Source organism: Ruminococcus sp. FC2018, assembly GCF_000621805.1.
Taxonomy (GTDB): Bacteria; Bacillota; Clostridia; order Oscillospirales; family Ruminococcaceae; genus Hominimerdicola.
On record NZ_JHXH01000008.1, the window covers coordinates 57,672 to 115,342 of the forward strand.

A 57,671-nucleotide genomic window follows, 5' to 3' on the forward strand; every position below is an offset into this window, starting at 1 on the left:
ACACATATATATCCCCATATTCAAGTGTCATCGTGTCACAGGTGTCATTTCAAAAAACAAAAAGAGCCGGGATCATACGCACAGAGCAATGCTCTGATATTGTAATGATCCCGACCCATTGTTCCCGAATTCACCGCCGGGTGGATGGTTAGACTACAACTGTTTTGTTGTGGTGTATTTGAGCATGTGCAAAAATTGCACAAGTTGAACTATACTACAATCCGAATTCTTTTCGTAAATCTGCAAACACTTCTTCGGCAGGTCTTCCACCTTTGTCAAAGTTTCCGTCCTTATAGCTTTCTTCCAACTCAGCGTTGATCTCATCGAAACTGTGTATGATCAGATCAGAAGGAGCAGTTGGCAGACCTTTTATTGAATCTGATTCTGATGATTTCATTAATAATATGTTCGGTATCCTTGCCCTCAATCATTGTCATAACAGTTCTCCTATTGTTCAAAATCACGCACTGTGCAGCAGCTTGATGTACAGCCCGAACAACTTGTGGCATCTCGGACACTCTATCATAAAGTCCGCAGGTTCACTTTCTGTCTTTGTCAGCACGCTTTGGTTTTTCAGTTTTGCATCTGCCACGTCTGCACACCGTCCGCCGCAATGGGGGCACTTCAGCTTGGGCATCTTTCGTCTGTTGTCACTGGTCTGCAATTTCTTCTCCTGTTCTTACAGCAGATCCTTGATAACTTTCACCGCCACTCCCTGTATCACTATCTGCTGTGGGCATATATCTTTGTACCGCTTGTTCTCGGCGTGGAGAACAGGTCTTTCCTTTTTCGCATCGAACACAAGTCTTTTGAGTGTGCTCTGATTGTTCTCGTCAAGGGCAGCGACTATCTGACCGAGCTCTGCTTTCTTTGTCATCTTGACAAGCACAAGGTCACCGTCGTCAATACCTGCATCTATCATAGAATCACCGCTGGCTTTGAGGATATAGTGCTTGCCCGAGCGCACCCACGACTTTGGTATCGACAGATACTTTCCTCTCGTCTGCTCCTCGCTTGTCGGCACTCCACACGGGATAGAACCGACCACCGGAACACGGACTGTATCGTCTGTGGTGAGCTGCGCTATCCTCTGTGTGATGATAGTTTTGCCGTCATATTTCAGAACACCCTGGTCGTCAAGCTCCTGCAGATACCGAAGTGCAGTCTGTCTTGAAAAGCCGAGCTCTGCCTCGATATCACGCAAAGACGGCGTGTACTTATGTTTCATATAGTGCTTGTCGATGTACTCGATCATATCCTTTATTGCCTGCTGCTTATTCATATCAATTCCTCCGTGTCAAACATATATGACCACTGTCACAAGTATAATATATCACAGTCAAGTCAATGTGTCAATAGTCACAATGACCTTTGTCACAAATTTCAGCACTTTAACAACAAAACCGAACATTGAAAAGTGACACCGTGTTCATTATCTGTCACATTATCGGATTCTAAACGCTGTGAGACATTCGTCATTTTGACGGGAACTTGTTTGATTTATGACAGAAAGAAATAGCACCTGCTCGGATGGGCAAGTGCGTAGTGAGTATTATGTTTCAGTGTTCATACAGACCAATGCCTTTGCATCACTGCATTACGTATCATTTCAACCTCTGCCTGAGCATTCAGCATATGCACCCTGCAAAGCGGAAATGACATCTTGCCGTTCTCATCGTTAACAGCAGCGCTCAAACCAACATATGTGGGAACCGCACGGTAATGACCTACTATCGTTACTATATCTACAATGCTGTCGATCCTGAGAATGGCTCCGTTTTTGATAAACAGATAATATCTGCCAAGCCTGAACTGATCATTCGCAAATGGCTGTGCATAGGCAAAGTCGATGTACATGCTGCGCCCGCCGTCTGCGGCAAGGTAGGAGTTGAACCTTTTTGATGCTCCTTTTCGATATCTGATAACGAGCCAGCAAAGAAAAGCAAACACAGCACTTACTGAGGCGCCTATTATCACACCAGTCAAGAGACTCTCCCCTAGGGCTGTAATGACAAGAGTTAGTACCAAACCCTCAAGTACAGTCACCACAACGGGGGCTGCTCCCAGCTTGGGCACACGCATTACTTTGCAGTAGCTATATAAAGCGTTACTTAACTGATTAAGCTGTTGCTCGTTCATCATCCCAGCAAAATTGGGATCTTGGTTAAATTGTGACATTGGCGTTTAAACCTCCTGTAGTAGCGAATTGGGCTTGGTGCGCGTGGAGAATTTGAATTTTCCTTTTCAGAAAATCGGTTACGTCTTTGTTATGCCAGTTTCTCGTCTGTTTCCAACAGTTCATCCATATTATATCACACTTTTTCAATTCTGCCTCGGATTTTTGCTCATTTTCTTTATTTTTTCATTAAATGCTTGAGTAGCCAAACGCAACCTCTTCTACTGACATGCGAAATCTTTCGCAACTGCCACCTAATATAACAGGTGGATAATTTTGTCTGGTGGATTCGCTGCAAACTTATTGACATTCATCATCATATCTAAGTGTTTGTTCAATTTGATATCAGAAAGAAAAAGCACCTGCTCGGGTGAACAGGTGCGAGGTTTCACATTGAAATATACTCTGGCGGAATATAGTCGGCAAGCACAACTTTGTCGTTGCCTTTATAAAACTTAACCCCGTCGCTGTGTGCTTTGGCTGCGTCTATCTTCAGAATGACAGGATCGCTGTCCCTGCGCTTGCCGACCTGCACAGCCGTATCGGTATCGACAGAAAGATGAACATACTGCCGCTTCATCGGTTTCAAACCATCTTTCAGAATGATCTGCGCCGCCTTGTGCGTAGTGCCGTGATAAAGTATCGCAGGCGGAACGATCGGCTCTTTCGAGATGTGCATTGGTATCGTGTGCCCGTACAGTGCACGCACCTTATCACCCTTTATCTCGAATCGAGTCTTGTCCGAATTTGCGATTATGTATTCGATGTCACTCACGGTTATCACTCTGCCGTGCTTGCCATTTTCATTTATTGCCTCAAGCAGCTGCGATGTGGGAACAAAGCCCTCGCTGTCAAGCTCCAGCTCATACTCCCACGGAGCGTGACGGAGAGCGTATGATATTTCTTTGCTTAGTCTGACGTAATTCATAGGGACTCCTAATTGTTTTTTCATTCAATAGTGTTGTCAATCAAGATACTCTTCTCAATTAGCAAATCTATTATTACCTTCTCCAGCTAGTTCTGTTTGTGCTATTCAAGCAAAGCACGAATCTTCTTTGCAAGCAATTCTTTTCTCTTTTCATAAAAATCTCCAAATGAGCAAAACTCCATAGATATTCCTTCCGGAATAATAGCTTGTTTTATGAAGTCTTCTTTCTGGCTTTCGTTTTTATCATTATAGTAATCAATAAGTGGCATATCATTCTTACTTCCATTACTACTACCTTCAAGCAGCTGAAGATTTGGCAGACGATTTCTATTGCCTCTCCATTTTCTCCAATCCTCCATAGAAATAGAAATTGGTTTGTTTCCATCAAATCTATCATATGGATGAAGGTGATCTTGCTCGTACTTATAATTCCTATTAACCCAATCAAGGCTCAAATAATACAAAGCCTCCCCTGCAACTCTGCTTCCTTTTTCAGAGTTCAGAATATCTTCAATCTTTCCATCAGTAACTTTGAGTTCAGAAATTTGATCCAGCATATCTATTGTGATTTCATAGTCGTAGCTATTAATATTGCTTTTCATCTGCTGAAGCTTACTTGTCGTACCTGAACGGAAATAAGCAAATAGAATAGCCCTCATCAAATATGCTCTAATATCATCCAAGTTCTTTTCATAATCCTGATTATAGTATATCGAGTACAGAATTGGCAAAAGAACATTCCAACTACTTGAAAATCTACTTACCTCTATTTTAAGATGCTTTAATACTGTTTCCAAACATTTCATTGCTTTTTTAAAACAATTCCAATTGTTCTTAAGCTCTTCTGCAATTTGTTTATTAATATTTGATTTTACAACATCGCCATAAAGCATAAGTGCTGAACGAATTATAAAATCCGAACCAAATCCATTATATGAATCCACAAGCAGTTTACCAAATTCGGTCTTAGCGCTTGGCCAGTATACTTCAAGTACAGACATAGTTATCTCTGATTTTCTCAATGCCTTTCCACCGCTGTTGAATCTAACAAACATTTCGAGTGCATCATCCTGGTTCATATTACGAATCTCAGTATATCTAATTAGTTTTTCCTTGTAAATCTTATTATATAATTTCAGCAGAATATTCCGAGCATATTCCTTGCTGTCAGCTGGAACATTGATGATGGCAGTCTCTATTGCTTTCTCACGGGTTTCTTCGGACTGGTACTTTTCATCCAGTATATTTCTTATCTCAAATTGCGTCGGACTCAGTTTTCCTATCTTTTCACTAAATCTGATGTCATATTTTTTACTATTATATTCTTCTTCATCGACATCTATCTTATTCTTATTCAATTCAATCAATAGTTTCGAGACAAGACCGCCAACAGTCTTTTTCCTCGCGTATTTTTGCCTGATATATGTATCTCCATATAACGAAAGATATAGTGATGTCAGCCTTTGCTGACCGTCAAGTATAGCTGTGTCAGTATATTTAGTATCTATACTGGAAAGCTCATAATTAACGCTATCAGCCTGCTTTCTATTATCAAAAGTAACACTAGAAAGGAAATTACAGAAATAAGTATCCCATGTTACATTATTATCGTCGATATGCCAAAAAAGAAATGTAGATATTGGATAATCTAAAAGAATGGAATCCCAGAGTTTTTCAATCTGTTCCATGCTCCAAACATATTGTCTTTGAAAAGCCGGCATAACATATTTCCCACACTTTACATTTTGTAACGCTTCAAATATAGTTATGTTTTCATCGTTCAAATTACTCATAGAATCCCCTCATTTCTTTAACATCTTTTTAGAGAATAGAATCAGTTCGTTTTATTAGTTCAGCGTCAATATTAATGATTATTTCAAGCAGTTACTTCATTATCTGCCCACAGTTCGCACTGCAGCATAACTGTTGTTACAGCATCGTCCATGCCCTCCGGCGGGTAGCGGTGATCCTTCAGTAACTTGCGTATCATCATACGCATTTTTGCTCTTGCACTGTCTCGCTTCTGCCAGTCGATAGTACGGTTTTTACGCAGCTTGTCAGCAAGTTCTTTGGTTATAGCTATAAGTTCTTCATTCTCATAAAAGTCCTTGATAGCCTGCGGTTTTGTCAGAGCATCGTAGAATGCAAGCTCATCTGCGGACAGACCGAGTTCTTCGCCTGCTTCTTTAGCTTCTCTGATCTGCTTTGCAAGATTAAGCATCTCCTGAATAACTTCTTCATTGGTCAGCATGCCATTGAGATAGCGATTCATGGCGTTCTGCATTATCTCGCTGAACTTCTCGGACTTAACAAGATTTGTGCGTTTATATATATGCACCTGTTCTGCAATCAACCGTTTCAACAGTTCCACAGCGAGGTTCTTTTCCTTCATTTTGGAGATCTCCTCCAGAAATTTAGGATCAAACAATGAAAAATCGTGTGCTTTATCAGAAAACAAATTGATAACACCATCGCTCTTTATGCTCTGCTTCAAAAGCTCATTGATCTTTGCATTAATTTCAGGCAGCGACAGCTTCTTACCGTTGCCTTGGTTAAGAATACGCATAAGCAAAACACGGACTGCTTCAAAGAAAGCGGCTTCTTCACGCTCATCTTCCTCAGTGATAGAGGAACAAAGTGAAAGTGCCTGTTTCAGTAGCAGTGCTTCTTTGGTGTAGCTTTCTCTGTCATCTGTTCTTTGCCTGTCCATAAGGAAGTTGACTGCACCGGTAATTATTCTTCCTGCTGTTAATTCATTACCGCCAAAGAATTTTGAATAATCATATCCGTGCAAAAGATCACGGCATACTGTCAGTTTCTCCTGGAATTTTGGATAAGCGACTTTTGCGATATCTGTGTTGCCGTAATTCTTCTTATCACGGACAGTATAATCATTCATTGCCTGCTTCAATGCACCTGCTATACCGACATAATCAACGACCAGTCCGCCCTCTTTGTCACGGAACACTCTGTTTACACGGGCGATAGCCTGCATCAGATTATATCCCATCATGGGCTTGTACACATACATTGTTGCAAGGGACGGCACATCAAATCCCGTAAGCCACATATCGACCACGATTGCAATTTTCAGCGGACTGTCATTGTCCTTGAATTTCTTTGCGAGTTTCTCCTTGTGGCGTTTGTTGCCTATGATTCCATGCCATTCTTCTGGATCTTTATTTGAAGCCGTCATTACCACAGCTACCTTTTCAGTCCATCCAGGACGCACTTCAAGAATACGCTTGTAAATTTTCATAGCAATGGCTCTTGAATACGCAACTATCATCGCTTTACCTGTAAGGAGATTCTCACGGTAATTCTCATAATGGTCAAGAATATCATCTACGAGAGATTTGATAGTATCTTCGTGACCGAGGATAGCTTCCATTTGTCCAAGCTCACGCTTGCTTTTCTCTATTACATCAGCATCGGCATTTTGCGCCATAATATCATATTCAGTATCAATAAGTCTGAGTGTTGTATCATCTAGTTTCAGCTTCATGACACGGCTTTCATAATAAACAGGACGAGTAGCACCGTCCTCTACAGCCTGTGTCATATCATAGATATCAATATAGTCACCGAACACCTCACGGGTATTTCTATCTTCCATAGCGATAGGCGTTCCCGTAAATCCGATATATGTAGCATTCGGCAGAGTGTCACGGATAACACGAGCCGTGCCGATGACCTTACGGGCAACAAGTTCGCCGTCCTCATTCTTAGTCATCTTGATCTTTTCGGTAAGACCATACTGACCTCTATGAGCTTCATCTGCCATAACAACAATGTTTCGCCGCTCCGAAAGAGCCTCGCCCGACTCTTCAAACTTCTGCATCGTTGTGAAGATGATACCATTTGCTTTTCTTCCGTCGAGAAGCGTTTTCAGATGTTCACGACTCTCTGCATGGACAGGCTCTTGCCTAAGGAAATCCTTACACTTTGCGAATTGCGAATACAACTGATCATCAAGATCATTTCTATCAGTTATAACAACGATAGTTGGGCTTTCAAGTTCAAACTGCAGCAAGTGGGCATAGAACACCATTGACAGCGACTTACCACTGCCCTGGGTGTGCCAGAACACACCGCCCTTACCATCGGTTACAGTTGCTTTCTTGGTTGACTCTATAGCCTTGCGGACAGCAAAATACTGATGATAGCCTGCAAGTATCTTATAGCTTGTCAAGCCTTCATTTGAAAACAGAATAAAGTTTTTCAGTATGTCAAGCAGACGGTCTTTCGTAAAGATACCCTCAAAGAAAGTATCAAACTGCGCATACTGCGTGTTCTCATAACTGCCGTCCTTGGTTTTCCATTCCATATAGCGATCTTCGCCTGAAGTTATCGTGCCAGCACGGCTTTCAGACAAATCGCTCATAACACATATAGCATTGTAAATAAACATGGACGGAATAGCGTGCATATAGTTTCTGATCTGAGTATATGCTTCCGAAGCGTCAGTCTCCTCACGGGACGGAGATTTCAGCTCCATAAGTACTACAGGCAGACCATTGATGAACAGCAAAACATCAGGGCGCTTCTCGTCGTTCTCAACGAAAGTCCACTGATTCGCCACAATAAAAGAATTGTTGTCCGTGTTTGCATAGTCCACAAGATAGCAAAGCGCAGAACGCTCCTCGCCTTTCTCGGTATATCTAACCTCAATGCCATTCTGGAGATAATCCATGAATACAGCGTTCTTCTGCACAAGCTCGCCGTTTTCAAAGCTCTGGAGCTTAAATAGTGCATCGCTAATCGCATCATCGGGGAGCGCGGGATTTAGCCGATAAAGTGCCGCCGTAAGCTCGTCCATATACAGCGGTGTCTTATAGTCACGGTCAATCGCCGGACCGTAGGCGTGGGTGTAGCCCATTTCCTCGAATAGCTGTATGATTGCGTTTTCATAACTCGCTTCGGTATATGACATATTATCAGCTCCTTATTGTAGAAAGTAATTATCTATATCAGAAACAGAAGTAAGAATACTGTCCTCCTGTACCCCTACTATTCGTGCAAGCTCTATTGAACCAGAAAAAGCTTCTTTATAATCTATTGCAAATGCGTTCTCCATAACAGAGAAGAACTCTTTGTAAAGTTTCATCAATTCGCTAATATGATTAGAAAACTCCTGATTCAGATTATACTCCAATTTGCTTATTTCACTTAGGTATTGCAGAATCAAGGTGCTTTGCTCTATATGTATATCCTTGACCGCATTATAAACCATCAAACCGACGGTGTTCCCTATTACTGCGCCAATTACAGGGATAGGGATAACAGCCTGTCCTATAGTAGAGGAAATAGTGCACACTGATGCTTCAACACAAAGCAATTCTGCATTTCTGACAAACTCCTGCTTGGATACTCTTCCAGAGTGCAACATGTAAATCTGTTGAGCTATGCCAAACGAAACAGTAACTAAAGAATTTGCAACTATAGCTGATGACGGCGTATAATTTGTCAATTCATAAATGCTTATACCACGAACTGCTCCTAATACCGTTCCTTTGGTGGTTGATTTTACGATATCCGCCCAATCATCGCCAGTGAAGTCTCTTATGGATTTACCCGATTTTATCCTTTTTGCAATTTCTGAAACAAGCGATGTTCCACCTTCAATTGCTGCTGAAACTGCTCCGACCTTTAGTCCTTCTTTTAATTTTGGTTTGCTTTTATTGTATTCTTTTTCTCTGATAGTTCTATCAGTTTCTTTTATGGCATTTTTCTCTTTTTCAATGGTCTTATTGATTTGATTGGCTTGCACCTCATCATACGATAAAACCGATGGTTCTATATCAGACAGCTTGATTTTTCCGCTGTCAAAGAAATCATGGACTTCTTTCCACTGTCTCAAAGAAAAATCTCCTGTAGATGTAGATAGTTTATTCGCCTGTTCTTTGGGGACAGATAAGAGGTACTTGATCTTTTCGTAATGATCTTTAGGGATCTGATACTTACCGCCTTCATTCAGGAAGAACGGATATGTATCATAGTGCTTTTTTATTGCTTGAAGAGATAAATGGTTTCCCGAGTTTACGAATTTTTGTTGGATCGGTATCCCATCGCGCAAAATATCAGCCGGGCCATTATCATTTATCCATTTACATGACGGATTATTGCCCACAATTTCGTTTCGTGCATTTTCAACACCACATTCGGCAACCTCAGCAATAAAACCATGTTGTCCTTTAATGCCGCCACGATTAGTTATTATTATTTTCTTATTAATAGTTGAAATAGTATCTTCTAATGATTTTATGGCATTCTCCAGATTAGTATCCTGCATAGCAACACTGCAAAGATATCCGTTGATTCTTTGTTGGTTCAAATAGTTTATCCATGAAGCCTCTGCTACCGCTTGGCTACTGCCAATAAATCTGTGGTTTTCGTTTCCTTTTTTCATAACAGAACACCTTATTCTGAGAGAATCCTGCAAAGCAAAGCTGACAACGACTTTGTATCATTTACTAATGTACCTAATGATATCTTTTGTTCCTCACTCAGCGCGTTGTAATCACATGCAAACAAATTACTATTGTCCGATAGTTTTTCATTCACAAGCGCATTGAGAGCCTCTGTTTGAGAGTGTAATAACTCCACATCAGATTGCAGCTCTTTCAACGAATGCGTGATGTTAATTATTCTTTCTATCTCTTGCTTTTTACTCTCTTGAATCTTTTTCTTTTTTCTCCAAAAATGCAGAAGTGCAGATAAACCTGAAATGCCTGCTATTCCAAGTCCGATTGGACCTGCCAAAGCCAGCAATGCGTGTCCAGCAGCAACGCCTCCGCCGCCGGCAGCAACAGCTCCACCACCGAGCCAAGCTAGCGCCGCATTAGTTGCCGCAGCACCACTTAATGTTGATATGGCTGTTCCTGTAGATGCAGTTCCAAAAGTAGTAGCAACCCACATTGCGACAGATGGTGCGGCACCAGCAAATACTGCTCCAGCTGCAACTCCGGCACCTGCTCCTATAGCAGTGTTCCTCAACTTTTTGTGTTCTTCTGTGGCAAAATCAATTGCGTTTTTAAATAATTCTTTATTCGTAGATATTTCTATAAAATCAGTATCAAAGTCTTTGGGATGCTCGGCAATGCTATTGATTAATTCCGTCACTTTGTTTATAGTTTCAACTGATGTCTGCCTTATTGATAATAACTTTTCACCTGACTGATTAAACGAACTATAAAGCTCATCATATTCATCACTTACTCTTTGGAGCCTCTTATCCAATGCTTTTTCAGGATACACCAAATCTTCTACACAATCCAAGTAATTGAGTATTCTTTTTTCTTCTTTTGTTAATTTCAATTGCTTACTATTACAAAAGTCTATATAGCTTTCAATTTTATATTTGTCTTTTTCAAAATTTCGTTTAATACTCCTCGAATTATAAATCTTAGAAGCCCTTGCTTTAATCTTATCAACTCTTTTCCCGACTCTCTTAAAGAAAGTATCCTCTTTTTTATGATCATTAAGAATATCTTGCTGTTGCTTAAGGTAATGACCTATTTCATTCAAAGAATCAATCTGCGGCTGGAGCATCTTTCGTTTAAAGAATCGTATAATGCCCCAAAGCAAGTACATTCTGTTAGTGAGTTTCCAATACAGAATAATCAATAAAGCTATTCCAACTATCACTGATAGTATTATAATTGCAATATTCATATTATCTCCTAACAAAAATGAAAATTTACGCTTGCAGGCAGCTTAAATCCTGACCGCCGACACGTCAATCTCGCCGTTCATCAGTTTCGGCAGGAGTGTGTCACGAAGGGCGGCAAGGCGTTGGTTTTCAGCGTTATTTAATCTATACTGAATTTTTATTGGTGTTATTATACTTGAATAAAGCATAGCATCTTCCCTTGACGGAATTTCAATTTCAAATTTTTGTAGTGAGTCTACAGTTATCTGTGGCTGAGCAGACCCTGTGTTTAGAATTTTCATATCAGTATTTTTTAGAAGCCTATATAAATAATCTTCAAATGCTGAATCGTTTGGTGTTATCGCAATTGACAAGTTAGTCAAATAGCAATTTGATGGTGTATATTTAATATCACCACACCCTCCAACGCCTCTTGCGACAACTATGATTTGTGGTTCATCAAACATCTTTTCAGGATAATAGCCTACAATCTGATAGCCACTAAATAATGGGTATCCTTCTACTGATATTTTATCCTTTTTAGGCATCTTACCATATTTAAAAGTAGCTATATCACCAAACCTTACAGTTTGAAGGTTGTTATTCCCGAAATGAGCCTTGAAAAGAGCCTGCGCCTGCTGCTCTAAATTTTCATTTATCGCAGTATTTTGAGCGATTTTTAGCTCAATAGCATCGAGTAACGAAGCAATCTTATTCTGCACTTCAATGGGTGGAACGGGAACAAGCATATCTTTAAAATTAGTTTTATTGAATTTCGGCTGGGCACTTCCGGTTACAATAGATTTAAGCATTTTCTGTCCATAATGCCCTTTAAACCAATGATAATAAAAGCTATCGTTACCATTAAACTGTACCATAATTGCGTTTGGTGCTAAGCTCATCTTATATTTTAACACGGGGCAACGAAATACAGTACCAACATTTGCTCCAACATTAGAAATAATTATTTCACCGCCAAACAGCTTGCTTTTTGAAAGGAACTCATATGCGTGTTCGTCTATGAAAACAAAATCTCCTTTGAAATCATTATTATAATCGACCAATCTTATTAACACTGCAATATCTTCTTCCGAACGATATGTAACATTCTCTGCCAGTGAAGCGAAACTTCCATTAGCAACATAGTCTGTCACAACTTTTGCTATATCCTTAATTTTGGCAATTCCCCATGTATCAGGCATCTTTCCAAGTGGTGTATCTTTATATGTCATACCCAATTGCCCCCAGCTTCTCCCTGATCTCGTTTTCAAGCTCATGGGACTTCTTGAACATATCCGACAGCTCCGAAGTCAGGCGCTTCATCTTCTCCTCGAACGGCTCGCCGTCATCTTCCTGTTCCTCAATGCCGACATAGCGGCCTGGCGTGAGAATATAGTCCTGTGCAGCGATAGCCTGAATGTCAGCCACCGCACAGAAGCCCTTGACTTCCTCTAATGTGCCGTCCTGGAATGCCTTGAATGTATCAGCGAGCTTCTGAATGTCCTCGTCCGTGAAGTCACGGTGCTTGCGGTCAACCATATATCCCATTTTTCGGGCATCAATGAACAGCGTTTTGCCTTTCTGCTTCTTGCCCTTTGTGATGAACCACAGCGTTACGGGAATCGTAACAGAGTAGAAAAGCTGTGTCGGCATTGCCACAATACCCTCAACAAGGTCGTCTTCAATAATACGCTTTCTTATCTCTCCCTCACCGCTGGACTGCGTAGACAGCGCACCGTTCGCAAGCACCAGACCGATCTTGCCATTCGGTGCAAGGTGGTGTATCATGTGCTGAATCCACGCATAGTTAGCATTTCCGGCAGGCGGTACACCATATTTCCAACGAATATCGTCTTTGAGCTTGTCCTGTCCCCAGTTGGAGAGGTTGAACGGCGGATTTGCCATGATAAAGTCGGCTTTCAGCGTCTTGTGCAGATCGTTGAAGAACGTATCAGCGTGATACTGTCCGAAGTCCGCATCAATGCCACGAATAGCCATATTCATCTTAGCCATTTTCCAAGTATCGGCATTGGACTCCTGTCCGTAAACAGAGATATTGCCCCTGTTTCCGCTGTGAGCCTGTATAAATTTTGCACTCTGTACGAACATACCGCCCGAACCGCAACATGGATCGTATACACGGCAGTTCTCAAACGGACGAAGTATCTCAACAAGGGTACGCACCACGCTTGACGGAGTATAGAACTCACCGCCCTTTACACCCTCATAGGCGGCGAACTGAGCGATACAGTATTCATAGGTGCGACCGAGCAGATCCTTGCTGTCCTCAGTATCGGTCATATCCATGTTAGTAAACAGATCGACCACATCACCGAGAACACGCTTGTCCAAGTCGGGGCTTGCATAGTTTTTCGGCAGGACATTCTTCAAGGTCTTGTTCTCGTCCTCGATAGCCCTCATTGCATCATCAATGACCGAGCCGATCTCAGGAGTGTGAGCCGCAGCGGACACCACAGACCAACGAGCCTTTTCAGGCACGAAGAAGATATTATCCATGAGATATGCGTCAGGCTCGTCCTCAAAGCCGTCACCCTCAGCCACAAGCTCGTTATAGCGCTTCTCAAAAGCACTCGATATGTAACGCAGGAAGATTAGTCCTACGATAACTTTTCTGTATTCGGCAGCCGGAATATGCCCCCACAACACGCACGCAGCGTCCCAGATCTGCTTTTCAAAACCAATATTGGCGGTATTCTTTTCAGCCATGTTTTTACCTCTTTTCAAAAGATATAATAACCCGTTCAATTATACCACATATTTACTTAAAAATCAACACAATTTGTTCAAATTGCCCATTGTATGCTTACCCATAATGCATTATATCACACCGTTTTTCTTTTGTGGTAACTTTAATTGGACAGAAAATCGAACGTGAGTTCCGTTAAATGTAAAAGTAACCGCAAAGCTACACCTGATCCTGTGCCACATTAACTACCTTTTTGCCAAGTTTTATTGCGTACTTCACGGCTGTGTATGCACCGCCGAAGTTATGCTCGATGCAGCAGATGACCATATCAGAACGCTCGACCATTGCTTTATTCCTTGTTTGTATTGCTGCTTTGAAATGTGAATTTGCCGCCTCGCTGCACACCTCTACCCTATCGTAGTATTGTTCAAGCTCTGCGATATTTCTCACGTGTCTTTCCGCAACATACACAATCTCGCTGTTGCCGTAGTCAAGCTCCCGCTTTGCACTGCGAACAGCTGACGCAGCCATCCGGTCAAAATCTCCGTTGCGCCCAACGAGAAATTCCACATATTCTTTCGTCTTTATCAGGTCCGAAATCTGCCTTAAAAGGCAGGTTTCCGCTGTTTGCCAATCAGCTATCCTTCTGTGTCCGAAAAAGCTCACGGTATAGATCTACACAATCTCACCTTTAAAATATTACTATGTACATAGTAACCTTGAATATGAGAATTGTCAAGATGTAACACTGAATATAGAATATCTATAAGGGGTGATACTATGGCAGCAAAGTCTGTTGTGACCGTCAACGAGTACGGCAAGATCGAGCTTCGGCTCAAGGAGATAATGGACAAAAAGAAGATGACTCGCAACTATCTTGCCAGGGCAACGAACACTCGCTTTGAGGTCATCAACAAGTGGTACAACAACGAGGTCGAGAAGATGGACCTTGACATTCTTGCGAGGATATGCTATGTGCTTGACTGCAAACCGAGCAGCCTGATAAAATACGAGGATAACAAATAAGGAGTTGCTGCTGCGTGCAACAACTCCGTTTATTTTGCCCTCACGCGCGCAAGGATGCTCTGTATGGCATTTTATCAGCAGAAAAGAGAAATTACCCGTCGCAGATACAAAGTCCCGCACAGGCGATTTATCGGCGCACAGCGAGGCACTCTCTTTTCCTGACTGAACACCTGCTCTCTTTAGTAAGAGTTTAGTAAGTATATAGTTAGATATTAAGTAAGATATATTACTCTTTATTCTGTTATATATATTATATATTCTATTGGGTACTTCTATGGTATGCCACAGTGACACAGGGGGTATGACACTATTGGTAATTTAAAGCAAAATGTCCCCGTACACTCCACGGGTGGTCATTAACAACAGGGACAGCAAAAAACTCCGCAGATGTCGTATCTACGGAGTTTTCTTATTAAGCTGGTAGTCGGACTCGAACCGACGGCCTGCTCATTACGAATGAGCTGCTCTACCAACTGAGCCATACCAGCACTATAGCATATTTGATTTTTTCTGACGCTATGTAATTGTCGCTTTAAATACAACCCACGACCTGCGCATTACGAATGCGCTGCTCTACCAACTGAGCTATTCCAGCATCGTGCGTTTACGGCACCGTGTATCATTATAACCTATCAGTCCCGTTTTGTCAAGCTTTTAACATCAAAAAGAGGTGCGCCCGGCACCTCTTTCAAGTCTATTTTTACTCTACGCAATGACCTTTGCTCTTTATAACTTCAACCACGCTGTCCACATATTTTCTGCAAAGCTTCTCGCTCTCCGCTTCAACCATAACTCTTACCAGAGGCTCGGTACCTGACTCTCTCACAAGTATTCGTCCCGAATTACCAAGCTCATCGGCAACAGCCTCAACTGCCTTTTTTACATCCGGGTCGTTCTGGGCTTCGGTCTTATCCTTTACCCTTACATTTTCAAGTACCTGTGGATAGATGTGCAGCGGTGCTGCCAGCTCGCTCATCGGCTTTTCCTTAGCCATCATTACTTCCATCATTTTAAGGCTGGTCAGTATTCCGTCGCCTGTGGAAGCATACTTTGAAAAGATAATATGTCCCGACTGCTCGCCGCCGATACGGCAGCCGTTTTGCAGCATATATTCGTAAACATATTTATCTCCCACTGCTGTTTTTGCATAGTCTATACCACGCTCGTCAAAGGCTTTATAAAGCCCGAAATTGGACATGACCGTAGTCACAACAGTATTAGTGAGCAGCTTTCCACGTTCCTTCATGTAGCAACCGTAGATATACAGAATATGGTCGCCGGTGATGACATTTCCCTTTTCGTCAACACAAAGGCATCTGTCTGCGTCACCGTCGTAAGCAAAACCAATATCCAGCTTATTCTCAACAACGAATTTCTGCAAGCCCTCAATATGTGTAGAGCCTGCATTGTTATTTATATTTGTGCCCGTAGGCTCGGCATTGATAACATATGTCTTTGCACCCAGTGCGTCGAACACGCTCTTTGCGATATTCCATGCGCTTCCGTTGGCGCAGTCAAGTCCCACCTTAACGTCCTTGAAGGAATAAAGACCCATTGAGATAAGGTATCCGATGTATCTGTTTCTGCCCGAAACGTAATCCACTGTCCTGCCTATTTCGTCCTTCTTTGCAAAGGGCACCTCAGGATAGCTTACGCCCTCGTAAACCAGCTTGCCGTCGATATAGTCTTCAATAAGGGAGATAAGTCCCTCGTCCATTTTCTCGCCGCTGCCGTTTATAAGCTTAATACCGTTGTCGTAGTATGGGTTGTGGCTTGCGGAGATCATAACGCCGCAGTTGAACTTATCGGTCTTTGCGATATACGCCACCGACGGAGTAGTTGTAACGTGCATTATGTAAGCGTCGCTGCCCGATGCCACGATACCGCTAACGATGGAATACTCAAACATATAGCTTGAACGTCTGGTGTCCTTGCCGATAACTATTCTTGACTTTTCCTTTGAGCCGTTTTTCTCGCTTTCGTTCTTATAATACCAGCCCAGAAATCTGCCTATCTTGTAAGCGTGGTCAGCAGTAAGGTTCTCGTTTGCCTCGCCTCTGAAACCATCTGTTCCAAAATATCTTCCCATAAAAAACATCTCCTGTTTTATCTTTTTGAAATTATGCTTGCGCCGTCAAGGCAGCCTGTCTTGTAGATGCTGTTCGGAGGAACAACGCCTCTAACGCATGACAGCGGATAAACGTTCGTGTGCGAACCGATGACAGTACCCGGGTTGAGCACGCTGTTGCAGCCGACCTCAACGTAGTCTCCCAGCATTGCGCCAAACTTTTTTAGCCCTGTTTCTATATTCTCGTCACCGTTGTGTACGACCACAGGTGTCTTGTCGCTTTTTACATTGGATGTGATAGAGCCTGCGCCCATATGTGATCTGTAGCCAAGAATGCTGTCTCCCACATAGTTATAATGGGGTGTCTGTACGTTATCAAATAAAATAACGTTTTTAAGCTCCACGGAATTTCCCACAACGCAGCCTGCTCCCACCAGAGCCGAACCTCTTACAAACGCACAGTGTCTCACTTCCGTGCCCGGACCGATAATACACGGTGCACCCAGAAAAGCGGTAGGTGCAACATTTGCGGTCTTTGCCACCCAGACATTCTCGCTCACCTCCGTGTACTCCTCCTTATCAAGGCTTTTCCCCAGCCCGATAATAAAGCTTTTCAGCCCGCCGAGAGCCTCCCACGGATAGGTAAACTGAGACAGATACTCCTTTGCAAGAGTATGCTCAAGGTCATACATTTCCTTAATAGTGACCATACTTTCCCTCTTTTCAGATATTATGATTTATAAGCTATAATATTTTACCACAATATTGTGTTATTGTCAACCGCAGACACAACAAATACTGGCAGCCCCGAAGGACTGCCCTGTCTTTTAATTGCTCAGCATATTCTCGGCAGAAGTTCGCCGCTTGGCTGGGCAAGCATTGTCTGTGCGCCTATCTCGGTTTCCAGCACGACCTTGCCCGGGTTGTCCTCAGTAACCTCACCGATGACCGCTGCATTCTTTGAATAGGGGCACTGATGCAAAGTGTCCAGCAGTGCCTGTGCCTTGTCCTTTGGCGCAACAACAACAAGCGTACCCTCACAGGCAAGATACAACGGCTCAAGCCCAAGCATTCCGCAAACGCCTTTTACCTCGTCCGCAACGGGGATATCAGGAGCGTTAAGCTTTATCCCCACATTGCTCTGCCCGCTTATTTCGTAAAGGACCGTGCCTACGCCGCCTCGTGTAGCGTCACGGATAACGTGTATATCATCTGTGGTCTCAAACATCTTCTCGACCGTTCCCCACAGCGGTGCACAGTCGCTTTTCACATCTGCCTCAATGCCGAAATCGTTTCTTTCAAGCAATATTGTACAGCCATGTCTGCCTATGTCACCTGTGACGATTATCACGTCTCCCGGCTTTGCAAGCGTTCCCGAGGTGTGGGCATTGTCCATAACTCTGCCAATACCTGTGGTAGTGATGAACACCTTATCTACCTGCCCCTTGCCCGCAACCTTTGTGTCGCCGGCAACTATCTTTACACCCGCCTCTTTAGCCGTCTTCTCCATTGCAGCTGCTATCTTTTCAAGCTTGTCCAGCTCAAAGCCCTCTTCTATAACAAACGCACAGGTCATGTACAGCGGCTTTGCACCCATGCAGGACAGGTCGTTGACCGTTCCGCAGATAGATAGCTTGCCAATGTTTCCGCCGTTGAATTCATACGGCGAAACGATGAATCCGTCCGTCGTAAAAGCAAGCTTTCCACTCTGCATCTCAAGTACTGCCGCATCGTCAGCAGTAAACTCAGGGTTTGAGAAATGTGCCTTGAATACCTTGTCTATAAGCTCCGCCGTCTGCTTTCCTCCAGCTCCATGCGCAAGCGTTACTACTTTATCACTCATTGTTTTTACTTCCTTTCATCTTATAATATGCTAAATCAGAATTTGCCGCCGCGGCGGCACGCTTGTCCGTCGCATATCGGTTTGAGCAGGCAGCGGCTTTCGTGCCGCTCCGGGCTTTCACTTTGTGATAACTGTACAAGAGTAGAGCTGTGTTGTGCAAACCTCGGTAAATCCGCATTTGTTGAGGTATACCTGTCAAGCAACTGTGGGTATTCTCTTGGGAGCGTTTTTTCTCAAACTCTTTTTCTGAACTCTCTAACACTTTTCAGTGACGGGAGCTTTGCCTCCCGTTGCTGAAAAGTCATTAAAAGGTTTAGGCAGGGGGTCTGGGGGATAACCCTTCTCCAAAAGGGTTTCCCCCAGCTGACACGCAGGGATGATGCGGTAAATTCTGATTTATCTTACATACCGTACTGATAATATGCCGAGCAAGCGCCCTCGCCGGAGACCATACAAGCACCGACGGGGTGCTGTGGAGTGCAGACCTTACCGAAGACCTTACAGTCGCAGGGTTTACACTTACCCTGGAGAACGTCGCCGCATCGGCAGGCAGGATTTGGTTTACCTTTTATTTCGGGCAGGCTGTACTTTTTGCGTGCGTCAAAATCTGCATATTCCTCACGGAGCTTCATGCCAGACATTTTTATAACACCAAGTCCTCTCCACTCGCTGTCGCATGGCTCCATGACCTTTGCCATAAGCTTCTGCGCCGCAGGGCTTCCCTCGTCCTTTACAACTCTGGGGTAGCAGTTCACAAAGAATGGCTCACCCTTTTGCAAAAGTGTTACCGTAACAGCGAGCGCCGTGAGCAGTTCCTTGGCAGTAAATCCCGCAACAACACCGCTCACGCCCTGCTCGCTAAGAGCCTTGCAGGTGGCATTGCCGGTTATGGCGTTGACGTGACCCGGAAAAAGGAACGCATCTGCGCTGCCCTTGAGAGCCTGATATGCGTTGGGCATTGTCTTGTTTGCGCAGAGAATAGAGAAATTGTCAAGTCCGTCTTTTCTTGCCTTTTCCACGGCGATGCAAGCCGATGGTGTGGTAGTCTCAAAACCTACCGCAAGAAATACTACCTGCTTGTGGGGATTTTCTTTGGCAAAGTCCACAGCGTCCAGGGGAGAATACACCGTCTTGATCTGCGCACCCTTGCCCCTTGCATCTGCAAGGCTCATTTCCGTTCCCGGAACTCTGATAAGATCGCCGAATGTGCAGATCACACAATTCTTTTCCAGCGCAAGAATGCACGCCTCGTCGATATAACCCACAGGAGTTACGCACACAGGACACCCCGGACCGGAAATAAGCTCTATGCTTTCGGGCAGTATCTTTCTTATGCCAAGTCGGAAGATCTCATGGGTGTGTGTCCCGCACACCTCCATTATCCGCAGTTTTCTGCCGTTATAACCCTTGAGTATCTCTTTGGGCGATAGTCCGTTCAGATTGTCCATTACAGCTCCTCCATGATCTTGTTGGTCTCATTTTCGTCATCGTCGGTGATCTTTGCAATAGCCACTCCGGCGTGGACCATTACATAATCCCCCACCTCCAGGTCATCAAGAAGCTCTGCGCTGACACTTCTTTTTGCCCCGCTTGCGTCAATCACTGCCGTACCGTCCTTAAGGTCTACAACCTTTGCTGATAAACCTACACACATAATCTATACCTCCATTATTATTTTTCAATATTGCAAAGCGCATAATAAGCCTGCCCAAGGGCGATACCTCCGTCGTTTGCAGGGACAAGTGAATGTATCAGCACCTCAGATCCCAGTGCCTCAAGACTCTGTTTTGTAAGCTTTAAAAGCAGCTTGTTCTGGAACACTCCGCCGCTCAATGCGCATTTTTTTACACCTGTTTTTCTGCTGATATTCTCGCAGCATTTTACTATTGCATCTGCAAGGGAAAGGTGAAAAGCGTACGCAAGTTTTTCTGCGTCCTCTCCCTTAAGATAACGCTGTGCGATCTCCCCTGCAAGGGCTGTGGTGTCAAGCGTCACAAATCCGTTTTCCTCTCGTTCCTCAACACTTATAGTGTCGCACATAGCTTTTTTCTTTTCAAACCTCTCTGCCGCAAATTCAAGGCACATTGAGCTTTCGCCCTCAAATGTGGAGCGGTTTCTGATACCCAGGATCGCACTCACTGCGTCAAACAGCCTGCCTGCACTGGTGGAGACCACCGTGTTAACCTCTTTGTCCGCCATGACAGACTGGAGCTTGAACGTCTTTTCATCGCACAATCCCAGCTTACTGCAAACCTGCCACGCATTTTCACCCAGGCTGTCACGGATAAGCTGTACAGCTATCCGCCAGCCTTCTTTTGAAGAAACGTCGCCGCCCACCTGTCTGAACGGCTTTATGCTGCCTGCTCTTTCAAAGCCATGGGTATCACACAAAAGGATCTCGCCGCCCCATATAGTTCCGTCGGTGCCGTAACCCGTTCCGTCAAAGGATACTCCGATGACTTTTTCATCAACGTCGTTCTCCGCCATGCAGGAAAGGATATGAGCATAGTGGTGCTGCAGTTTCACAAGGGGCAGACCTGTTTCCTCTGCCGCCGCAACGGTGTTGTATCGTGGGTGCATATCGCTCACGCAAATCCGGGGCTGAGCCTCAAGCAGCTCCTGCATTCGCCCCACCGATTCTTTCAGAGCGTTCACCGTTCTTATGTCCGCCATATCTCCCACATAGGACGACAGATAAAGCAGTCTGTTTTTGCCTATGCAGAAAGTATTTTTCAGCTCTCCTCCTATGGCAAGGGAGGTTACCTCTCCATCTTTGCTCACCATGACAGGAAGCGGCGCAAAGCCACGTGAACGGCGTATCATATACGGTTTTCCTTCAAACCAATCCATTACCGAATCGTCGGCACGGATAAGTATTTTTCTGTTGTGGGATAATATCAGATCGCAGTATGAGCCGATCTCTTTTTTTGCGTCCTCATCGCTGCGGCATATTGGTGCACCTGATACATTTCCGCTTGTCATCACCAGACAGTCTGTCATTTCCATACCGTCGGGGTAATCAAAAAGCAGCATCTGAAGCGGCGCATAAGGCAGCATAACTCCCACCGTGGGATTGTCGGGGGAAATTGTTTGGCAAAGCTCTCCCCTTTTCTTTTCAAGCAGCAGTATCGGTTTTTGGTAACCAGTCAGAAACTCCCTCTGCCCTTCAAGCACACGGCACTCACGCTCCACCGTATCCATGTCCTTCATCATAACTGCGAAAGGCTTTGCAGGACGGTTTTTAAGCTTTCTCAGCCTGTCCACTGCCCGGCGGTTTTTTGCATCACAGCAAAGGTGAAAGCCGCCTATGCCCTTAACAGCGATTATCTTTCCCTCCATAATACTTTTGCGTGCATAGGTTATGGCAGCTCCGCCCTCTATGTCCTTGTCAACAATATACACCTTCGGTCCGCAGTCATTGCAGCACACAGGCTGTGCATCGTACCGCCGTGTGTGGGGGTGGGTATATTCGTAATCGCATTTTTCACACATGGGAAAATCCTTCATGGTGGTGCGCTCCCTGTCATAGGGCATTGCTTCAAGTATGGTCAGCCGTGGTCCGCACTGTGTGCAGTTTATAAACGGGTGAAGATAACGTCTGTCATTTTTGTCAAAAAGCTCGCTTCGGCATTTGTCACAGGTTGCTATGTCCGGAGAAACAAAAATATCCCCGGTCTCCTTTTCGCTTTCAATTATCTCAAAGGAAGTAAAGTCCATATCCTGCGCCTGTCTTACATCGGCAGAGATAACCGTTGCCCTTTCGGGAGTGTGGTTTTTTATGGTGTGCACAAAACGGTCCAGCACATGGCTTTCCCCCTGTGCAAACACCTCCACGTACGAGCCTTTATTTGCAACAGTTCCAAGCACGCCCATAGAGCGTGCGGTCCGGGAAACAAAGGGTCTGAAGCCCACGCCCTGAACAATTCCGTAAAGTCTTATCATCAAGCAAGGCATACCTGTCCTCCGTTTTCGTCAAGTCTGCCTGACACAGCAAAGTGCGGCAGGTCGATCAGCCGGCAGCCGCAGTCTTTTAGTGCACGGTCGCAGATATTGTCTATGATGACCACATCGTAACCGCCGCAGGTGACCGTTTCCACAAGCTCCTGTTCGTCTGCAATGAACTTGTCACCCTGCTGTTTATACTCATCAAACAGCTTGAAAAATGTGCCCACATCAACATCACAGTCGTACTTTTCTTTCAGCAGCTTTCTCATTTTGTTTGCCGCAAACTGCTGATGCACAACAAGGATCTTTTTGCCCGAAAGATCATTTTCAAGCACCTTTTCCATAGCCGGTGTCACAGGAAAATCCGTTTCGTACTCGATCCCGAATTGTTGTTTCAAATATTCCGCAGCCTTAATTGCACCTGTGGAAATAACAATATTGCGCTCACAATCCGATGCCCTTGCTATCTCCTCGGTGCCGCTGCCCATTCCAAAGCAAACAGCGTTATTTCCGTAAGTCCCTTTAAACAGCTCATTGCTCATATATCCCGTGGCAAGGGGTGTGCAGCCGATAATTCCCACCTTGCCTGTTACAGTTTCATATTTTTCCTTTGCAAAGGTCCGCAGCAGCTCCAGGTAAGCCCTTTCCTCGCCGTCATCGTAAAGCCTTGTGCCTGTGCAGTCAACGCATATCCCGGGCAGTCCGGTCTTGTTTTCAGCCATACGTTTCAGTGCCTTGTAATCAGTAGCTATCACCGCCGGGACAGGTGTGCCCACCACTGCCGTGAACTTTACATCGGTCTGCCCCACAGCCTTTGCGGTCTTGGCGATAAGCATATCGTCACGACCCAGTATCGCATCCATGTCACGAAGTCCTGCGCTGAAGACTGCACTTTTTTTGAAAAACCACCGTGGCTCGTCAAAACCGCATATGTTGCCTGCGCAGCCTCCTGCGTCGCATATAACCACAAGTCCGCCCAGCTCGTAAAGCACCCCTACCGCACCCGACTGGTCGGGAGCAAAGGGGGAAAGAAGTTTCAGAAGTTTTTTCATTTTTCCGCTCCTTTCAATGCCCGGTCAAGTTTCTCAAAAAGCAGCCTCAGACCTGCGTATCCAAAAGGCTGACGCTCCTCGTTCCAATCAACGGTGGGCACGTCTGCGTGATAGTAACCGGCATCGTTTCCGATGCATACATCTATCCTTTTGCCGCTTGGCTCATAGTCCAGCATGGTAGGCGAGAGGTTTGAAAATATCTTTGTGTCCGGGCTTAGCTTTGCGATGGCTTTAACAAACACAAAATTGCGCTGACCCACTGTTCCGTATATCTCCGATACCGAAAATCCATAGCTCAGCAAAGCCCAGGCAAGCTCGAATGAATCCGCATTCAGAAATTCCCCTATAGCAAAAATCAGCTCACCGTACTGTGCTTTGAAATCATCTATGGCTTTTTTTGTACGGGCATAGTGCTGTGTATCATCAAAGGTCACCCCAATGGCGTTTGCCAGGGACATATACTGGTTGTGGATCTTGTCAATATGATACATTCTCATCATTTCGATGTAAGGCAGTCCCAGCGTCTCCTCCATTTGCTGCGCCGCATATCTGGCTTCGGAATTGAGCACAAGATTGAAATTTGCCTGGGACATTTTCTCGTACTCCTCAAAGCTTTCGCAGCGTGATATCTCACGGATATGCCTGATACCCGCCTTTGTGAGCAGCTCGTATATCTCGCTGTCATCATTCAGCGGAGCAAAAAAGCCGAGGATATTCATCGCATCGGGATGTCTTTTCTGCGGCTTGAGAAGCGAATATACCGCCTTTCTCACCGCCGCCATGGGTGGGAGCTTCTTCTCTCTTGTCAAAGCATACATATAGCAAGGCACAACAGGCACCCCTGCCAGCTCCTCGCACTTTCGGCTCACCCTTTCCATGTCCGTGCCAAGAAGTGCATCAACGCAGGTTATACATATCATTACCGCACTGGGCTTTTCCTGGCAGAAGTCATAGACCTCCTTTACAGCCTGTGGTATCTTTGTCAGGTGTCTGCCTGTGACAATGTCCGTGTCGTCCAGCAGAAGATAGAAAAATCTGTCCTGATAGCCGCAAAGCCGTGACTGCATGGTTGTGTTTCGTCCGCAGCAGCCCGGAGATACAAGCAGCATAACCGAACCGGGTATGGCAAGCCCTGCTCGCTTGACGCCAAAGCCTTGTGCGCCGGGAGAGTTGAACGCCAGCGTTGCAGGGGAAGAATAAATCAGGTGCTTTGCACTGAGAAGCTCTTCCGGAATGTTCTCAAACCCCAGCTGCGCAAGCTCAGCCGCAGTTATATAAAATGCCTTATTCATTTTCCTTGTCCTCATCTATCAGCTTTTGTGCCAGCGACAGAAAGCGCTTTGATACCTCCAGCTGCGCATCGCCCTCTATCACTGTTTTGCCCTGGTCCTCAAACCTGATTATGTCGTTTGAACGGGGTATCTCCGCAACTATTTCAAGTCCGTTTTTTTGTACAAATTCATTTACCTTTTCATCTTCGTTAGGTGCGTTGCGTCGGTTGAAAACAATACCTCTGACCTTTGCGTAACCCCTGTCGGCAAAATTGTTCACTGCGCTGTTGATATTGTTTGCAGCGTACAAAGCCATTTTCTCACCCGAGGTAACAATTAGTACCTGGGAGGCATAGCCCTCTCTGATCGGTGCCGCAAACCCTCCGCATACAACGTCACCAAGCACATCGTAAAGCACCACATCGGGCTTGTATTTTTTGTAAAGCTCAAAGCTTTCAAGAAGATTGAATGTTGTGATTATACCTCTGCCGGCACAGCCAAGGCCTGGAGTCGGACCGCCTGTTTCGATGCAAAGGATACCCTTGTAGCCCACCTTTGATATCTCCTCGATGCCCGACGGTTCGTCATGCTCACGCAGGTAGTTCATCACCGGCGTAAGCGGCTCACCTCCCAGAAGATTTATGGTGGAATCCGCCTTGGGGTCACAGCCTATCTGGATCACCCTTTTGCCAAGGGTCGCAAAAGCTGCCGCAAGGTTAGCCGTAACGGTGGATTTTCCGATACCGCCCTTTCCGTATATCGCTATTTTTATCATATCATAACTCCAATCCAAGTTTTTTATCCACAAGATCCGGGATGTTCTTTCTGAAGCATCTTCCCGAAAAAGCCTCGTGAGGTATAGGTACAAACTTTGCGTTTGCAGGGGCTATTGGCTTGAAAAGCGGGTCTGCGATAACACAGCTGCACTTTGCAAATTCCTCCTCAAGCTTGTCCTCGTCAGTGATTTTTCTATCCCCGCCGGCGATAAGCTCCCCGCCGGCATCAAGGGTGTGTATCACTCTGACCGGCTTGCCTGTGTGCATCATGATCCCTCTTGCCAGAGAGCCTGCGTAAACGCTTTCACCCACAACTACCGTTTTGCAGTCCGCACAGATTTCACCACGCAGTGCGCAGGAAACGATTTCTGTTTTTCCCTCCACAGCCCTGTGTATATCTTCTCCCAGAGCCACAGCAAACTCTTCTCCAAGAGGAAGTCCCACAACATACGGCGTACCGAATCTTTCCTGCAGCACTTTTGCTGCCCTGAGACCGCTTGAGGACACAACCAGATTGCACCGTGCATCCCCTGCTGTTTTATAGTCATCAAGGCTGCTTCCCATAGCCATGCAGCAGCCTTTTTCAAAGCCGCATTTTTTAAGCCACGCCCATATGGAATCCACTATCTCCTGCCTTGAAAGGTCAAGGGGAGTCGCTCCAAGAATGTTGACTGCGTTTTTAACATTGCCTGTGCTGCCGCAGTAACAGCGTGCCAGCATCTCAAACGCCTCGGATGCACCTGAGACATAGCTTTTCATGCCGTTGGTGTGCATTGGGTGGGTGGGTATTCCGCAGCGGCTTTGTATAACACTTGCCAGGGCATCAAAATCCGTCCCCGTCATTGCCGGCATCGGCGAACCGCATATAGCTATGAACTTCGGTCCCAGCTTTTCCGCCGATCTGCACACGTCATTTATAAACCTTTCGTCGTTGCCCATTACAGCATCTATCTCCGTAAGGGCAGAAACATATATCATGCTGTCCATATCGTACCAGCGAGGCTCGTCATGGGTAGCATAGGTGGAATTGCATCCGGAGGCATCGTGGACAACAACCATCCCCCCCAGCTCGTAAAGCGCCGAGCAGACTCCCGACGTATCTGCCGTGTAGCAGGATATTATTCTTGCATAATGTATCATAGGCAGCTCTGACACCCCGCTCCCTTGTGCTGTATAACAGTCCTTCTGTCCTTTGGGTTGCGGGCTGCATCAGCTATCTGCTCTGCCATAGCCACAATGCCGTCAAAGCCATAGCAGCCCCTTGCGCCCACCATATCCACAAAGTAATCTGTGCAGCAGAAATATGCTGCTCTCTGACCTATGGCAAAGTATCGGTTTTCTTCCCCGTCAGCGGACGCAAAAAACCTCATCGAGGAATCCGCCGTGGGGAATATCTCCACGTCGGGATAGTGCTCCTTGATATGCTCAAAAGCACCCCTGTCCTCCTCACTTATAACATCAACGAAAATGCGTCTTACGCCAATGCCGTTATCAAGCAGCAAGGCGCACAGCTCAAACGGCTTGTGAGCCGCCGTAAAGTCCACCGCAGCAGGCTCGCCGTCAAGAGCTTTTGCAGCCGCCTCAAGAGCCTTCCTTGCCTTGTTTTCGGCTTCGCTAAAGTCGGGCATTTCCACTCCCAACTCTCTGCACAGAGCTTTGTAATTGTCCTTTATCTTCTCAAAGTCCCAGCTCACCGGCAGATACAGATGCTTCTGCCCAAGCCTTTGTTCAAGCTCCTCACCCGCCGCCGAAGCCTCGGGTATAACCGTTATATTAAGCGACGACTTTGCCATTTCAAGATACTGCTGATAGCTTACGCAGCCGGGCAGCTGGCGGAGCACTCTTCCCGAGTTTTTTATTATCCTCACAAGCTCGCAGCTTTCCTCAAACGCCCAGTTGTACCCGATAATATTAACTCCGCCGTCCTTTGCGGTCTCAGGCAGAGGAACGAACATCTGTCTGTACATTGTCGGCACGGGAGGCAGCCCGCTGAATCGCATGGTGGGAGTCATATAGCATTTTACAAAATCCACACCTGCAAATCTGCTTTCAAGCTCCTCGATGATAATGTCAAAATCCACACCTGCAAAAAGGTGCATACAGCTTAAAAAAACAAGTATGCAGGGCGGTCTTTGCTCCATGCGCTTTATGACCTGTGTGACCGAATCTATTATATTCTGCTCCATATTTCCGTCGGCGTAATCCTCATCGCACAGATATGCCCAGGACAGCCTGTCCATAGCGTCCATTTCCGCCGTTGTCTGTACCACGCCCCGAAGGCAGCCCTGTGCGCAGAAATATATCTGATGTGCCTGGGGTATGAGCAGCCCTATGTGCACAATGTTCCAATCTCCCCTTGCAGGAGGACTGTATTCAAGACCACCTGCAAACGGGCGGGGGAATTCAGCCTGTGCTATCTTTATACCGCACGGCTTTGTAAGCTCGCCGCCTGCCTTTTTCAGCATATCACTCAAAACCTTTCATTATCCCATCGGCAAGCCTTTCATACTGCCTTGCCATGTCGCTGTCGGGATACTTTTTCATCACCGTAGTTCCCAGCCTGTCACATTCCTGCACAAGCCTGCTGCGTTCAAGGTCACCAACGATGACCGTACCAAAGTCCTTTGCAAGTGTCTGCACGTTTTCAAGCTCGTTTTCAACATTACGTCTGTTGAGAATAAGCCCTCCCAGCTGTGCATAGCCTCTGCCCTTGAAGTTGTCTATCGCCATAGCGATATTGCCCGCCGCATAACATGACATCTTTTCCCCGGAGGTAACTATAAATACCTTCTGAGCGTAGCCCCTGTGCATGGGCATTGAAAAGCCGCCGCACACCACATCGCCCAGCACGTCGTAAAGCACCACATCAGGCTTGTACTTTTCATATGCGCCCTTCTTTTCAAGCCGCTCCAGAGCAGCGATTATTCCTCTCCCCGCACAGCCAAGCCCGGGTACAGGACCTCCTGCCTCAACGCAGAAAACTCCCTCATCGCCCACCGTGACCATGTCCTCAAGAGTAAAATCATCCCCTTTTTCACGCACCAGGTCAAGCACCGTCTTTATCCTCCTGCCGCCGTTGAGCAGCGAGGTAGAATCCGCCTTGGGATCGCAGCCTATCTGCATCACCCTCAGCCCTTTTTTCACCAGTGCCACAGCTAAATTTGAAACGGTTGTGGACTTACCTATGCCGCCCTTACCGTAAACTGCTATCTTTATCATAACTCTTATGGTCTCCTCTTGTAATAATGACCTTGTATCCTATTGACTCCATCCGCCTTTCAAGGCACGCTCTGCACTGTGCAGACTCATCGCCCGTACATATCTTGCCATCGTACAGAAGATACTTTTTGCGCACGTTCATAGGCGAGAGATTTGGCATTATAACATTTGCACCTGCCATCACGCCATGTTCCCTGCCGTCGGGACGAATAGTTCCCAGCGCCGTAGTCGCAGGGATAAGACAATCAGGCAGCATAAGTCTGCAAAGGCTTATAAGAAACAGCGTCAGCTCATAACTCCCCGCAGGCTTGTCCTTAAAGGGTGTGTCCTTGTGAGGGATAAACGGTCCCATGCCTATCATTTCCGGTTTAAATCTCTCGACAAACATAAGGTCGTCGGCTATATCCTCAACCGTCTGGTACGGCGCACCCACCATCATTCCGCAGCCTGTCTGATAGCCTATCTCTTTAAGCTGTTTCAGGCAGTCCATTCTCCTCTGCCAGCTCATATCGCTTGGATGCAGCTTTCTGTAATGCTCCGGGTTTGCGGTCTCGTGGCGCAGCAGATATCTGTCTGCCCCAGCATCAAAGAGCCTCTTGTAATCTTCATACTCCAGCTCTCCCACCGACAAAGTCACCGCACAGTCGGGGTGAGCTTTTTTTATGCTGCCAACTATATCGCACAGCTTGTCGGTGGTGAAGCTTTTGTCCTCACCGCTTTGCAGCACAAAGGTGCGAAAGCCGTACTCGTAGCCTGCATCGCAGCAGTCAAGGATCTGCTCTTTGGTAAGGCGGTAACGCTCACAGTTTGCATTTGACTTTCTTATCCCGCAGTAATAGCAATCGTTTCTGCACACATTTGAGAACTCAACTATACCACGGATAAATATCTCTTTGCCGAACACTTTCACAGCTGTCTGAGCTGCCTTGTGCGCCGCATACGCCCTGTCCTCATCGGTATAGCTTTCAAGAAGAGCGATCCACTGCTGCCTGTCCAGATGCCTTGTTTTTTCCAGCAGATCTATAAGTTCTTTGTTGTTCATATCATCACTCACAATTTATTGTAAAGGTGCGGGAAAATCTCAACGCTGCGTTTGAGTATCCCCGTCATGTGGGCAATAGCCACTCCGTAATTTGTAAACGGCACATCCTGGTCCGATGCGCACTTCATACGCAAACTCATTTCCCTTGGGGTAAGCATACAGCCGCCGCAGTGTATCACCAGTGAATATTGCGAAAGGTCGTCGGGGAACTCTCTGCCGGAGGTGGTTGAAATATCGATCTCCATGCCCGTGTGCTTTTTCAGCCAGCCGGGTATCTTCACCGTTCCTATGTCACCGCACTGTCTGTGGTGTGTACAGCCCTCTGAGATAAGCACCCTGTCACCGCTTTTCAGCCTGTCGATAGCTGCCGCACCCTCCACAGCCGTGTCAAGAAAGCCCTTGTACCTTGCCATAAGGATAGAAAACGATGTTAGCATTATACCGGGCGGTGTCTGTCTGTTTGCCGAGGCAAAAGCCTGGCTGTCGGTTATGACCAGCCTCGGCTTTTTACCAAGAGTCTTTAAAGTGTCCCCCAGCTCTGTGTCCTTGACCACTACAGCACAGGCATCTGCATCGAGGATATCCCTTATAGTCTGCTGCTGTGGCAGAATAAGTCTGCCCTTTGGTGCGCTTTCGTCGATAGGCACAACAAGCACCACAAGGTCGTTCCTTTCCAGCTTGTCACCGATTATTCTCGCTGCCCGTCCGGGCTTATCTGCCAAAGCACCCAGTTTTTCTTTCAGCTCCTCAATACCGTCGCCCGTCTTTGCGCTTACATATGCACAGTTTTCCCCCTGAACCTTACCGCTTACAATATCCGTCTTGTTCACGGCGATTAAAAATGGTATCTGCTTTTTTTCAAAAAGCTCAACAAGCTCCCTTTCCCATTGACCGATACCCACCTGTGCGTCTGTTACGAGCACAGCTATATCTGTCCGGTTAAGAGCTTTTCTCGTGCTCTGAACACGCATCTGTCCAAGCTCTCCCTCGTCGTCAAAGCCTGCCGTGTCAATTATGACCACCGGACCCAGCGGCAAAAGCTCCATTGCCTTGTACACAGGGTCGGTGGTAGTCCCCGCCACATCCGACACAAGACTAAGCCCCTGGTTTGTCACAGCATTGACAATGCTTGACTTGCCGGCATTTCTTCTGCCGAAGAAACCGATATGCAAACGCTCCGAAGAAGGAATATCGTTAAGTCCCATACATCTGCGCTCCCTTTCTTTTGATTTTTCTCTGTCCGTCACGCAATAAAAAAACAGCTCACCCCGACGGATAAACTGCACACAAAAACCATATGTCCCTACAATGAACATACCCTGTTTTTTTTACATCTATCAAGCTTTCGCCTCAATAATTATTTCAGCGTCAGGAGATAATATTTATTCTGTTTTTACTGCTTGCCCGAATAGAGAGTCTTTGCCGTCACTCCGCTGATCCTGCCTATCCTGCCTGCAAGGGTGTTGATCTTATCCTGCGGTGCATCTATCGCCACGCTTATGATGTTGATCCCCTTGTTCCGATAAGGCACTCCCATCCTGCCGATTATAAACTCACCGTACTCATGCAGCACAGCGTTTATCTGCCCGGCAGCATCATAGTCCTCAGCGATCACGGCTATAACAGCAACTCTCGTTTCCACTATAAACCTCCATTCCCGAAAAAGGACCATATTACTACAATTTCAATATACCATATTACCGACCCTTTGTCAACAGCATCTGCGCCTTTTAACATATTGTTCTCAGCTTTTCCTTTTTTATGAATAATGCGTCCGTAAAGGGAAATAATACACATAAGCACCTGCCCTTTTACATAACCAAAGCCGTCAACGGCAGAATAAAAAGGGTGATGATATGCAGTTCAACAAAGTGGAGATAAGCGGAGTTGATACAAACTCTCTCAAGGTGCTCACCGAGGAGGAGAAGCTTGAGCTTCTGGAAAGGACCAGAAACGGCGACAAAAAAGCCAGAGAGGAGCTTATAAACGGCAATCTGCGCCTTGTGCTCAGCGTTTTGCAAAGGTTCACCGGCAGGAGCGATTGCGCCGACGACCTTTTTCAGGTAGGCGTTGTGGGACTTATCAAGGCTATCGACAATTTCGACCCCAAGTTTGCCGTCAAGTTCTCATCCTATGCCCACCCCATGATAGCAGGGGAAGTAAGGCGGTACCTGCGTGACTTCCAGCCCGTAAGAGTCAGCCGCTCCCTGCGTGACCTTGCGTACAAATCCATGCTTGCCAAGGAAAAGCTCACCGAGAAGCTGCGCCGTGAGCCTACTCCCACCGAGATAGCGATCGAGACCGGTGAACAGCGCAGCGATATTGTTACCGCCATGGAATCGGTAAGCGAGCCGCTGTCTCTTTACGACCCGGTGTATTCCGATTCCGGAGACACCCTGTATGTCCTTGACCAGATAAAGGACAGCTGCGACGATAAGACCTGGCTGGACGAGCTTTCCGTAAAGGAGACCATCGCCGCCCTTAAACCCCGTGAAAAACAAATTCTCTATCTGAGATTTTTCAAAGGCGCCACCCAGATGGAGGTCGCAAAGACGATAGGTATCTCCCAGGCGCAGGTCTCCAGACTTGAAAAAGGAGCACTGGACAGGATAAAGGAGCAGTTTTAAAGCTGCTCTTTCTTTATTTTTCGACTTGTTTTTTTGTAATTTTTAACAAACTGTAAATTTTCTTTGCTTATATGGCAACTTTATCCGTCGTTGCTCCCTAAAATTTGATTTTCAAGGCAAAATATTGTATAATTACAAAATATATTGGACGAACCGTAACCATACCCAGCCATACAATACTCATATAAGCAAGGAAAGATATACCGATGAAAACTATCCTTATCGCAGAAGACTATACAGGGCAGCACTCACGGCTAATAAAAGCTGTCAGTGAGTTTGACTACCAATGCAAGATCTGTAAAAACAGTCCTATTGAGCTAAGTATAATACTTGCGGATCTCGTGCCCGACCTTATCATTCTAAATGTGAGCAGGATAGGACTTGACGACCTGCGTGAAATTGTTATGGCTGCAAACGTCAAAGGGGTGAAATATCCCATAATAAATATAGGCACGTATGAGGATCCCTGGCTGGAGCCGGGAATAAATCTGAAGGAGATAAAAGGCAGCTTTCACCACCCATATGACATACCCACCGTGGTAAAAAGCATAAACAGATTGCTGTTTAACGAGCAGGACGAAAGCACTCGGGGAGAAATGCTGAACAACAAGCTTTACAGCTTGATACTCAAGCTCAACCCCTCCAAAAAGCAGCGTGGCAACACCTATATCTGCGACAGCGTAGCAGCGCTGCTCTCCGACCACAGCGGAAAAGTCAGGCTCCACGGCTACCTGTATGATTACATAGCAAAGAAATACGATACCACCGTAAAAAGCGTGGAGCACTCCATCAGGATTTCCGTAAACAGCTGCTGGAATACCACCAACACAGAGCTTTTGTCCCTTTGCATGAAGGACCTGTATCTGCGTGGAAAGCGACCCACAAACCTTGAATTCATAAACGCCCTTGTCCAATGTTTCTCCGGGGATACCACCGCCATTTTTAAGAATAGCCCAAGCCATAAGCTGCATATATAGTTTCTGAGGTGAAAACTATGATATGCAGCTTTTCCGGTCTCAGAAACAAAGAAGTTGTGGACCTTCGCTCGGGTATGAAGCTTGGCTTTGTGGACGATGCGGAGCTTGACACTGTGTCGGGTAAAATAGTCTCTCTTGTGGTCTATGGTAAACCCAGAGCCTTTGGAATAATGGGCAGAGATGACGATATTGTAATAAAATGCACCGACATACAGCTTATCGGCGAAGATATAATCCTTGTGGATTTTGAGCAAAAGACAATATCCACAAAAACAAAAAGCTTTCTTGTTGAAAATTTGTTAAAATGACGGAGCGATAAAACTTGCAATAAGGTGAAAAATATGGTATAATATCAGAGCAATTCGCACGGATGCGTTTGTTGCCGTTGGTCCCATTGTAAAATGGGTTGAGGCAAGTGTGACGCTCCGGAGGAAATAAGCACGCCGCAAGGCGGAAATCAAAAACCAAACAGGAGGTTACTACAATGGGAGTAGTATCAATGAAGCAGCTTCTTGAGGCTGGTGTACACTTTGGTCACCAGACAAGAAGATGGAACCCGAAAATGGCACCGTACATTTTCACAGAAAGGAACGGCATCTACATCATCGACCTGCAGAAGACAGTTAAGAAGCTGGAAGAGGCTTATATGTTTGTCCGTGATGTAGCAGCACAGGGCGGCGAGGTACTTTTTGTAGGTACAAAGAAGCAGGCTGGCGATTCCATTAAGGAAGAGGCTACCAGAGCTGACGCTCACTACGTAAACGCAAGATGGCTCGGCGGAATGATGACAAACTTCAAGACCATCCAGCAGCGTATCAAGAGACTTGAGCAGCTCAACAAGATGGAAGAGGACGGCACATTTGATCTTCTGCCAAAGAAGGAAGTTACAAAGCTCAAGCTGGAGATCGAAAAGCTGGAGAAGTTCCTTGGCGGTATCAAGAACATGAAGAAGCTCCCCGGAGCACTTTTCGTTGTTGACCCAAGAAAGGAAAAGATAGCTGTTGCAGAGGCTAAGAAGCTGGGTATCCCGGTAGTCGCTATCGTAGATACAAACTGCGATCCGGACGACGTTGATTACGTTATCCCCGGAAACGACGACGCTATCAGAGCTGTAAAGCTTATTGCAGGCTGCATGGCTAACGCTATCATCGAGGGCAGACAGGGTGAAGACGCTGTGGCAAGCGATGAGGAGACCGAAAAGGTAGAGGAAGCAGAGGAAGAGACTGCTGAATAATCAATGACAAAGCGCAGGGCAGATAAGTTTTATAATTTGTCTGCCTTGTTTTGACGAATAAAGGATCTAATCGAATGGAGGAAATATAAATGGGAAAGGTATCTGTACAGGAGATCAAAGAGCTTATGACAGCAACAGGCGTTGGCATGATGGACTGCAAGAAGGCTCTTGTTGAAACAGACGGCGATATGGAAAAGGCAATCCTTGTTCTTCGTGAAAAGGGACTTGCTACCCAGGCTAAGAAGAGCGGCAGAGTTGCTGCAGAGGGTATCTGCACAGCTGTTGTCGAGGGTAACGTTGGCTGCGTACTCGAGGTTAATATCGAGACAGACTTCGCTGCAAATAACCAGGAGTTCAAGGATTTCGTAGCTGCAACCGCAAAGACAGTTATCGAGCAGAATCCTGCCGATGTTGAGGCTCTCAAGGCTTGCAAGATCGCAGGCGGCGACACAACAGTTGAGGAAGCTCTGCAGAATCTGTTTATCAAGATCAGAGAGAACATGGTCATCAGACGTTTCAAGAGATTTGAGGGTATCCTCGTTCCTTACGTTCACGGCGGCGGAAGCATCGCTGTTATCGTAAAGCTTGAGTCCGATATCGCTGCTGACAACGCTGATCTGCTTGCAGCAGGTAAGGACTGCGCACTCCAGGTAGCAGCTATGAACCCATCTTACCTCAACAGAGCAGCTGTTCCTGCTGATGCACTTGAGGAAGAGAAGAAGATCCAGCTGGCACAGATGGCTGACGATCCTAAGATGGCTAACAAGCCTGAGCAGGTAAAGATCAAGATCATCGAGGGCAAGCTCGGCAAGTTCTATTCCGAGAACTGCCTGCTTGAACAGGCTTTCGTTAAGGACGATAAGCAGACTGTCGGCGCATATGTTGACAGCGTAGCAAAGAAGCTCGGCGGCAAGATCGACGTTGTAGAGTACGTTCGTTTTGAGCGTGGCGAGGGCGTTGAGAAGAAGGAAGACAATTTCGCAGACGAAGTTGCTTCAATGATCAAGTAATATAAAACTTATCATAAAGGCTGGCGCAAAAATGCACCAGTCTTTTTTTATCACTATTTATGGTCATACACGGTTTCATATCGGATAGTATACAAACATTACACCGAAGCAACAAATTTAAGCTCCCTTTACCGAAACGGCAGAGGGAGCTTTGTAAGGGTAGTATTATGGAGATCTCATTATTTTTGAGTTACTTGAGCTTTGTTACTGTAAGCACCACACTATAAGCTTGCACTTATTGAGATAATAAGACCAAATACTGTTGATGCTATCAATCCTGCGGCAAGTAGTGTTGAACCCGCTTTTTTCTTACCGGAAGCATAGTAAGCAATGCCCAGAATAATTCCGATTATTGGAATTAGAATGGATCCGGCAATTTCAATACCGGTCGCTTTTCTGTTGTCCTCAGCCGGCTTTGCCGCTTGCTGTAAATCTTGCTGCGGTACTCCGCAATGAGGGCATATCACCGCCTCATCGTCGATCTCTTTTCCGCACTTTCTGCAAAATGCCATAAAAATGACCTCCTTTTTATTTTGTTGTCGCCAAACAGTAGGTATCGGCTAGGTGTCATTCTACTATATAATTGTGAACATGTATACTATCTTAAGATTCAGCCATTGCCTTGTCGTAAATTTGTTTTTTTCTTAGGTGAAGATAAATTTAAATACATCCACGTTGTCCATTGTTTTGCTGTGATGTGAAAAAAAACCGCCAAACTTTGTATTGTCATTTTTGTTAATTGTTACAGCAATAAAAAATGTAAGTTCATTGCCAGAAGGATCAGTTGTAGTTCCTTTAAAAGTATAATCATATGCGCTGGAACTATCGGGTGTTTTTGTCCATTTTCCATTGCTCCCAAACCTTTTATCCAGAGACTCCATGAAATCATTACCTGTATAAAATTTTGTCACTAGATATTTTTCAGAAGATGACATATTACATCCTATTGCAGCTTCCTTATAACGGGTCTTTTTTTCCGTCAATACATACAAATTTGCTTTTCCTTTAAGTGTAGGTCTGTCGCCCGTTGCCTTGCCTGCAACAGCTTCTGTCTGGCTTGTAGTAGTCGTAGTTGTCTGCTTAGCTGTAGTGGTAGTTGTTGTTGTAGTTTCAGATGTCGTTTGACTTGTTGTGGTCGTAGTGGTTGTTTCAGTATTTGAACTTGATGAAGATTTTGTCGCTTCGGAGCTTGAATCGTCGCAGGCTGTCATCATTCCGACAGTAAGTACAGTGGCTAATACCAACGATAAAAACTTTTTCATAAAATTTTCCTCCTCAAACTATTTTGTTGTCATCTTTCAACAAATTTATTATACCACCGCCTGTTCTGTTTGTCAATATTATGACATACAGTATATTTACAAATTATTTGTTCACAATGTATAATAAAAACGGTGATGCAAATGAATAACGGCAGAATAATCCCCGATTATAACGCCATTGGCGAAAAGATACGAAGCCGCAGGGCAAAGCTGGGAATGAGCCAGGAGCAGCTTGCAGACCTTTGCGGCATAACTTCCTCGTATATTGGGCATATCGAACGTGGCTCACGGCAGCTGTCCCTGAATACGGCTATAAGTATTTCGACCGTGCTGGAAATAAGCCTTGATTATCTTCTGCTTGATGCAAAGGATCAGAACAGTGATGCAAATGTTCTCCAAAGCATTTCGGCAGAGCTTAAAAACCATTCACCCGAGCAGGTGAGCAAATTCCTCAGCACGATCAAAATTTTAGCGGAGAATATCGACGAAATGTAAAAAAATCCTCCTACGGTGATTATACCATAGGAGGTCTTTTTTGTCTTATGCTGTCGGCATAATTATAATATCTAACCAAAGTGTGAAAGCACATCTTCGGCGGAATCAAAGCGTTTTTCGGGGCTTATATTTGTTGCCTTTGCTATAAATCTGCCAAGTCTGCCCTTTGTAAACAGCTTTACCGATGGGTGCTCGCCTGTGACAAGCTTATTTGCAAGAATTCCAAGAGCATAAATATCGCTTCTGCTGTCGGTTTGTGCAAGTCCGAACTGTTCGGGAGGAGCATAGGTCGCTGTACCAAGAAGCACTGTATCACGGCTTTTTCCCTGCGTGTATATTTTGGATATATCAAAATCGGTCAGCTTCACAGTGCCGTTTTCGGTCAGGATAACGTTATCCTCTTTGATATCACGGTGGACTATGCCAAGCGAATGCAGCACATAAAGTGCCTTTGCAAGCTGGACAATTACCTGCTGTGCACCCTGCTGCTTCATGGGAACAAGCTGCGAAAGACAGATGCCCTCGATATATTCTTCGAGAATATATGCAAAGTCCTGCTGCGTGACAACATCAAATATCTGCACAAGGTTTTTCTGGCTTATGCCCGATAGCCTGCGGTAAACCTCGGTGTTAGTTCCGCTTTTTAGCTTCCGCACCACCATATCCCTGCCAAGCTTATTGTTGCGATAGCGTATCAGCTCGCTGCCCTGCTTGCTGCCAAGCACAGATACAAGAGTGTATTCGGTTTTCAGTATTTCCGAAAAGTTTATACTACCGCCCCCTTGTAAAATCGAATTAAGCGTGTTATAATCCAAGTGTGATGTAAATACTTTAAAAGGAGTAAACTATATGAACAAATCCACCGACGAGTTGCTTGACGAGATAAAGTCTGCCAACACTATCGACGAGTATCTCGACGAAAACTCCGGGAGCATTTCAGCAAAAAAAGTCTCGGAAATGCTTGAGGCACTGCTTGAAGAAAAAGGTCTTTCCAAATCAGATGTAATAGCAAAGTCTGAGATAAGCCAGGTATATGCCTATCAGATATTTTCAGGCGTTAAGGAAGCCCCGAGCCGTGATAAGATACTTTCCCTGCTTATTGCAATGTCGCTTTCGCTTGATGAGGTGCAGAGTTTTTTAAAGCTGTCTGGCTATCCGTTTTTGTATGCCAAACACAAACGTGACAGCATTATCATTTTCTGCATACAAAACCACAAAACTGTCGTTGAAACAAACAATGAGCTTTATTCTCACGGCGAAGCAACACTATGACTTTTTTGCGTCGATACTGTATTCACTGAAACCAAGCTCAGGCATATTTCTGCTCAATATCTCAAATGAATAACCGTTCTCGGTAAATGTGCTGTTCCTGCCATTGAGGTCACAGCCAAAAAATACCTCTCCCAGTGCGGAAAGTATCTCTTTGGTGTGAGGATCATTTGCGGCGTAGGAAACGTGACTGATACGAATATAGATACTGATGTTTCCGTTTTTATTAGTCCCGATATTTATAAAAGCACCACTTTTGTCGGTAAAAGACAGCGTTGTTGCGTCTGCGTCCTGTTCGGATTTAATGTCTTGTGCACTATTAATTCCGAAATATTTGCTGCTGTGAGCTGAACACCAGTTGTTTATCCCGGCTGCAAGAGTTTCGGGGTCTATCGTGCTGTTAAGCGTCTGCTTATTCTGGGGACTCAGCGAAGTGGTCTGCGTTTCAAACGTGATCTGCTGGGACGTTGTAGTTTCGGCTGGTGCTGCGGAAGTTGTTGTGCTTGCAGCGGTTTCCCTGCTTTTCAGGCTTTCGGTAGAACTCTGCGTTTGTGAAACATCGGCACTTACAGAAGTGTCGGTGTTTTTATTTTGTGCTGAACTATCATCGCCGCTGCTTCGGGCAAAAATGAAATAACCGCACACCGCCATAACAGCGCTCGCACACGCTGCTATAGCAATGACATATCGCTTCTTTTTATTCCCCGGCTGTTTTACTTCAACATTTTCGGTCTGCACGAGCGTTGTCATGCAATGCGGACAAAACCGCATACCCTGCGGGACATCACCTCCACAGTGAGGGCAGCTGAAGGTATCCATAGCATTTCCCCTTTGATGTTTATCGACTATATTTTACTTTGACCAAAATCCGTTTTATTTTTACAAGGCATCGGCTGCGACAAGAAGATCTCACCCCAGCATCGGCAATTAGATTATACTACACATCAACAGATATTTCAAGATGCAAAAACTCCGCCGGTGAATTACCAGCGGAGGTGTTGTCCTATTCGGTTTTTGGTTTCACTACCCTAAGGGTATCATGCAGGTTTGTGGAAAACTCTTCTCCAAAAGGGTTTCCCCAAACAACTCGACTGCCTGTTATACTTGCAGGTATTCTTTCACTTCAAGCAGATCTGCAAACTTCTTGTGCGCAAGCTTTAGCATTTCCTCGTCAGGCTGGATAATATCCGGCACAAGCAGCGGATACATTCCTGCCCTGCTCGCCGAGATTATACCATTGCGTGAGTCCTCCACCGCCGCCGACTTTTTCGGGTCAGCACCCAGCTTCTCGCAGGCAAGCAGATATATCTCCGGCTCGGGCTTTGAGTGCTCTATCATGTCACCGCCTACAATTACGCTGAAATACTCCAGCAGACCTGCATCTTTAAGCTCGCTGACCACAACGTCGTATTGTGTCGACGACGCAAGTGCGACCTTTGCACCGCTTTCTTTGAGGTATTCCAGCAGCTCCCTCGCACCTTTTTTTACCGGGATCCCCTCGGTCTGAATTATCTCCTTGAAGCGCTCTATGCACTCAATGTGCATCTGCTCAATACTCACCTTGTCACCGTAAGCATCCTCAAAAATCTTCAGAGTGTCCGCAGTGCTTCTGCCCACGCACTTCATTGCAGTCTCGCTTATGTCGCCCAGCCCATGTGCGTCAGCAGCGTCCTGCCAGCTGCGCAGAGCGATCACCTCAGTGTCGAAAATTATTCCGTCCATATCAAAAACCACAGCATCAAGTTCACTGAGTTTCATTTTGCCTCTCCCCTATCTGAAATACATATATAAGTCGCACTTTATCATTCCGTTGTAAAGCTTGCGCTTTTTGTCCGCCTTTTTTCCGAAAAACTTTTCAAATTCCTCGTGCGGCGAAATAATATAACAAGGATTGTCCCGTGACGGACTCAGCACATGCCCCATTTTCTTGTAAAGCTCCTCCGCAGCCCTTATGTCAAGCAGCCTTTCTCCATATGGCGGATTGCAGAAAACCGTGCAGTTACCGGGCAGCTCCAGTTTGGAAATGTCCTGCTGTCTGACCTGTATCCTGCTGCCCACACCGGCTTTTTTAGCGTTTGCGCTTGAAAGATCCACCGCAAGCTCATCAATATCAAAGCCGTAACCCTTAAATCCGCAGTCACGCTTAATAAGGTCCATAGCCTCCGCCCGTGCGTTCTGCCATACGGTTTGTGGTATCTGCTCCCACTGCTGTGCTGCAAAATTTCTCCTAAGCCCGCAGGCGATATTCATAGCCTTGTAAGCCGACTCGATAAGAAAAGTCCCCGAGCCGCACATGGGGTCACACACTACCGTGTTTTCTCTGACTCTCGCCAGGTCGATAATGCCTGCCGCAAGTGTCTCCTTTATTGGCGCATCGTTGGAATTGCGCCGGTATCCTCGCTTGTGCAGTCCCTCTCCCGAGGTGTCAAGATAAACGCTCGCCCTGTCCTTGAGTATAATAAACTGTATCTGGTGCTTTGCCCCTGTCTCCTCGAAACGGCTTATGCCGTAAACGCTTTCAAGCCTTTTAACGCAGGCTTTTTTGATTATCCTCTGGCAGTCCGGAACGGAGTGAAGCTTTGAATTGAGGCAGCTGCCCTTTACAGGAAATGCGTCCTTGCTTCCCACAAAGTCCTCAAGGTGAATCGCCCTTACGCCCTCAAAAAGCTCCTCAAAGCTCCTTGCCTCGAAGCTTGCCAGCTCAATAAGCACTCTTTCTCCCGAGGATATCCAAAGGTTTGCCTTTGCAAGAGTTTCAAGATCCCCCTCAAAGCTTACCTTTCCGTCGGTGGTCACAAGATTTTCTCCACCAGCCTTTTTCACTTCAAAAGCAACAACGCTCTCCAGCCCGAAATGGCATGGCACGCACAGTTTTATCTTATCCATACTTATCCTTTCTAAAAAAATACCCCCAGATCAACCTGATATGGGGGTATAGCTTATTATCTGTCAGTGGTTGCAGACCTTGGACAGCTCCGACTTCTTGAAGTAGCCCTCTGCGGTATTTCCGCAGGTCTTTGAAGCCACAAGTCCTGTGGTTCTGCAATACTTTGTCTTGACCACCGAGTCAGGCATGGTGAATGTCTTATCCGGTTCGCTTTCAAAGTATTCTCCAAACAGGTTTTTCCACAGCTGGTCGCTGTTATAATAGCTTTGGGTAGGTATCTGCTTGTGATTGTCGTAACCGATCCATACGCCCGATACATAGTCCGGAGTACATCCCACAAAAGTAAGGTCCTTCCATTCGGTCGATGTACCTGTCTTAGCCACCAGATCGGTGGTGATAAGCTTAGCGTTTCTTCCGGTACCTGTGGAATCGTTTACAACGTTCTGCATCATTCTGTTCATGATATAAGCGGTGGATTCTGAGATAGCCTGCTTATATCCATCCGGCTTCTCATAAATGACCTTACCGGATGCGTCTTCGATGCTGGAAATGTAGGATACCTCGTACTTTCTTCCGCCGTTGCCGAAGATCATATATGCGCCAACCAGCTCTTCAAGGTGGGTTCCGTTTGTAAGGCCTCCGACAGTAACACCGGAATAGATGTGTGCATCTGTCTCTTCAAGAGTAGTTATATCCAGCTTTTCCTTCAGGAAGTTATACGAATACTCAGGTGTGAGCTTTTGTATCAGCTGTGCAGGAGCAGTATTCTTTGACTGCGCCAGCATCTGCCAGGTGTACATATTCTGGTTGCTCCAGTTGTGTCCTCCGGTCTCGGAGTAGTTGTCCGGCCACTGAATATCCTTACCCTTGTCATCTTTAACAACAATAGGTGAATCTTTAAAAATAGTTGACCATGTTATAAGGTTCTGCTCAAGTGCAGGAGCATATGAAGCGATAGGCTTTATTGTTGAACCCGGAGATCTTACGCCCTGTGTTGCGGTGTTGAACACACGCATTTCCTTTTTAGCATTTCTGCTTCCGACCACAGCCTTAACATTTCCTGTATAATCCATAGCTATGGAAGCGGACATCAGATTGTCCTCTGCAAGTGAATAAGCGGTAAAGTTAGCAGGGTTCTGCATTCCCTTTTCCAGCTTCTTCTGCAGATTGTAATCAACGGTGGTGTAGATATTGAATCCGCCGTTGAAAAGCCTCTGGGAGGCTTCCTCTATGGTGATGCCGTAGTACTTGGATATCCTGTTTTCAGCCTCTGTAAGAGCTTCATCCATAAAGTAATCGGTAACGCCCTGATCCTTGGTCTCGTCATCGTAAACCGTAGCACTTGAAAAATCGAAATTGCCAACGATCTTGATCTTTTCGTTAAGTGCCTGGTCGTGCTCATCTTCAGATATAGCGCCGTTTTCAAGCATCTTGTCCAGACAGACCTTACGTCTGATATAGTTTTCCTTGCCGCCCTCCAGCGGGTTATAAGCTGCCGGTGCGGTGGTCATAGCTGCAAGTGAAGCAGCCTCTGCAAGGTCAACGTCCTTTATATCCTTTCCGTAATAGAAGTTTGCCGCCGCCTGAACTCCGGCAATATCGTGCTTTGAAGTGCCAAGAGGTATGATATTCAGGTAGCACTGAAGAATATCCTCTTTTCGGTTGGTCTTTTCAACGTTGATCGTTCGGAATATCTCTCGTACCTTTCTCTCGATACCCTGGATACCTGCAGCTTCCTTATCTCCCGTAACATTCTTGATGGTCTGCTGTGTGATAGTAGAACCACCCTGTCTTCCGGGATAAAGTGGGATAAAGATATTAACGAACGCACCGATGGTACGCTTGAAGTCGATACCGTCATGCTGGTAGAAACGCTCGTCCTCACTGTAAACGAAAGCATCCTGCACATGCTGAGGGATGTTTTCTATATCGGTCCACAGAATGTGTCTGCTCTGGTTTCTCAGAGCGTAATAGAGCTTATACTGCTGTGAAGCGGGATCCTTCTCGTCGTAGTCCGGATTTTCATATAGAAATCTTGAGATATTGCTGTCCGCAGCCTGATCAAGGCTGACAGTAGATGTAGTATCCGCAAAATTCAGCACATATATCGTCAGCACCGTTGCGAAAATACACGATGTGATTATCACGATCAGAAATACTGACAAAACAACTGTTCCCAGGGTCTTGAGCACTCTTGACACTATGCTCATGGCAGATCTTGCTTTTGTTTTTTTTCTTCTGCCTCTTCGCCTGTTTGGAACATCTCTTCTTCTGTCTTCCATAAAAGCAGCCTTTCTTGTGTTTTTCTTTTAGTATACCACACACAAATGAAAAAGTTAAGTCTTTTTATCTTTTCTTCAGTATTTTTGTCATTTCAAACAATAAAAGCATTGCAAAAGCGTTTATTTGCCGCATTTTGACACCGTTTTCAACGCAAAATCGGGGACGATACCTCGCCCCCGCATTATCTTGCTTACTTAAGCGTCTGTTGTTTCATCAGCAGTTGCTTGCTCAGCAGCCTCCTGTGCGGCAGGCTCCTCCTGTGCAGGAGCTTCTTGTGCAGCGGGTGCCTCCTCAACAGCTTCCTGCTCTGCAGCCTGTACATCTTCCTCTTCAGGGAGCAAAGCTCTGATAGACAAGCTTATGCGCTTCTTATCAGGATCGATCTCGGTGATCTTGCACTCTACCTCTTCGCCTACTGTGAGTATCTCGTTGACATTGTCAACTCTCTTGTTGGCAATCTGGGAGATGTGGATAAGACCGTCAATGCCCTCAATGATCTGTGCGAACGCACCGAAAGCAGTGATAGAAACGATCTTTGCCTTAACTACCTGACCTGCCTCATAATTTGCCTTGAATATCTCCCATGGATTTTCGGAATCCTTCTTGTATACCAGAGAGATCTTCTTATTCTCGGTATCGATATCCTTGATCCTTACTGTGATCTTGTCACCCACAGAAACGACCTCGGAAGGATGCTTATCTCTGTTCCATGAAAGATCTATTCTTCTCACAAGTCCGTCTACACCGCCAAGATCTACGAATACGCCGTAATCTGTGATAGATTTAACAACGCCCTCAACTTCTTCGCCCGGCTGGGTGTTCTCAAAGAACTTGGTCTGTGCGGCAGCCTTTGCCTCTCTTGCAACGATCCTGATCGATCCGACCGCTCTCTGCTTAGCCTCGTTGACCTCAAGGATCTTGAACTCAACTTCCTTCTTCAGCAGCTCGTCAAGGTTGAAATCTCTCTTGGGAGCAGCCTGGGATGCAGGAACAAATACCTTCACACCGTTGCATGAAACAAGCACGCCGCCCTTGATAACGTTTGTAACAACACCTGTAAGGACCTCGTCAGCCTCTTTTGCGGCAACGATCTTCTCAAAGCCGGCAGCAGCGTCGACCTTCTTCTTTGAAAGTGTAACAACGCCGTCCTGGTCATTAGTCTTGAGAACGATAAGATCAAGCTCATCCCCAACGCTCACAACGTCCTCAGGCTTCTTGCTGGGGTCGTCGGTCAGCTCGCTTGCAGGGATCATACCCTGCTGCTTGGTACCAAGGTCAACATAAACTTCGTTATTGTTCACCGACAACACAGTACCTGTTACTCTCTTTCCGATATGTATTGGCTTCAGAGATTTCTCCATCTCCTCTTCCCAGTTAAATTCCTCATCAACATTATTCAGTAAATCACTCATGGTTTGTTCTACCTCCTTGATTATATAAGCAGGCGTTGAGGCACCTGCGGAAATCCCAACGGATCTAACCCCCGCCAGATCGGGCACGATCTGCGAAAGTTCTTTTGCGTTCTCCACCAGAACGCTTGTACAATACTGCTGTGCTATCGAATACAGCTTGTGTGTATTCGAGCTGTGTCTGCCCCCCACTATGACCATAAGGTCGCTTTGCTTTGCAAGCTCTGCGGTCTCACGCTGTCTTTCGTTAGTGGCGTTGCATATGGTCTGGAAGATCTCCACATTGCTCAGCAGCTTGTTCGCCGCTGCACTGCAATCCTCCCAGACTGCTCTGTTAAAGGTGGTCTGCGCCAGAAGGACTGTCTTTTTTCCTCCAAGCTCCTTGTCCCTGACCAGCTCCTCAAGCTCCTCGCAGCTGCCAAAAGCATAGCTTTCTCCCATGCAATGAGCCATAATGCCCATTACCTCCGGGTGCTGTCCGTCACCTGCGATAAGCACCGTGCAGCCTTCATTTGACTTTTCAAAGGCTATGCTGTGGATCCTTGCCACAAACGGACAGGTTGCATCGACTATCTCCGCACCGGCATTTTCCAGCTTTTTGTAAACATCAAGCCCCACACCATGGGAGCGGATTATCACAGTCTGTCCTCTTTGGACCTGTTCAAGCTCCACCGGGACCGCACCTTTGCGGCGGAGGTCTTCCACCACATCGGAATTATGGATGATCGGTCCGAGTGTGACCACATTATTCCGCTTATCCAGTTCATTATACACTATTTTTACGGCATTGTCTACACCAAAACAAAATCCTGCTGTTGCTGCGACAGAAATTTTACAATTTGTTAACATTTAATGCACTAACTCCGTTATGCTTTTCATAATTTCGTTCTTGATAATTTTCAGATCCTTGGCAGTAGTTCCTGTCACTCCTATTTCCGATGGGATAATAGGCTTACCGTATCTTATGACTACCTTGCTTCTGAATTTGAGCTTTTCGCCTTTGAAATTGATGCCCACAGGAACGACCTTGGTCTGAGCCACCGCAGCAATAAGAGCCACGCCTGTTTTGCCCTTACCCACCTTGCCGTCCTTTGAGCGTGTACCCTCGGGGAATATCTCAAGGTTCCTGCCCTTTTCAAGCTTCTCGATAGAGGTATCGATAACCGTCATATCGCCCTTTCCTCTCTCCACGGGAAATGCGCCGAACAGCTTGATAAGACCGGTAAAGAAAATGTTTTTATGAAACAGCTCTTCCTTTGCCATATACGAGATGGGGACCCTTGTACCCAATGCAGTAAACACGGGGTCCTGGTAGCTTCTGTGGTTTGATGCAAAGATATTTCCGCCGTCCTTTGGAACGTTCTCCTTGCCTTCCCACTTGATATTGTAAAAACAGTGGTACAGAAAAATAACGATATACCTGAGAAAATTATAGAAGAACAGATGAAAAAAGTTCAGATGTTTTTTCTTACTTATAGGTCTTGGGGGCATAAGCTCTCTGCTTGCCTTTGAGGAAACCTTTTCCCCGCCGCTTTTTCCGTTTCCGGACGACTTTGTCTTGTCCTTTATTATGCCCACGATAGTATCTATGACTTCTTCAAGGCTCATTTTCGTCGAGTCAACCTCAATGGCATCGTCAGCCTTTTTCAGCGGTGCTGTTTCACGGTGGGTGTCGTTATAATCCCTCTGCTTAATGTCCTCAAGCACCTGCTCATAGGTTGAAGGGTCACCCTTTTCCTGAAGCTCCTTGAAGCGTCTGTTTGCCCTTTCCTCCGCAGTTGCGGTGAGAAATATCTTGACCTGGGCATTGGGCAGCACCACCGTTCCGATATCACGCCCGTCCATGATTATATTGTTTTTTCTTGCAATATCCTGCTGAAGATCAAAGAGAAATTCTCTTACCTTTGGTTTGGCAGAAACTGCCGAGGCTCCCATGGATATCTCCGGGGTCCTTATCTTGTCCGAAACGTCCTCTCCGAAAAGCATAACGTGCTGTGTGCCGCCGATATATTCAAGGCTAACCTTTATCTTGTCAAGACAGCTCACAACAGCCTCCTCGTCCTGTGGATCTATGCCGTTTGAGATCACATAGTAAGCCACGGCACGGTAAAGGGCACCTGTGTCCACATACACATATTCAAGTTTTTTCGCCACAGCCTTTGCTATCGTGGATTTTCCCGCACCCGAAGGTCCGTCCAGAGCAACATTTATATTCATTCTTTCCACATTCCTTTCAGTATATATCAGCACTTCTCCCTACGCCATGTGCACAGCGCAGCTGTTTGCGGTGGAGAACGCTATCTGTAGATTAAAGCCCCCCGTATATGCGTCAACGTCCAGCACTTCCCCTATAAAATACAGTCCCCTGCAAAGCTTTGAAGCCATCGTCCCCGGGTCTATCTCCGAGACTCTGACACCCCCACGGGTGATTATCGCCTCGTCCACAGGCCGCAGGCTAAGTATATTGTATTCAAGTGCTTTTAAGCATCTCACAAGTTCCAGCCTTTCACTCTTTGTGATCTGGTTCACTCTTTTATCCCCGGCGATACCGCTTCGCTTAACGATAATGGGGATCAGCTTTGCAGGCAGAAGCTTTACCAGGCTGTTTTGGAACTCTCTGTTCTCGAACCCGGAAAAATCACGCAGTATCCGCTCGTCAAGCTGTTTTTCGCTGAGTGCCGGTTTGAGATCTATCTTTACGGTGTATCTCTTTTTGTTCGTGTCGCCCATGTGGGCACTTGCCGAGAGCACAAGAGGTCCCGAAAGCCCGAAGTGGGTAAAAAGCATCTCCCCCAGCTCGGAAAACAGCGGCTTTTTCTTGCCCTGCTCGTACAGGGAAAGTGTGCAGTTTTTCAGCGACAGACCCATAGCATCTGCACACTCCTCGTGTTCCCTTGTCACCATAGGACAAAGAGAAGCCGTGATAGCAGTCACCGTGTGTCCCGTCTGTTGTGCAAATCTGTAACCGTCTCCCGTGGAGCCTGTCTTGGGATAAGACCTTCCACCTGTGGCAACCACAACATTGGGTGCATGATACTCTCCGCCTGTGCATTTAACGCCGTTCACTGCGCCGCTTCGGATAATAAGTTTCTCCGCCCGGTCATAAACTATCTTCACCCCTGCGTCCTCAGCCGCCTTTACCAGTGCACGAACAATATCCCTTGCGCTGTCGCTGCATGGGAAGACCCTGCCTCCCCGCTCGGTTTTAAGGGGCACTCCGAGTCCCTCAAAAAAGCTCATTGTATCAGCCGGAGCAAAGCCCTGCAAAGCGGAAAACATAAACTTCGGATTACGAGGTATGTTATTCATGACCGTCAGTGCATCGCAGTTGTTTGTTACGTTGCACCTGCCCTTTCCGGTGATAGCAAGCTTTCTGCCGCAGCTGTCCATATGCTCGATAACAGCCGCTTTTTTCCCCCTTTGCGCCAGCTTTACAGCGCAGAACAGTCCCGCTGCACCACCGCCTATAACAACACAGTCAAGGCTCATTGTCCCTCTTCCTCGCTCTTAGTGTAAACATCATATTCGTCCCAGACCTGTTCAAGTCTCTCAAAGGTCGCCGACACCTTGTCCACGTTCTTTATGGACACCGCAACGATAAGTGCGTTTATAAGGCTCAAAGGAGCCACCAGAGAGTCCACGAAGGACGCCATATCGCTCCTTGCCAGCAGCAGGCTATCGGCATATTTTGCAATAGGCGAGGATGCCGAATCGGTAACAGCGATGACCTTTGCGCCGTTGTGCTTTGCAAAGTCAAGAGCCTTCACCGTCTGCTTGGAATACCTGGGGAAGGATATACCTATCATAACGTCCTTTTCGTCAATATGCATTATTCTTTCAAAAAGCTCCGATGTGGTTATGGAGGGTACGAGCTTCACCCTGGGAAAAATAAGGGAGAGATAATACCCTAAGAATTCAGCCAGCGCAGCGGAGCTTCTGGTTCCCATTATGTAGATGGTGTTACAGGAGATTATCTGGTCCACAGCCCTGTTGAAGTCGGTCTTTGAGGTTACCTCAAGGGTCCTCCTTATCCTGTCGATATCCAGATTAAGCACCCTGTCAAGAACGTCATCGCCGTTCATCTGATCGGAGGTGACCTCTATTCTCTGCACAGCAGTGAGCCTTGAGCGCATAAGGTCCTGAAGTGATCTTTGCAGCGCAGGGTACCCGTCGCAGCCCAGCATTGCGGCAAATCTGACCACGGTAGACTCGCTGACACCTACGGTCTTGCCCAGCTTCTGAGCAGTCATAAAGGCTGCCTTGTCATAGTGCGCAAGAATATAATTTGCAATAAGCTTGTGACCTTTTGAAAAGGTCGGCAGCTTTTCATTTATAAGCGAAAACAGATCCTTGTTCATCTTAATGCCCTCCCCCGGCTTTAGTCAAACAATTCCTTTTGCAGCGTTAAAACCTGTTCACGGCGCATTTTCGTTTTCTCCGTGAGCACAGTCAGCCTTTGCCCGTCGTACTCAACAATATCTCCCTCTTTTGCGCCGTAAAGCTTTTTAACCTTTATTTTCACATCCTGCTGCTCACATTCTCCTGCGATAACGTAGCCGCCCTTTGTTTTCTCTATCCTGTCGATAGTCAATTCAAAGCTCATAAGCTCAGCCCCTTTGCTTTGTCACCGTAAGCTCTTTGCCGTCCGTGGAAAATACGATATCTCCGTTATCCTTGGTGATGTAAACATTGCTGATAAACTTGTTTATACGTTTAAGGGTGGAGTCGTGGGGGTGACCGTAATCGTTGTTCTTACCGCAGCATATAACCGCATACTGCGCACCCACCGCTTTCAGCAGTTCATTGGTCGTCCCCTTGTAGCTTCCGTGGTGGGGAACTTTCAAAACGTCAGCCCTGAAGTCAAGTTTCTGCGCCAGAAGGTCTGCCTCCTCTTCCTTTTCCGTGTCTCCGGTTATAAGGAATTTTTTGCTGCCGCAGGTTATCTTCACCACAGTGGAGTAATCGTTAAGCTCCTCGAACTGCCCCTTGGGAGTGTATGTATTTATCACCGCATCTCCCAGACGGAACTCGCTGTTGCTTGACCAGGTCACTTCCAGTCCCTGATTTTTAACCTGCTTGAGCATTTTTTCGTATCTCATAATGGTGGGGACCATATTGTCCGGCACCTTTGGCATAATAAATCTGTCTGCCTTGAATGCTTTGAGTATGTCGGGCATCTCACCCATGTGGTCGGTGTGAGGGTGTGTGACAATGATACAGCTGAGCTTTGTAACACCCTGCTCTTTAAGATACTTGATGACCCTGTCGCTATCGTCACGTTCACCGCTGTCTATAAGCATTGCCTCGCCTGCGGACATCACAAGGGTACAATCCCCCTGTCCCACGTCGATAAAGTGGACCTTTACCTGTGCAGCACCGCTGCCAGAACCGTCTGTACTGTCTGCGCTGCCTGAGCTGCTCTGTCCGTTGTGCACAGCCTTGCTGTTATCCTGACTGCTCCCCGCTGAGCTTAAAGAACCGCTGTCGTTTTCCTCTCGGGAGCTGTCATCGCCGTGCTTTGAAAACAGGAATAAAAGTCCGAAAACTATCAGAGCCAGCACAATAAGCCCCACTCCGATAAATATCAGCGCCCGGCTGTTATCCGGTGCAGTCTGCTTCGGGGGCTGACCTCCAAGCTTATTTCTGTTTTGCTGCATCTCTCAGCGCCCCCTGTCCTGTCTATCTTCTTGCTCTCATCTCTATCCATTCCTGCTGGCTTATAAGCACATCTCTGGGTTTAGAGCCTTCCTGTGGACCTATGATCCCCATTTCCTCTATCTCGTCCATAATTCGTGAAGCCCTTGAAAAGCCCAGCTTCAGCTTTCTCTGTAAGAACGAAGTGGAAGCCTGTCCCGTCTGGACTATTATGGAGATAGCCTGGTCTATAAGCTCATCATCTGCATTTACCACAACGCTGTCCGAGCCGCCGTCATCCGAAGCGCCCTTGACCTGAGGGATATTCTCCTCAACGCCGTGCATAACTTCCTCGCTGTACTGTGTGGGATGCTCGCTTTTAAGGAACTCCACAACTGCGCTTATCTCCTCGGTGGAAGCGTAGCCGCTTTGTATTCTTATGGGGTTTTTAACACCCACCGGCTTGTAAAGCAGATCTCCGTTGCCAAGGAGTTTTTCCGCTCCGCCGTAGTCAAAAATAACACGTGAATCCATAATGCTGGAAACGCTCAATGCGACCCTTGATGGGATATTTGACTTGATAAGTCCCGTAATAACGTCCTTTCTCGGGGACTGTGTGGCAATTATCATGTGTATGCCTGCGGCTCTTGCGATCTGGGCGATACGGCATACGGTATCCTCCACCTCGCTCTTTGCCGCCATCATAAGGTCGGCAAACTCGTCGATAACAATAACTATCTGCGGCAGTATATCAAGCTTTGCAATTTCCTCATTTCGCTCTCCCTCAGGCTTTTTGCGCTCCTGCTTTACCATAGCATTGTACTCGAACAGGCTCTTGACGTGGTTTGCTTCAAGCCTGTTGTAACGCTTTATAGTCTCGTTAAGTGCCCAGCCCAGCGCACCCGCTGCCTTCAAAGGCTCGGTGACAACAGGGATAAGCAGATGCGGAATATTGTTGTATATAGGAAATTCCACCTTCTTTGGGTCAATAAGTATAAGCTTGACCTCGTCGGGAGAAGCGTGGTACAAAATGCTGAGGATAATGGAGTTTGTAAACACCGATTTACCCGAACCGGTAGTACCTGCAACAAGCAGGTGGGGCATCTTTGCAATGTCTCCGATAACGATATTGCCCTCGATGTCCTTGCCCACGGCAAATGTCAGCTTGCCCTTTGCGCTGCGGTATTCCTCGCTGTCGATTAGTTCACGCAGCGACACCATTTCCCTGTGTGTGTTGGGGACCTCCACACCGATGCACGGCTTACCCGGTACAGGCGCAATACGCACGCTTGTAGCCGCAAGGTTAAGGGCAATATCCTCGGAAAGACCTGTTATCTTGTTTACCCTTACGCCGGCAGCCGGCTCTATCTCGTATCTTGTTACCGAAGGACCGTGGAAAACTCCCACTATCCTTGCCTTTGCAGCGTAGGTCTCCAACGTGGACACCAGCTTGTCCGCCTTTTCGTTTATCTCCTCCTGAGTGACCTCACTTGGCACCTTGCTCTTTGCGTATTTAAGAATATCAACAGGCGGATTTACATAAGCAGGCACCTTTTCCTCCTGCTCAAAAAGGGTGGTCTGTCCGTTCTTTTCCACATGGACCTCCACCTGCTCTTCCTGCTGAGGTGCTTCTTCCTTGTCCTGCTCAGCCTGTTCCTCCTTGGGCTGACCTGCCCTTTCCACCGCCTTGGCGATTATATCCTGAAGATCCTTTTTATCCTGTTCGTTATCCTTGCTATCTCCCTTTTCCGCCTTAGGCTTTATATCAAGCTCCGGCAGCTGTTTCGGATCAATATCCATATAGTCGTACTCTATGTAATCGGGTACGCCTTCTCTCTGCTGAAGCTCTCTTTCCTTCTTTTCCTGCTCAAGATACCTTGCAAAATCCACCTCTGCATCTGTCCTGCCCTTACGCAGACGTCTCCTCGATGCCTTGGGAGCTTTGAAAGGTGACCCCTGCGGCACTCCCTGTCTTTGCGATGCATAATTATCTGTCCGGCTCTGAGCCTTGTTCTCCGCCCTTTCAGCACGGTTGTATCTTTCCTCATTAACTGCATTGTAACCTTTTTTGAAAGGCTTTGAGATCGCCCTGAAAAGCTGGGGCAGTGTAATATCTGTAAGAAGCATGATAAACGTGAATATCATCAGAAGAATTATTATCGCCCCGCCAACACGCTTAAAGAGTGCAAGCAACGGCCAGCCCAGCACTGCGCTTGCAACTCCGCCGCCGCTGAGTTTTTTTCCGTTATCGAAAAGCCATTCCAGCTTTCTTGCCACCGAGCTTCCCTCGACGCTTCCCACCATGATTATCTGTGCCGCTGCGCTGAAAAGCAGCATGAGCACAGCACCCTCTATGACCTTTGCAAGAAGGGTGTTTTTGGTATAGTCCGAAGCTATCATCAATGCCACATAAATGAACATCGGCGCAAGCAGGAACACGGATATGCCGAACATACCCCTGTTGAAGCTGTAAAGTCTGAACCACAGTCCGTCGCCCTTGATAAAAGTCGCAAAAAGCTCGAATATCCCGAAAAAGAACAGGATGAACGACCAGAACCTGCGGTTTTCCTTTGCTTTGACATTCTTTCTTGCATCTGCCTTTGCGGCAGTCTTTTTAGCACCTGTGCCAGCCTTTGAGGCGGTTTTTTTAGCGGTGCTTTTAGTTCCTGCGGTCTTTTTAGCGGTATTCTTTTTTGTGGTAGCCGAAGTGTTTTTTGCCGCCATTTTAAAACATTTTCCTTTCAAAAATAACTGTCAAAAGTCGCAAAAAAGTCTGAAAACCCCTTCCAGACTTTTTTGACATATATGCTATGTATTATGCAAAAGTAATGGGTGAACCCTTTATCGCCTCGATTATGGATATAAGAAGCACAACGCCGCCCAGAGCCAGTGTGTAGATGGCAAATATCTTGAATCTGTCCGACTTGACCAGCCAGTTGATAAGCTTTATAGCTCCCAGACCCACAGACGCAGCAACTATAAATCCCACGAAGCAGTGTCCCCACTGGATAGCTGCGCCCTCCTTTATTGCCTTCAGGAGCTCTGACAGGCAGCCTGCGAGTATTGCGGGTATTCCCAGGATAAAGGAGTACTCCACAGCAGTAGCTCTTGAAAAGCCGCAGAAAAGCCCTGCGCTTATGGTAGAACCGGACCTTGAAACTCCCGGCAGCAAAGCAACGCCCTGGAAAAGTCCTACCACCACCGAGTCTCTTCCCGTGATATTAGCAGCCTGTTTTCTGCCGTTCATACACTTTGTGGAAAGGAAAAGGATAGCCGCCGTGTACAAAAAGCAAAGTCCCTCTGCAAAAATGCTTGAATCCTCTGCCACCGACTCGAACCAGCCCTTGAATATTACAAACGGCAAGAGGCAAAGTGTGGAAACGATGACCATGACCACCATTCTTCTGTCAGCGTTAGCTTCCTTCAGAGAGAACTTCTTGTGGCTTATATCCCCTATCATGGAGAAAAACTCTTTTATCATATTTATGATCCTTACACGGTACGCAACGAACACCGCAAGCAGAGTACCCAGATGCAGCACCGCCGAAAAGAAAAGTGCACCCTCTCCGCTGTTTCCGGTAAAATGCTGATAAAGGGAAAGGTGTCCCGAGCTGGAAACCGGAAGGAACTCTGTAAGTCCCTGAATGATAGCCTGGAATATGGCACTTATCAAACTCATTGTTTTTTCCTCCCACAAAATCTATATTATTTTTAAAGATAAAATCCGTCCTTGCTGAGATAATCCCTCGGGCAGGTGCTGAACATTGTCCTGCGCCGTTGCTCCCTGCACGGAAATATGTCCGTTCTGAACACATCATAAAGGTCAATCACCGTGAACATCACAGCTTATCACCTCTTTTTCCGAGCTGTTCTCTATCATATCGTAAAGGCAGTCTATAACATCGCTCAGTCCGCCCAGCTTATCAATAAGTCCTTCTTTTACCGCCGTTTCACCGTCAATGACCGAGCCCACGTCCATGACCAGCTGCCCTGTGGCAAGCATAAGCTCCCTGAAACGCTCCGGTGTCATCTTTGAGTTTTGGCACACAAAACGCACTATCCTTTCCTGCATCTTGTCAAAGTAGGAAAGTGTCTGCGGAACTCCCAGCACCGTTCCGTTCATCCTCACAGGGTGAATAGTCATAGTTGCGCTGGGGACTATGAAAGACTTTTTTGCGCTCACCGCTAAAGGAACACCTATGGAGTGTCCTCCCCCCACCACCAGAGAAACTGTGGGAGTCTTCATACTTGCAATAAGCTCGGCAATGGCAAGTCCCGCCTCTACGTCACCGCCCACCGTGTTGAGGATTATTACCAGTCCCTCGATGGTCCTGTCCTGCTCGATAGCCACCAGGGCGGGTATTATGTGCTCATACTTTGTGGTCTTGTTCTGTGCCGGAAGGATATAGTGCCCCTCCACCTGTCCGATGATGTTCAGACAATGGATATTATGCTTTGCATTTGACAGCATCACGCTGCCGAATTCCAATATTTCGTCCTTCTTCTCGTCCTGCAAACAAGCTTCGTTTTCGCTGCTTTCACACATACGCTCACTCTCCTTCTAACAAGAGTATTCGCAGCGGTGTGAAAAATATGCAAAAAACGCCGTCATAACCTATTTAAGTATATCACACAACCCCCTCATTGTCAACCGCAAAGCCCCCTGTTTTTACGAAAAAATGCAGGAACTGTGACACGTTCCTGCATTATAACTTTCATTTCTTATTTCTTTGCCGCATACTCCTTGGAGACCACCTGGTCAACCCACTGTACAAGGCTTACAAAGCTGTCCTTGTCGTAGCAGGCAAAGAACTTGTTGTCCGGCTGGTTCACATGTGTGAGATTATCCACAAAGCACCACCCGTCCGAGGACATGGTCATAGCATACTGGTCTGCGGAATTGATGCCGAAGGTTATCTGAACATAATCAAGCCCCTCGTTGCCGTCGGGCATGGTAGTAGAGCCTGCCTTGCCGAAGCTTTTGACCATTTTTGAAAGCTCGGTGTAATCGTCAAAGCTCTGAACGTAGCACTCTCCTGTGTCGCTGCCTATCTTCATCCTTATCCTTGCATATGACGCTTCGTAAACGTAGTAGTTGTAATACTCATCAAAACAGATGTAATAGGACGCACCGCTTCGTGTCGCCTTGTAGTACGCACGGTAGCTTTTGGCGGTATTTATGCTCTGGGGCTCGCACTTTTCCAGCGTATCCCACAGGCTATTCCCTGCCGGGTACTCCACCGTGGGAGTTCTCACCACACGGGGGTCAATGTCCAGGGTGAACCTCTGTACAGGTTCAGGTGCTCCCGGCACCTGTTCGGCATGAGCATTAACGGATATGGCAGTTGCCCTGAATCCAACCGTACTGCTGTCTGCCTTTACCGCCGCACCGCTGCTTGTCATCGTGTAATAATCCGAGGGCTTTTTGTGCTCCCTGTCGGAATAACAAACCAGCAGATCCCCCGACACCGCAGTTATATCGTATATCTTGTCCGCCTTTATTACCACATTCCCATGGGAGTCAAGCAGTCCCACATACTCACCCTCGCCGTATGTGTAAAACATTCCGCCAATGCACTTTTTGCACTCATGATCCTTAAAAGGCTGCTCTTTTACAGGCACCTCCGCATTGTCCTTGTCAAAGCTCTTATATACCTCTCTGGACAGCATATCCGGTTCCTTCTGCGCACTCATGAACTCGGGGAATGTATATTTCTTCACCGACACAGTAGACGGGTTTGCAGAGGATTCGGAGACTGACGACGATGAGGATTCCTGCTCACCGCTGTCTTTTTTCTTTTCACAGCCTGCAAGAGTAAAGCACAAAGCCGCTGCCGCTGCCAGCAGCAGGACTCTTCCGCCTGACCTCATCTTTTTCGCCTCCCTTTTTATTCTTAAATTTTCTTGAACTGCTGAACGATCATTGCAACTATCACCATAAGCAAATTGTACCCCAGCACCGCAGATGCGCTTATCTGGGCAAATGCTCCGGTTATGCTCATTATAAGGCACAAAAGTGCCCCCATAGCCATGCCGCCGAACTGGAATGCAACGCCGAGGTCTGCTGCATTTTTAAGCTTCTTTGCCCCCAGTATAAGCATAGCCAGCGACTGAAAGTGACCGCTGCATACCACCGATGCAGATGTTTTCGGAACATAGTCTGTCTGCTCGTCGTAATCCTTGTGATACCGAAACGGCAGAAATTTAACAGAATCGGGTTCAACGCCGAATGAATTGCAGATAAAGTCCTTGGTAAGGAAGCTGTCCACAGTTCTTATAACCGTAACAACGCCCTCGTTTTCAAGCTCCTGCATCCAGCCGGAGATCGAAGGGCTCGCCATTGCCCTGACCACGAAAAGCGTGGTGACAACGCCGGATATTGAAAGGTAGACCGCAACGTTCTCCCCTGCATACTCCATTTCCTTTGCAAGAGGCGGAAGCCCCTCTATGGAGTGATTTTCCATAAGCTCCCTGGTTCCAAGAAGTATCCTTTTGTTTTCTATCCAGCCGGAAAGACCCTGTCCGTCCTCATATATATAGCTCTCCACAGGGTAAAGCATCTCGGTCTTTCCCCGGAGCATTTTGTAAAACGCAGATTTTAGTACGCTGTCTGCCTGGCATGAAAGGCTTGCCGCCATAAGTATGCATTCCTCCAGAGAGGTGGTGGAAAGCATCTTGAGTTTGATAAAGTCCACCATTCCCATGGGGAAAAGCTGCTTTGCCTCAACAAGCACCGAGTTGGTCTGTGAAAATTCGTCTACCGAGTTATACCCCATCATTATCGCCGAGTGTTTCAGATATTTCTGAGATGCCCTTGTCATAGGCATATTCACCACGAATATCAGTGCTATGGACGAGCACATACTAACCGTACCGGCAT

General features: G+C 46.4%; 53 protein-coding genes and 1 tRNA gene (1 of these 54 only partly in view). 8 read left to right on the forward strand and 46 right to left on the reverse strand.

Annotation, left to right across the window (positions count from 1 at the left end):
* Positions 1–214 precede the first annotated feature (214 nt).
* From T494_RS13835 to T494_RS0107015, 12 genes are all read right to left on the reverse strand, one after another.
* Positions 215–397: a hypothetical protein gene (locus T494_RS13835; RefSeq protein WP_197021134.1), complete on the reverse strand. Its 183-nt coding sequence runs from the start codon at positions 395–397 to the stop codon at positions 215–217.
* 63 nt (positions 398–460) lie between these two features.
* Entirely contained in the window at positions 461–664 is a 204-nt protein-coding gene (locus T494_RS0106965; protein ID WP_028505680.1) for a hypothetical protein, read from the reverse strand.
* Positions 665–679: 15 nt separating this feature from the next.
* Positions 680–1,282: a LexA family transcriptional regulator gene (locus T494_RS0106970; RefSeq protein ID WP_037344203.1), complete on the reverse strand. Its 603-nt coding sequence runs from the start codon at positions 1,280–1,282 to the stop codon at positions 680–682.
* 284 nt (positions 1,283–1,566) lie between these two features.
* Positions 1,567–1,986, reverse strand: coding sequence for a hypothetical protein (locus T494_RS13840; protein ID WP_197021135.1), 420 nt, complete (start codon positions 1,984–1,986; stop codon positions 1,567–1,569).
* 578 nt (positions 1,987–2,564) lie between these two features.
* On the reverse strand, positions 2,565–3,104 hold the full coding sequence (locus tag T494_RS0106980; RefSeq protein ID WP_028505683.1) for an RNA 2'-phosphotransferase: 540 nt from the start codon (positions 3,102–3,104) through the stop codon (positions 2,565–2,567).
* A 101-nt stretch (positions 3,105–3,205) separates the two neighbouring features.
* Positions 3,206–4,897 (reverse strand): DUF262 domain-containing protein, encoded by a 1,692-nt coding sequence (locus T494_RS0106985; RefSeq protein WP_028505684.1) that lies wholly within the window; start codon positions 4,895–4,897, stop codon positions 3,206–3,208.
* Between the two features lie 83 nt (positions 4,898–4,980).
* Positions 4,981–8,037, reverse strand: coding sequence for a type I restriction endonuclease subunit R (locus T494_RS0106990; protein ID WP_028505685.1), 3,057 nt, complete (start codon positions 8,035–8,037; stop codon positions 4,981–4,983).
* A 12-nt stretch (positions 8,038–8,049) separates the two neighbouring features.
* Positions 8,050–9,513, reverse strand: coding sequence for a hypothetical protein (locus T494_RS0106995; protein WP_037344206.1), 1,464 nt, complete (start codon positions 9,511–9,513; stop codon positions 8,050–8,052).
* 11 nt (positions 9,514–9,524) lie between these two features.
* Positions 9,525–10,778: a hypothetical protein gene (locus T494_RS12575; protein WP_051540184.1), complete on the reverse strand. Its 1,254-nt coding sequence runs from the start codon at positions 10,776–10,778 to the stop codon at positions 9,525–9,527.
* A gap of 42 nt (positions 10,779–10,820) precedes the next feature.
* Positions 10,821–11,987, reverse strand: coding sequence for a restriction endonuclease subunit S (locus T494_RS13415; protein ID WP_028505687.1), 1,167 nt, complete (start codon positions 11,985–11,987; stop codon positions 10,821–10,823).
* Complete coding sequence (locus T494_RS0107010; RefSeq protein ID WP_028505688.1) at positions 11,977–13,482, reverse strand: class I SAM-dependent DNA methyltransferase; 1,506 nt, start codon at positions 13,480–13,482, stop codon at positions 11,977–11,979. The genes T494_RS13415 and T494_RS0107010 overlap by 11 nt, the downstream gene beginning before the upstream one ends.
* 199 nt (positions 13,483–13,681) lie before the next feature.
* Positions 13,682–14,032: a hypothetical protein gene (locus T494_RS0107015; protein ID WP_242836406.1), complete on the reverse strand. Its 351-nt coding sequence runs from the start codon at positions 14,030–14,032 to the stop codon at positions 13,682–13,684.
* A 210-nt stretch (positions 14,033–14,242) separates the two neighbouring features.
* Between T494_RS0107015 and T494_RS0107020 the strand changes: the two genes are divergently transcribed.
* Positions 14,243–14,488 (forward strand): helix-turn-helix transcriptional regulator, encoded by a 246-nt coding sequence (locus tag T494_RS0107020; protein ID WP_242836407.1) that lies wholly within the window; start codon positions 14,243–14,245, stop codon positions 14,486–14,488.
* 415 nt (positions 14,489–14,903) lie between these two features.
* Here T494_RS0107020 and T494_RS0107025 read toward each other — a convergent pair.
* The 16 genes from T494_RS0107025 to T494_RS0107105 all read right to left on the reverse strand — a co-directional run bounded on the left by T494_RS0107025 (position 14,904) and on the right by T494_RS0107105 (position 31,346).
* A tRNA-Thr gene (locus T494_RS0107025) sits at positions 14,904–14,976 on the reverse strand.
* 212 nt (positions 14,977–15,188) lie between these two features.
* Entirely contained in the window at positions 15,189–16,577 is a 1,389-nt protein-coding gene (gene glmM, locus T494_RS0107030) for a phosphoglucosamine mutase (protein WP_028505691.1), read from the reverse strand.
* Between the two features lie 17 nt (positions 16,578–16,594).
* Positions 16,595–17,266 (reverse strand): UDP-N-acetylglucosamine pyrophosphorylase, encoded by a 672-nt coding sequence (locus tag T494_RS0107035; protein WP_028505692.1) that lies wholly within the window; start codon positions 17,264–17,266, stop codon positions 16,595–16,597.
* 125 nt (positions 17,267–17,391) lie between these two features.
* On the reverse strand, positions 17,392–18,399 hold the full coding sequence (gene hypE, locus T494_RS0107040) for a hydrogenase expression/formation protein HypE (protein ID WP_028505693.1): 1,008 nt from the start codon (positions 18,397–18,399) through the stop codon (positions 17,392–17,394).
* 401 nt (positions 18,400–18,800) lie between these two features.
* Entirely contained in the window at positions 18,801–19,847 is a 1,047-nt protein-coding gene (gene hypD, locus T494_RS0107050) for a hydrogenase formation protein HypD (RefSeq protein ID WP_028505695.1), read from the reverse strand.
* A complete protein-coding gene (locus T494_RS0107055; protein ID WP_028505696.1) occupies positions 19,847–20,053 on the reverse strand; it encodes a HypC/HybG/HupF family hydrogenase formation chaperone in 207 nt (68 codons plus the stop codon). The genes hypD and T494_RS0107055 overlap by 1 nt, the downstream gene beginning before the upstream one ends.
* Before the next feature lie 17 nt (positions 20,054–20,070).
* Entirely contained in the window at positions 20,071–22,353 is a 2,283-nt protein-coding gene (hypF, locus tag T494_RS0107060) for a carbamoyltransferase HypF (protein WP_028505697.1), read from the reverse strand.
* Positions 22,341–23,396 carry a nitrogenase component 1 gene (locus T494_RS0107065; protein WP_028505698.1) on the reverse strand — a complete coding sequence of 352 codons (1,056 nt, stop codon included), beginning with the start codon at positions 23,394–23,396 and terminating at the stop codon, positions 22,341–22,343. Before T494_RS0107065 ends, hypF begins: the two co-directional genes overlap by 13 nt.
* Positions 23,393–24,688 (reverse strand): nitrogenase component 1, encoded by a 1,296-nt coding sequence (locus T494_RS0107070; protein WP_028505699.1) that lies wholly within the window; start codon positions 24,686–24,688, stop codon positions 23,393–23,395. The genes T494_RS0107065 and T494_RS0107070 overlap by 4 nt, the downstream gene beginning before the upstream one ends.
* Positions 24,681–25,442, reverse strand: coding sequence for a nitrogenase iron protein NifH (locus tag T494_RS0107075; RefSeq protein ID WP_028505700.1), 762 nt, complete (start codon positions 25,440–25,442; stop codon positions 24,681–24,683). The genes T494_RS0107070 and T494_RS0107075 overlap by 8 nt, the downstream gene beginning before the upstream one ends.
* A 1-nt stretch (position 25,443) precedes the next feature.
* On the reverse strand, positions 25,444–26,598 hold the full coding sequence (locus T494_RS0107080; protein ID WP_242836408.1) for a nitrogenase component 1: 1,155 nt from the start codon (positions 26,596–26,598) through the stop codon (positions 25,444–25,446).
* Positions 26,580–27,908 (reverse strand): nitrogenase component 1, encoded by a 1,329-nt coding sequence (locus T494_RS0107085; RefSeq protein WP_028505702.1) that lies wholly within the window; start codon positions 27,906–27,908, stop codon positions 26,580–26,582. Before T494_RS0107085 ends, T494_RS0107080 begins: the two co-directional genes overlap by 19 nt.
* Position 27,909: 1 nt before the next feature.
* Complete coding sequence (locus T494_RS0107090) at positions 27,910–28,662, reverse strand: nitrogenase iron protein NifH (RefSeq protein ID WP_028505703.1); 753 nt, start codon at positions 28,660–28,662, stop codon at positions 27,910–27,912.
* Complete coding sequence (gene hydE, locus T494_RS0107095) at positions 28,637–29,704, reverse strand: [FeFe] hydrogenase H-cluster radical SAM maturase HydE (protein ID WP_037344209.1); 1,068 nt, start codon at positions 29,702–29,704, stop codon at positions 28,637–28,639. The genes T494_RS0107090 and hydE overlap by 26 nt, the downstream gene beginning before the upstream one ends.
* 8 nt (positions 29,705–29,712) lie before the next feature.
* Positions 29,713–30,909 (reverse strand): [FeFe] hydrogenase H-cluster maturation GTPase HydF, encoded by a 1,197-nt coding sequence (gene hydF, locus T494_RS0107100; protein ID WP_028505705.1) that lies wholly within the window; start codon positions 30,907–30,909, stop codon positions 29,713–29,715.
* A 188-nt stretch (positions 30,910–31,097) separates the two neighbouring features.
* Positions 31,098–31,346 carry a TM1266 family iron-only hydrogenase system putative regulator gene (locus T494_RS0107105; protein WP_028505706.1) on the reverse strand — a complete coding sequence of 83 codons (249 nt, stop codon included), beginning with the start codon at positions 31,344–31,346 and terminating at the stop codon, positions 31,098–31,100.
* Between the two features lie 214 nt (positions 31,347–31,560).
* On the opposite strand from T494_RS0107105, the gene T494_RS0107115 reads away from it, so the two are divergent.
* The 5 genes from T494_RS0107115 to tsf all read left to right on the forward strand — a co-directional run bounded on the left by T494_RS0107115 (position 31,561) and on the right by tsf (position 35,552).
* Positions 31,561–32,331, forward strand: a complete 771-nt coding sequence (locus T494_RS0107115; protein ID WP_028505707.1) for a SigB/SigF/SigG family RNA polymerase sigma factor — start codon at positions 31,561–31,563, stop codon at positions 32,329–32,331.
* Positions 32,332–32,537: 206 nt separating this feature from the next.
* Positions 32,538–33,308, forward strand: a complete 771-nt coding sequence (locus T494_RS13420; RefSeq protein ID WP_051540188.1) for a sporulation initiation factor Spo0A C-terminal domain-containing protein — start codon at positions 32,538–32,540, stop codon at positions 33,306–33,308.
* A gap of 17 nt (positions 33,309–33,325) precedes the next feature.
* The gene (locus T494_RS0107125; protein ID WP_028505708.1) at positions 33,326–33,616 is read left to right on the forward strand and encodes a YlmC/YmxH family sporulation protein; all 291 of its coding nucleotides are present in this window, start codon (positions 33,326–33,328) and stop codon (positions 33,614–33,616) included.
* Between the two features lie 176 nt (positions 33,617–33,792).
* The gene (gene rpsB / locus T494_RS0107130) at positions 33,793–34,542 is read left to right on the forward strand and encodes a 30S ribosomal protein S2 (RefSeq protein WP_028505709.1); all 750 of its coding nucleotides are present in this window, start codon (positions 33,793–33,795) and stop codon (positions 34,540–34,542) included.
* Positions 34,543–34,631: 89 nt separating this feature from the next.
* Entirely contained in the window at positions 34,632–35,552 is a 921-nt protein-coding gene (gene tsf / locus T494_RS0107135) for a translation elongation factor Ts (RefSeq protein WP_028505710.1), read from the forward strand.
* 221 nt (positions 35,553–35,773) lie between these two features.
* On the opposite strand, the gene T494_RS12590 is transcribed toward tsf, so the two are convergent.
* On the reverse strand, positions 35,774–36,064 hold the full coding sequence (locus T494_RS12590; RefSeq protein ID WP_037344211.1) for a zinc ribbon domain-containing protein: 291 nt from the start codon (positions 36,062–36,064) through the stop codon (positions 35,774–35,776).
* A 132-nt stretch (positions 36,065–36,196) separates the two neighbouring features.
* Positions 36,197–36,814: a hypothetical protein gene (locus tag T494_RS0107145; protein WP_028505711.1), complete on the reverse strand. Its 618-nt coding sequence runs from the start codon at positions 36,812–36,814 to the stop codon at positions 36,197–36,199.
* A gap of 141 nt (positions 36,815–36,955) precedes the next feature.
* Here T494_RS0107145 and T494_RS0107150 point away from each other — a divergent pair, with 141 nt between their 5' ends.
* Positions 36,956–37,309, forward strand: coding sequence for a helix-turn-helix transcriptional regulator (locus T494_RS0107150; RefSeq protein ID WP_028505712.1), 354 nt, complete (start codon positions 36,956–36,958; stop codon positions 37,307–37,309).
* A gap of 71 nt (positions 37,310–37,380) precedes the next feature.
* On the opposite strand, the gene T494_RS0107155 is transcribed toward T494_RS0107150, so the two are convergent.
* On the reverse strand, positions 37,381–38,034 hold the full coding sequence (locus T494_RS0107155) for a serine/threonine-protein kinase (protein ID WP_028505713.1): 654 nt from the start codon (positions 38,032–38,034) through the stop codon (positions 37,381–37,383).
* 124 nt (positions 38,035–38,158) lie between these two features.
* On the opposite strand from T494_RS0107155, the gene T494_RS0107160 reads away from it, so the two are divergent.
* Positions 38,159–38,581: a helix-turn-helix transcriptional regulator gene (locus T494_RS0107160; protein WP_028505714.1), complete on the forward strand. Its 423-nt coding sequence runs from the start codon at positions 38,159–38,161 to the stop codon at positions 38,579–38,581.
* On the opposite strand, the gene T494_RS0107165 is transcribed toward T494_RS0107160, so the two are convergent.
* The 15 genes from T494_RS0107165 to T494_RS12610 form a co-directional block, all read right to left on the reverse strand.
* Positions 38,576–39,397, reverse strand: coding sequence for a zinc ribbon domain-containing protein (locus T494_RS0107165; protein ID WP_028505715.1), 822 nt, complete (start codon positions 39,395–39,397; stop codon positions 38,576–38,578). The two genes, T494_RS0107160 and T494_RS0107165, sit on opposite strands and share 6 nt — an antisense overlap.
* Positions 39,398–39,676: 279 nt before the next feature.
* Positions 39,677–40,336: an HAD family phosphatase gene (locus T494_RS0107170; protein WP_028505716.1), complete on the reverse strand. Its 660-nt coding sequence runs from the start codon at positions 40,334–40,336 to the stop codon at positions 39,677–39,679.
* Positions 40,337–40,348: 12 nt separating this feature from the next.
* Positions 40,349–41,464 (reverse strand): class I SAM-dependent RNA methyltransferase, encoded by a 1,116-nt coding sequence (locus T494_RS0107175; RefSeq protein WP_028505717.1) that lies wholly within the window; start codon positions 41,462–41,464, stop codon positions 40,349–40,351.
* A gap of 63 nt (positions 41,465–41,527) precedes the next feature.
* On the reverse strand, positions 41,528–43,747 hold the full coding sequence (locus T494_RS0107180; RefSeq protein WP_028505718.1) for a transglycosylase domain-containing protein: 2,220 nt from the start codon (positions 43,745–43,747) through the stop codon (positions 41,528–41,530).
* 195 nt (positions 43,748–43,942) lie between these two features.
* The gene (locus T494_RS0107185) at positions 43,943–46,006 is read right to left on the reverse strand and encodes a bifunctional 4-hydroxy-3-methylbut-2-enyl diphosphate reductase/30S ribosomal protein S1 (RefSeq protein ID WP_028505719.1); all 2,064 of its coding nucleotides are present in this window, start codon (positions 46,004–46,006) and stop codon (positions 43,943–43,945) included.
* Positions 46,007–47,374: a (d)CMP kinase gene (cmk, locus tag T494_RS14335; protein WP_028505720.1), complete on the reverse strand. Its 1,368-nt coding sequence runs from the start codon at positions 47,372–47,374 to the stop codon at positions 46,007–46,009.
* A 39-nt stretch (positions 47,375–47,413) separates the two neighbouring features.
* Positions 47,414–48,646, reverse strand: a complete 1,233-nt coding sequence (locus tag T494_RS0107195; protein ID WP_028505721.1) for an NAD(P)/FAD-dependent oxidoreductase — start codon at positions 48,644–48,646, stop codon at positions 47,414–47,416.
* Entirely contained in the window at positions 48,643–49,515 is an 873-nt protein-coding gene (locus T494_RS0107200) for a MurR/RpiR family transcriptional regulator (protein WP_028505722.1), read from the reverse strand. The genes T494_RS0107195 and T494_RS0107200 overlap by 4 nt, the downstream gene beginning before the upstream one ends.
* 20 nt (positions 49,516–49,535) lie before the next feature.
* On the reverse strand, positions 49,536–49,760 hold the full coding sequence (locus T494_RS0107205) for a DUF3006 domain-containing protein (RefSeq protein WP_028505723.1): 225 nt from the start codon (positions 49,758–49,760) through the stop codon (positions 49,536–49,538).
* Between the two features lie 4 nt (positions 49,761–49,764).
* Positions 49,765–50,814, reverse strand: a complete 1,050-nt coding sequence (locus T494_RS12595; RefSeq protein ID WP_051540190.1) for a ComEC/Rec2 family competence protein — start codon at positions 50,812–50,814, stop codon at positions 49,765–49,767.
* A gap of 22 nt (positions 50,815–50,836) precedes the next feature.
* On the reverse strand, positions 50,837–53,515 hold the full coding sequence (locus tag T494_RS12600; RefSeq protein WP_037344214.1) for a DNA translocase FtsK: 2,679 nt from the start codon (positions 53,513–53,515) through the stop codon (positions 50,837–50,839).
* Positions 53,516–53,606: 91 nt separating this feature from the next.
* Positions 53,607–54,470, reverse strand: a complete 864-nt coding sequence (locus T494_RS0107220; RefSeq protein WP_028505724.1) for an undecaprenyl-diphosphate phosphatase — start codon at positions 54,468–54,470, stop codon at positions 53,607–53,609.
* A 144-nt stretch (positions 54,471–54,614) separates the two neighbouring features.
* Positions 54,615–55,337, reverse strand: coding sequence for an ATP-dependent Clp protease proteolytic subunit (locus T494_RS12605; RefSeq protein WP_081777253.1), 723 nt, complete (start codon positions 55,335–55,337; stop codon positions 54,615–54,617).
* A 176-nt stretch (positions 55,338–55,513) separates the two neighbouring features.
* Complete coding sequence (locus tag T494_RS0107235) at positions 55,514–56,662, reverse strand: hypothetical protein (RefSeq protein WP_028505725.1); 1,149 nt, start codon at positions 56,660–56,662, stop codon at positions 55,514–55,516.
* 23 nt (positions 56,663–56,685) lie between these two features.
* Positions 56,686–57,671, reverse strand: the end of a protein-coding gene (locus tag T494_RS12610) for a hypothetical protein (RefSeq protein ID WP_051540192.1). The gene runs 1,540 nt beyond the window's last position; the window shows 986 of its 2,526 coding nt (coding positions 1,541–2,526); the start codon falls outside the window, past its right edge; the stop codon is at positions 56,686–56,688.

Coding starts and splice junctions, on each gene's coding strand:
- T494_RS13835 (WP_197021134.1), bottom strand. CDS start 397: ATGAAATCATCAGAATCAGATTCAATAAAAGGTCTGCCAACTGCTCCT.
- T494_RS0106970 (WP_037344203.1), bottom strand. CDS start 1,282: ATGAATAAGCAGCAGGCAATAAAGGATATGATCGAGTACATCGACAAG.
- T494_RS0106980 (WP_028505683.1), bottom strand. CDS start 3,104: ATGAATTACGTCAGACTAAGCAAAGAAATATCATACGCTCTCCGTCAC.
- T494_RS0106985 (WP_028505684.1), bottom strand. CDS start 4,897: ATGAGTAATTTGAACGATGAAAACATAACTATATTTGAAGCGTTACAA.
- T494_RS0106990 (WP_028505685.1), bottom strand. CDS start 8,037: ATGTCATATACCGAAGCGAGTTATGAAAACGCAATCATACAGCTATTC.
- T494_RS0106995 (WP_037344206.1), bottom strand. CDS start 9,513: ATGAAAAAAGGAAACGAAAACCACAGATTTATTGGCAGTAGCCAAGCG.
- T494_RS12575 (WP_051540184.1), bottom strand. CDS start 10,778: ATGAATATTGCAATTATAATACTATCAGTGATAGTTGGAATAGCTTTA.
- T494_RS13415 (WP_028505687.1), bottom strand. CDS start 11,987: ATGACATATAAAGATACACCACTTGGAAAGATGCCTGATACATGGGGA.
- T494_RS0107010 (WP_028505688.1), bottom strand. CDS start 13,482: ATGGCTGAAAAGAATACCGCCAATATTGGTTTTGAAAAGCAGATCTGG.
- T494_RS0107020 (WP_242836407.1), top strand. CDS start 14,243: ATGGCAGCAAAGTCTGTTGTGACCGTCAACGAGTACGGCAAGATCGAG.
- glmM (WP_028505691.1), bottom strand. CDS start 16,577: ATGGGAAGATATTTTGGAACAGATGGTTTCAGAGGCGAGGCAAACGAG.
- T494_RS0107035 (WP_028505692.1), bottom strand. CDS start 17,266: ATGGTCACTATTAAGGAAATGTATGACCTTGAGCATACTCTTGCAAAG.
- hypE (WP_028505693.1), bottom strand. CDS start 18,399: ATGAGTGATAAAGTAGTAACGCTTGCGCATGGAGCTGGAGGAAAGCAG.
- hypD (WP_028505695.1), bottom strand. CDS start 19,847: ATGGACAATCTGAACGGACTATCGCCCAAAGAGATACTCAAGGGTTAT.
- T494_RS0107055 (WP_028505696.1), bottom strand. CDS start 20,053: ATGTGTGTAGGTTTATCAGCAAAGGTTGTAGACCTTAAGGACGGTACG.
- hypF (WP_028505697.1), bottom strand. CDS start 22,353: ATGCCTTGCTTGATGATAAGACTTTACGGAATTGTTCAGGGCGTGGGC.
- T494_RS0107065 (WP_028505698.1), bottom strand. CDS start 23,396: ATGAAAAAACTTCTGAAACTTCTTTCCCCCTTTGCTCCCGACCAGTCG.
- T494_RS0107070 (WP_028505699.1), bottom strand. CDS start 24,688: ATGAATAAGGCATTTTATATAACTGCGGCTGAGCTTGCGCAGCTGGGG.
- T494_RS0107075 (WP_028505700.1), bottom strand. CDS start 25,442: ATGATAAAAATAGCGATATACGGAAAGGGCGGTATCGGAAAATCCACC.
- T494_RS0107085 (WP_028505702.1), bottom strand. CDS start 27,908: ATGCTGAAAAAGGCAGGCGGCGAGCTTACAAAGCCGTGCGGTATAAAG.
- T494_RS0107090 (WP_028505703.1), bottom strand. CDS start 28,662: ATGATAAAGATAGCAGTTTACGGTAAGGGCGGCATAGGTAAGTCCACA.
- hydE (WP_037344209.1), bottom strand. CDS start 29,704: ATGAACAACAAAGAACTTATAGATCTGCTGGAAAAAACAAGGCATCTG.
- hydF (WP_028505705.1), bottom strand. CDS start 30,909: ATGGGACTTAACGATATTCCTTCTTCGGAGCGTTTGCATATCGGTTTC.
- T494_RS0107115 (WP_028505707.1), top strand. CDS start 31,561: ATGCAGTTCAACAAAGTGGAGATAAGCGGAGTTGATACAAACTCTCTC.
- T494_RS13420 (WP_051540188.1), top strand. CDS start 32,538: ATGAAAACTATCCTTATCGCAGAAGACTATACAGGGCAGCACTCACGG.
- T494_RS0107125 (WP_028505708.1), top strand. CDS start 33,326: ATGATATGCAGCTTTTCCGGTCTCAGAAACAAAGAAGTTGTGGACCTT.
- rpsB (WP_028505709.1), top strand. CDS start 33,793: ATGGGAGTAGTATCAATGAAGCAGCTTCTTGAGGCTGGTGTACACTTT.
- tsf (WP_028505710.1), top strand. CDS start 34,632: ATGGGAAAGGTATCTGTACAGGAGATCAAAGAGCTTATGACAGCAACA.
- T494_RS12590 (WP_037344211.1), bottom strand. CDS start 36,064: ATGGCATTTTGCAGAAAGTGCGGAAAAGAGATCGACGATGAGGCGGTG.
- T494_RS0107145 (WP_028505711.1), bottom strand. CDS start 36,814: ATGAAAAAGTTTTTATCGTTGGTATTAGCCACTGTACTTACTGTCGGA.
- T494_RS0107150 (WP_028505712.1), top strand. CDS start 36,956: ATGAATAACGGCAGAATAATCCCCGATTATAACGCCATTGGCGAAAAG.
- T494_RS0107160 (WP_028505714.1), top strand. CDS start 38,159: ATGAACAAATCCACCGACGAGTTGCTTGACGAGATAAAGTCTGCCAAC.
- T494_RS0107165 (WP_028505715.1), bottom strand. CDS start 39,397: ATGGATACCTTCAGCTGCCCTCACTGTGGAGGTGATGTCCCGCAGGGT.
- T494_RS0107170 (WP_028505716.1), bottom strand. CDS start 40,336: ATGAAACTCAGTGAACTTGATGCTGTGGTTTTTGATATGGACGGAATA.
- T494_RS0107175 (WP_028505717.1), bottom strand. CDS start 41,464: ATGGATAAGATAAAACTGTGCGTGCCATGCCATTTCGGGCTGGAGAGC.
- T494_RS0107180 (WP_028505718.1), bottom strand. CDS start 43,747: ATGGAAGACAGAAGAAGAGATGTTCCAAACAGGCGAAGAGGCAGAAGA.
- T494_RS0107185 (WP_028505719.1), bottom strand. CDS start 46,006: ATGTTAACAAATTGTAAAATTTCTGTCGCAGCAACAGCAGGATTTTGT.
- cmk (WP_028505720.1), bottom strand. CDS start 47,374: ATGAATATAAATGTTGCTCTGGACGGACCTTCGGGTGCGGGAAAATCC.
- T494_RS0107195 (WP_028505721.1), bottom strand. CDS start 48,646: ATGAGCCTTGACTGTGTTGTTATAGGCGGTGGTGCAGCGGGACTGTTC.
- T494_RS0107200 (WP_028505722.1), bottom strand. CDS start 49,515: ATGAACAAGGATCTGTTTTCGCTTATAAATGAAAAGCTGCCGACCTTT.
- T494_RS0107205 (WP_028505723.1), bottom strand. CDS start 49,760: ATGAGCTTTGAATTGACTATCGACAGGATAGAGAAAACAAAGGGCGGC.
- T494_RS12595 (WP_051540190.1), bottom strand. CDS start 50,814: ATGCAGCAAAACAGAAATAAGCTTGGAGGTCAGCCCCCGAAGCAGACT.
- T494_RS12600 (WP_037344214.1), bottom strand. CDS start 53,515: ATGGCGGCAAAAAACACTTCGGCTACCACAAAAAAGAATACCGCTAAA.
- T494_RS0107220 (WP_028505724.1), bottom strand. CDS start 54,470: ATGAGTTTGATAAGTGCCATATTCCAGGCTATCATTCAGGGACTTACA.
- T494_RS12605 (WP_081777253.1), bottom strand. CDS start 55,337: ATGTGTGAAAGCAGCGAAAACGAAGCTTGTTTGCAGGACGAGAAGAAG.
- T494_RS0107235 (WP_028505725.1), bottom strand. CDS start 56,662: ATGAGGTCAGGCGGAAGAGTCCTGCTGCTGGCAGCGGCAGCGGCTTTG.